Source organism: Bacteroides sp. An279, from assembly GCF_002159615.1.
In the GTDB taxonomy this organism is placed as follows: domain Bacteria; phylum Bacteroidota; class Bacteroidia; order Bacteroidales; family Bacteroidaceae; genus Phocaeicola; species Phocaeicola intestinalis.
Window position 1 is genome coordinate 1 of sequence record NZ_NFJA01000027.1, and the last position, 41,291, is coordinate 41,291.

Sequence of the window (41,291 nt, forward strand, 5' to 3'; positions counted from 1 at the left end):
GACGAAGAACAGGAGCGAAAAAGACCAAAAAATCGCCCAAAGCACACACGAAAACGGATACATCAAGCCAAGAAAAACTTTTTGGAGAAATTCAAAACAGCTTCTAAGAAACTGCGAGAATCTTCGTGAATCTGCGTTTCTTCTGTCACCATACACCTTTTCATACCCTGACCTTATGCGAAAACCACTCACCTCTTCACAATGTGTCGTGTTAGCCTTGGCTTGGGCAGCACTTTGTTTCATTGTTCTTACTTCCAGCCCACAAATTGACGGCATACTTATCCTGACAATACTCATTTCAGGTGCCCTGGTGTTCATTCCGATTGTCAAAGCGTTAAAAAAGAAACAGCAGAAGTAGTCATTTCCACACAAAAACGAAACAAAAACAACTTTTTGATGTTTTTACTCTGATTTTCTTACTAAATTGTTGCATAAATAAAAAATAATCTATACTTTTACCACATCAAACAATGAGAAGAATATTTAATAACCAATAACAAGATTAGAAGAATGAATGCAGCAAAAGTCCTGGAAGATCTGAAAAGAAGATTTCCCAATGAACCTGAGTACCATCAGGCAGTAGAAGAAGTATTAGGTACAATCGAAGAAGAATACAACAAGCATCCTGAATTCGACAAAGTGAATCTGATTGAACGCTTGTGTATTCCAGACCGTGTTTACCAGTTCCGCGTAACGTGGATGGACGATAAAGGCAACATCCAGACCAACATGGGATACCGTGTACAGCATAACAACGCCATTGGCCCGTATAAAGGCGGTATCCGTTTCCACAGTTCTGTAAACCTCGGTATCCTGAAGTTCCTGGCTTTCGAACAAACATTCAAGAACTCATTGACTACGCTTCCGATGGGTGGAGGCAAAGGTGGTTCAGACTTCTCTCCACGTGGCAAATCAAACGCTGAGGTAATGCGTTTCTGCCAGGCTTTCATGCTGGAATTGTGGCGTCACATTGGCCCTGAAACCGATGTACCTGCCGGTGACATCGGTGTAGGCGGACGTGAAGTAGGCTACATGTTCGGCATGTACAAGAAACTGACCCGTGAATTCAGCGGTGTGCTCACCGGTAAAGGACGCGAATTCGGCGGTTCATTGATTCGCCCCGAAGCAACAGGTTACGGAAATATCTACTTCCTGCTCGAAATGCTGAAGACCCGCAACATTGATATCAAAGGCAAGACCTGTCTGGTATCAGGTGCAGGAAACGTAGCACAATATACAGTAGAAAAACTGATTCAGTTGGGTGCGAAAGTAGTTACAATGTCCGACTCAGACGGTTATATCTACGATCCGGACGGAATCGACCGCGAAAAACTGGATTACATCATGGAACTGAAGAACCTGTATCGTGGACGTATCCGCGAATATGCAGAGAAATACGGCTGCAAATACGTAGCCGGAGCACGTCCTTGGAACGAAAAAGGCGACATTGCCCTTCCTTCTGCCACACAGAATGAAATCAACGGCGATGATGCCAAAGCTTTGGTTGCCAACGGTGTATTCGCTGTATCCGAAGGTGCCAACATGCCTTCTACCCCCGAAGCAATCCGTGTATTCCAGGAAGCGAAGATTCTCTATGCACCAGGTAAGGCAGCTAACGCCGGCGGTGTATCTGTATCAGGTCTGGAAATGACTCAGAACTCCATCAAGCTGAGCTGGAGCCAGGAAGAAGTGGACGAAAAACTGAAGAGCATCATGAAGAACATCCACGAAGCTTGCGTAAAATACGGAACAGAACCCGACGGTTACATCAACTACGTAAAAGGTGCCAACGTAGCCGGATTCATGAAAGTGGCAAATGCCATGATGGCTCAAGGCATCGTATAATTTATACAGGTGCGACAAATTTCAATCCGGCTTCCGTCACAGGAAGCCGGATTTTTTTACGCTTACCCTTCCCCGCCATTCCTATTTTAACACTCACTTTATCAATAGTTACACTTATTTCATTATCTTTGCCGAGTTATTACGCTAAAGCCGATAATGTTATGAATATCCGAAAAATCTTTGCAGGGTTACTTCTTACCCTGGCGGTGTCTTCGTGCATTCAAGACGAAGCCCTGAACGTGGAAGCAGCCATCGATGACTGCACAGGCGAAAACATCCAACTGGCAAGCATAGATGCCACCCACAAAGAAATAGAAATTTATGTGCTCGACGGTACAGATGTATCACAGCAGGAACTGAACTTTACGCTTGCCGACGGCGCAACCATTCAAGCCGACGAAACAGAAGCAGGCGACCAGCCTCCGTATTACGATTTCAGCCAACGCACATTGCGCCGGTTCACCGTGACATCGGAAGACGGAAACACAACCGCCACGTATGTAGTCCGCATCAACAAAATGGAACTTCCCACTCATTATTCGTTCGAAAACCTGCGCGCCACTACGCCCTATCATATTTTCTATCTCACCAATGAGTCGGGCATCATGCAGTGGGCAAGCGGAAACCCAGGCTACGAACTGAGCGGCATGGCACTCGACGAGACGCAATACCCTACCGTACAGGATCCAATAGGCCACAGCGGCAAATGCGTACGTCTTACTACACGTAGCACCGGCTCTTTCGGACTCCCGTTAGGAATGCCCATAGCTTGCGGAAACTTGTTTGTTGGCTCGTTCGACGTACAAAATGCCGTCACAGCTCCACGACAGGCTACCCACTTCGGTTTCCCATTTACCAAAATACCCCAACGCATAACCGGATGGTATAAATACCAAAAAGGTGAGACATTCACCGATGAAAACAATGAAGTACTAAGCGGACAAACCGATATAGGCGACATCTATGCAGTGCTTTACGAAGCTGAGACCAGCGACTATACACTGGATGGCGACCTCTTCCCACTGACCGGAGGCATCAACCCGAATATTGTACTGATGGCACGTATTGGTGAACAAGGCCAACAAGAAATGAAAGAAACCGATGAATGGACTTACTTCGACTTATCATTCGAGGCACAAAACGGCAAGACCGTCGACCCTGAAGGACTGGCAAACGGCAAATACAAACTTGCAATCGCTTTCGCCTCCAGCAGAGGAGGAGGTTATTTCCGAGGAGCGGTAGGAAGCGAACTGTACATAGACGAAGTGGAAATAATCTGCGAATAACCCTTAACACGTAAACAACATGAAAAAATACATATTAACTTTAGCAGTAGCCCTGGCATTCGGCACAGGCATCGCACAGGCACAATGGTCGGAACACAAAGGCTTGCTTTGGTCATCCCTGCACGGATTGGAATACGAATTCAAGGCAGGTGTAAACTTCGGAGGCACTTCCCCACTCCCACTTCCACACGAAATCAGAAGCATCGACAGTTATCGCCCCGGGCTTGCCATCACTATCGAAGGAAACGCTACCAAATGGATAGACGAAGCCAAGAAATGGGGCGTAAGCGTAGGGTTACGCCTCGACAGCAAGAGCATGACCACCCAAGCCACGGTGAAAAACTATGGCATGGAAATCTTCAGTGAGACAGGTGGAAAAATACAAGGACTTTGGACAGGTGGCGTAGAAACAAAAGTAAGGATGTCGCTCCTCACCATCCCCATCCTTGCCAACTATAAGATAGGTGAACGCTGGAAACTGGTATTCGGCCCCTACCTGTCATATATGATGAGCGGGGACTTCGACGGGAACGTCTACGAAGGCCATCTGCGCACTCCCGATGCTACAGGAAGCCGTGTCAACTTTACAGGTGACAACGTCGCTACCTATGACTTTTCCGAAGACCTCCGCCGTTTCCAATGGGGATTACAATTAGGAGGATCATGGCGTGCCTATAAACACCTTACCGTACATGCCGACCTGACATGGGGACTGAATGACATCTTTCAGAAAGATTTCGAAACCATTACATTCGCCATGTACCCCATCTACCTGAACCTCGGGTTCGGATATGTATTCTGAAAATCCGCCCAATAAGAAGCAGTTTTGAATTTATCGTGCGATGATTTTGGGATGAGTTTTTGAGGCATTTTCGCTTCTGTGATGAGGAAAGATAGCGGGCTATCTTCCTCATAGTAAAGACGCAAGATTTTGCGTCTCTACAAAAACTCATCCCAAATCATCGCACGATAAATAAAAAAGAAGGAAACCTCCGTGAAGATTTCCTCCCTGCCAACCGTCCTGATGCGGTTGAATGTTCGTATGTACGTTGTCTGTATCTCATATTTGGATGATTGCCCTCCAGCCTTGAATTTCAAAAAGAATATAGTCGTGCAAGATGGTTTCCATTTCCTGTTGGGAGACCGAATGCATCAGCAGTTCTTCGAACAGGGTGAACATCCATACCGTATGCAGGTGGATGATAAAATCGGACACCGCCGTATTGATTTCGGGATGCTCCTGCTGCATGGACGCGAACCATGCCTTGACCACTTCCATAGAACGGTCGGTGTAGTTCTCGCGGAAATGTTCCAATGAAATAGCCAATATACGGTCGCGTATGTCTTCTTTCAGCACTTGCATGTATGATAAAACAATGTTTTCATTTTGCAAAGGTACTGGGTCGGTGTTTATCTGACAATACCTATTTTTAGGGATTTTATATCTTTATTCCAAGCCATCCGGCTCAGTCATACAAGTAAAAACATCCGGTCCATCAGATGCCATTTCTCTGCCGATGTGCTTCCGGGAAGACACTCTTGAAAACGTGTCACACATTCTTCCCACTCCGCCTGCCGTGGCAAAGAAGCGAGCCGTTTCATAGCTACATTCCAATCAAAGTCAAGCGGAGTTTCTACTATCATGAACAACTTATTGCCATAAATGTAGATTTCCATCTCCAAGATACCCACCTCACGGATTCCCCTCTGTACCTCAGGCCATGCATATTCACGGCTGTGCAACTTGCGGTATTCGGCAATAAGCGCGCGATTGTCCTTCAAGTCAAGCGTCTGGCAATAACGTTTGACCGGAATATCGTATGTCTTTGTTTGATATCCTTCGTAATCCATTGTCTTCTGTACATTTTAGTTAAACCTGCCAGTGAACGTATCTTTACCGGCGACTGCATATACTTTCATGAAAAGCCGTATCTATGTGGACTCCCAACCCGTCTTTATCTGATGCGGAAAACCGGAGCTATTTGGTTGAGCGGTTCAGCAGGCAAGGTGATGGCAAGCCCCCCGGCGGTACGTTCCGCCTGCACCTTTCCATATCCTAGCAAAGTCACTTCGTGTATCTCTTCGGGATACAATTCCGAACCTGCCGCCAGTGACTTGATGATTACGGTATGGCTTTCGGGCCATCCAAGTGCAGTAGCATATAATACATCACCTTTTTGCGTGAAACGGATTTCTTTCGAGTCTGCCTTGTTATACGAACCTTCGTTGAAACCCTGCGCGTTGAGCGGAATATCCTCTTCAGCTATCGGTCCTTCGCCAAACACTTTCCACGGACGGGTATCATAAACGGCTTCCTTGTTGATGTCCATCCAGGCACCGAACTCGTTCAGGATTTTTTCTTCCTTCTCGTCAAACGTCCCGTCGGCACGGAGCGGCACGCTCAGCAACAGGTTTCCGTTCTTGCTCACGATGTCCATCAAAAGCTTTACGACATACGAAGCCGACTTGTAGCCATTGTTCTCATAAATGGAGGTATTGTAGTGCCAGCCTCCGATACACGAACAGGATTGCCACGGCTCCGGAATCGCCTTGTTGGGAGCTCCGCGTTCCACATCCCAAACCAATGCCTTACGCTGGTCTTCGTTCAGAATCTTACCAAACATTACGGCTTCCAATTTGCCATTGTGCGTAGCCATGCTATGGTTATAAAAATGTGCGGCAATCTTCAATCCCGCATCGCTTACCGGATAAAAAGGCAATACCGTCACATCGAAATACAACAAATCGGGGTTGTAACGGTTGATGACATCCAGCGTGCGGTTATAGAAATTGGTTGCAAATTCTTGCGAAGGAGGACATGCACCGTTCTCCCATCCCCACTGGCGATGAATCATGCCATTATCCCAGCTGTTCTCGCTCAGCGGATGGTTCTGTGCATAGAGATCTTGCGGGTCATAGCCTTCCCACCACTTGCCTTTCCCGTCCGCCTTGGTCAGCTTCCCGTCATAAGGGATGCCTTTCATGGGACCGATGGTGTCATGCCGCTGGGCTACTTCGTACCACGTCCACGCATGGTCGGCATGCAAACTGACTCCGAAATACAATCCGTATTTGCGGGCTGCCTTCTCCCAACCGGCAAGGATATTCTTCTTCGGTCCCATATTGATGGAGTTCCAAGGCTGGTATTTGCTATCCCATAAATCAAAATTATCATGATGATTTCCCAACACAAAGAAATACTGCGCCCCTATCTTCTTATAAAACGCCACCAGTTTGTCCGGATCCCAGCGTTCTGCCTTAAAGAGAGGAATAACATCCTTGAAACCAAACTCCGAGGGATGCCCGTAATGCTTTACATGATATTCATATTCAGGAGAGCCCTCTATATACATTGAACGTGCCATCCAGTCGCCCGATCCTTCTACACACTGCGGTCCCCAGTGTGCCCAGATGCCGAACTTGGCATTGCGGAACCACTCCGGCACCTGGTATTGTTTCAACGACTCCCACGTAGGCTCGAACTTTCCTTTCATCATCGGTTCATCTCTTTCCGATACAGGCACCTGATAAGTCTGGGCATACAGCCCTGCAGATAAAAATAAAGATGCAATCAAGAGTTTTGTTTTCATACGTATAAGTGTTTAGTGTTTTTCTGATAACAAAGATACGAACATACGGCAAACCACAATAGGACAAAGCAGGAAGTTTATGGATAAAATCGACAAACCGTTATTTTTATATCTTCAAACGAAAACAAAAACGATTTATATTTCATAAATTTGCACCCAAAAAAAGAAAAAAGTTAACTTTAAAAAGCCATATAAAAACACCTATTAATATATGAGTTTACAAGTAGACCAATTGCATCCCTTAGTATTGAATGTGGGCTTAGCCATACAAGATGCTGACTGGAACTGGAAGAACGTGAGCAGCCCTTTCAGCCGTTTATATTATGTTACTGAAGGTGAGGCTAAAATACAATTTGCAGACGGTATATATACATTACACCCCAACCATTTATACTTCATCCCTGCTTTTACACGACATACCTATATCTGCAATTCGCGTTTCGTGCATTACTACTTGCATATTTACGACGACCATAAATCAGATGAGGACTGGCTGGAATTATGGGACTTTCCGTTCGAGATACCAACAGGGAAATGGGAATTGCAGTTATTTGAACGCTTATGCGAAATAAACCCGCACATGAGCTTGCAGAAGTCCGATCCATCCACCTACGACAACAATCCTACCCTGATGAAAAGCCTGATGAAAAACAGGCAACGCGCTTTTTGCGACAAAGTGGAATCGAGAGGCATTGTGCTCCAGCTGCTCGCCCGCCTGTTTAAACAAGCGAAATCGAAAATAGAGACCAAAGACAACCGCATCGTAAAATCCGTCTTATACATACACAGGCACATCGGTGAAACAATCAGCCTGAACACACTGGTGGAAAACGCCTGCCTGTCGAAAGACCATTTCATCCGTCTTTTCAAAAGTGAAATGAACATGACCCCGCTCCAGTACATCAACCAGAAAAAAATAGAAAAGGCACAACTGCTCCTGATTACGGAAGCATTATCTGTAAAAGAAATTTCTTTCCGACTGGCTTTTGATGATTATTCCTACTTCAATCGCTTGTTTAAAAAACTGACCGGCATGACACCACAAGAGTACAGACATACTTACCGATAATAATCGGTGCCAAGGAGCTTCCACTTCATATGTCCATCAGTTGCTTTTCCAAGCCAAGCCAGAACATTTGCTTAGTCCGACAATCCCATTCGCATGGCTGCCTTGCCTGTAAGATTATTAATCTTCATACCGAAAGATTATTAATCTTCACGCTGTAAGATTATTAATCTTACAACCGATGCAGCTATATGCTTCAAGTTCTTATTGACATTAATGTCGTTTTGCGGAATCAGGAAATAGCGGTTATGAGGAGACCAAGTACGTGTTTCAAACTGATAGTACACCGATGCCAATCCGGCAATCGCTTGCACCGTACTCATGACCGGCTTGCCGGCAAGCTCATCGGCAGTAACAGACGACACGGCACCAGTCAAATTCACTCTTTTCAGCATACCGTAGCCTACCACCACTTCATCCAACACTTCTGTATCTTCTTCCAGAATGATCCGCATCTGCTTTCCCAAAGCAACCGGAATTTCTTGAATGGCATAACCTACATAGCTGACGCGCAACACGTCGACTTCACAATTGTCCACAATAAACTTTCCGTCAGTACACATATATAATGAATATCCCACTCAACAGCTTACAAACGCAACCTCATACAGACAGCCCGACATGCTTTAGAATGATGAAATGAAAAGCTAACACATCATCCCGATAAACATATACAACTGGACACAATTTAACCGTGTTGCTAGCACAATTATATACCATCAATTCCCTAAAATGCAAAAAAAGCCCTCCTTTATAATATTTTTTCGGCCAAGTTGTTGCATAATTCAAAATAACCTTGTACCTTTGCCACGCAATTAAGGAAAACACTCTTCAGTAGCTCAGTCGGTTAGAGCATCTGACTGTTAATCAGAGGGTCGTTGGTTCAAGTCCAACCTGAAGAGCAAAAAAGTTCGTTCGAAAGACGAACTTTTTTTATAACCATTAACAAACAAATCATTATGGACGATTCAAACTCGCGAACGTATACCGAAATTATTAACCGCTTCTTTGCAGAAGCAAGCGGAGAATGAACGCTCTGATGATTCATGCTTGCTCCTGTATGAAAGCCAAACAAGAAAGGAGTAAAGCACATGAGAAAATACCTTTACTGCGAAGCTGGATTTGTAGAAAAGAAAAACTGGCTTCCCGGATGCTGGGTAAACGTAGAATGCCCTACCGATGATGATTTCAAATTCCTGACAGAAACTCTGAAAGTTCCAACTGCCTTCCTACATGATATCGCCGACACTGACGAACGGCCACGTACAGATACAGAAGGCAACTGGCAGCTCATTATCGTACGTATTCCGATACAGACACAAAGCAGCAAAGTGCCCTACAGCACCATCCCCATCGGCATCATTACCAACGATGAGATAACCGTGTCCGTATGTTATCATTCCAGCGAATTGATTCCGGACTTTATCCAGCATACCCAACGCAAACAAATCCAGGTTCCCAACAAGTACGAACTAATCCTGCGCATCATCTATTCGTCGGCCGTATGGTTTCTGAAATATCTGAAACAAATCAATAATGAGGTGTCGAGTGCAGAAAAAGAACTGGAACGAAGCATCCGAAACGAAGACTTGCTGCGCCTGATGAACTTACAGAAAAGCCTGGTGTATTTCAACACCTCCATCCGTGGGAATGAAGTAATGATAAGCAAATTCCAGAATATTTTCGGGACAAAAGACAGGGAAAACAAAGAATTGACCGAAGACGTACTGATTGAATTAAAACAGGCACGCAACATGGTGAACATCTATAGCGACATCCTGACGGGAACAATGGATGCGTTTGCATCAATCATCTCGAACAATGTAAATACCATCATGCGGCGCATGACCACCTTATCCATCGTATTAATGGTGCCTACGCTGATAGCCAGCTTTTATGGGATGAACGTCGATATCAACGTGGAACACATGCCCCATGCCTTCTCCCTCATCGTCTGCTTGTCTGTCATCCTTTCGGCATTGGCATTCATCGTATTCCGGAAAATAAAATGGTTTTAGGACTTATATGGAACACAGAGGCACAGAGACACGGAGAATAATATGCTAATCTGCCTTCGTGCCTCCGTGTTTTCTTCATTTTTTATAATTGAGCTGTCAATGTTTTCTTGGCGGGCGGGAAACAGATTGAATTATCGCAGCATTGATAGCTGACCGTACACTTCACTTCCCCTTTGCCCGTACCGCTTATTTTCTGACGGAAAAGGCAATCACCCGTATAAATGGTTGTTTTCGTGGCACCCAGCTGCGTAAAGGCAGGCGTTATCAAGTCGCCTTCCAGCTTACAGCCTTCGGGTAACGAAAACTCCAGTTCTGTCGGAAGGAACGGGTCTTCTTCCGATACCTGTGCATAGGTATGATATCCGGTATGCACTTTCATCCGGACCACCAGCTCGCGGCTGCCATCTGCCAAGGTCTCCACGTCCATCGACAAAGCCACAGGATTCTTCTCGTCCGTATCTTGCGCCAATGCCGGTTTCTTCGCTTCGTCCTGCCCGGCAGCTTTCAACACGCTGTAATCGTTTCCGGGAACAGAACGGTCTTGCGTGTCGACCAGCCACAACCAGCCGCCGGCTTCGGTAAAGAAGAGTTTGTCCCGATAGGTGTCATACCAGTCACGCCATTCGGCAGGAGCAGCGAAACGGCACAACGTATAGCGGTGCAACACGCGAGTCGCCAGTTCGGGTTCCACTCCTTTTTCGAGCATCGTGATGCAAGAATCCAACAGATGCTTGTCATTGTTGGCAATGCCCAAGGTGCGCACGTCTTCATCGATATCCAGGTCGTAACCCTCGGCAGTGGGATGGAACCAGTCGCGGTTCTTGTCGAAATAGCGCTGATATTCCGTGGCATCGTCCCCGAACACGTGATAAAGGGCAGGGAAACGCTGCTTCATGTACTCGGCATACGTCGGTTCCTTCGGTTGCCGGGAGTCCATGGACAAGTATATCTTCTCCGTGGCATCCAGTTCCTGGCCCTGTTCCTGTTTCGCTAAAGCCACTTTCTTGACACTGTCCACCGACTGATAGAACCGCCGGTGTGCTTCGTTGGATTCCTGCCAAGCCTTGCGCGACGCCGAGAACTTGCTGCGGTCGACAGACTTGCGCGTGGCGATGGTCTCGTCCAGCTTGCGGGCGATGATGTGCTGGCCGGAGAACTTCGATATGTAGACGATGGCATTCGCCAAGGCCGCCTTTCCCGCCTCGGTCAGGTAATCAGGCGAAGCGGAAAATCCCCAATGGAAGAAGTTGCCGTGACGGCCGATGGCCACGGCGTCGATGCTCTTGGCACATGCGCCGCTGGAGATGACTTCCGCTTCCGGCGAGTCGAGGAAACCTTCGGGACGGCTCACCATGCCGATGCGGTAGGAGCGGTCGGTGGTGTACGACTTGGTCTGCACCGTCCACATCTCCGTCTCGGCGGGCAACGTGTAGCCGTCCATCTCGGCATACTCGAAAGCCATCGGGGGCGTGGGCTTCATCTCGGGTTGAATCTTCACCTTGAAAGGTCCCTGGAAAATCGGATGGTCCTTCTTCCAGCCCAAGGCGTCCGCATCCAGGCAGAGGCAGAACCAGTCACACTTGGTGCCGATGCTGCGCCCGATGTCCTCGCTGGCGTTGGCGATGCAGAGGGCGGCACGGTCGAAGTCGTCCGGCAGGTAGGCCACAGGCTCATACTTGGTGATTCTGCCCTGGGCGTCAAACTCGCGCACTTCGGGACGAATCGGGCGGGGCCTGCCGTCGAACACCGTCACATCGTATGCATCGGACATCGACGGGAGATACTCCTTGGCGTCAATCACCTTCACCTTGCGGAAGCGCGACTTCAGGAACTTGGCGAAAGAGGCCATGCGGGCTTGTGCCGACCGGGCCAACGTCGCGCTGTCCACTTCCACGCCGCCGACAACATCCAGCTCGGGGGAACCGCCCACATACAACACACTCACAGGCTGCTTGCCCTGGGCAAGCACGCATTGCATCGCGAACACGCAAAGCAATGCCGACAAAATAATCCGTTTCATATTCATCCTACGTCTTTTCGTTTCATCTCACTTGAACAATTCCTCCAAATAGGTGTAAAACTCGGGGCTCTCGCCTACCACCACCTTCAGGATTTTCCCCTCGGGGCTGATGACGACCTTCGTCGGATAGCCCTCGACGGCATACAGCGCGCTCACGTCCACGTCGCCTTCGTTCAGCACGTTGAGCCACGGCAGCTGGTGTTTCTCCACCGCCGCCTTCCAGCGCTTCTCCGTGTCGCGGCAGGCGATGCCGACAATCTCCATCTTGTCCTTGTACTTGGCGTAGGCCTCCTTCATCTCGGGGAAACCCTTGATGCACCACGCGCACCAGCTGCCCCAGAAGTCGAGCACCACATACTTGCCCCGCAGCGAAGAAAGCGCCAAGGACTTGCCATGCAAGTCATTCAACGTGAAGTCCGGGGCATCGGCGCCCGTCTGGAGCGTCGCCCCATGTGCCATCCGGACGTCCATCCCGGAGGCAACGTCGCCGGCCGGCCGCGCAAAGGCGCACGCACACACCAGCATCAAGCCGAAAAACAATTCTTTTCTCATCGTGTTTGATAGTTTGTTTGGTTAATTTCCGAAAATTTCCTTCAATTTGGCATCCAACGCCTCATCTTCGAACTTGCCGATGATGTTGCCATCTTTGTCTATCAGGTACTTGGTCGGCAAATAATGAATGGCATAGAGGTCGCTAATGTCGTTGGTATGATCCATGCCATCCACGCCTTTGCTGCGGTCCCATTTCAAACCGCGCAACACATGATAGAAATCCTGAATGCCGTCTTTCTCTATCACTTCTTTCCACGTGTCGGGCTTGCTGTCATCGTCTGCCACACAGAACACCTCCAATCCCTTCGCGTGATATTTCTTGTAGAGTTCCTTCACATGGGGGAAACTCTTACGACACGGCACGCACCACGTCGCCCAAAAGTCAAGCAGAACGTATTTACCCTTGAGGTCGGCAATGCCGATGGAATCACCCTTCCAGGTCACGGCACGGAAAAGAGGAGCAGGCCTACCTGGCTGCACACGTTCCAATGCCGCCAATCCGTCACGGACACTCCCGACATTCCCGTATTGTTTCACTTCGGGAGCCATGTTGTCATAAATCGACTTCAGTTCATCATACGTCATGTTTCCCATCAGGAAAGGCAAATAGCTGAGAGCCACAAACGAATGCGGACGAGACTTGACAAAAGACAGCTGAATGCCTTTCGCACTGTCGGCATACATCTCCTGTTGTTTCTGGAAATAAGCCTTCCGCTCGGCAGATGCATTTCCTGAAACCGAATCGCGCATTGCCTGAACATAGGCGTAAAGCGGGTCGAGGACAGTATTCAGGCTGTCGCTTTCCGCCTGCGCCGCAGAGCCTGTTACTTCCGGCTTCGAGAAATTGGCCGTATCGATAGCAACGGTCAGTTCGCCCGACTCAATGAACAGCCCGGCATATTTCACATTGCGGTAATCCATCGGATTGCCGATGTACAGCGTGGCTTGCGCCACAGGGACTTCCATCGGTCGCGAGAAGCGGAACGCACCGTTGGCTATGCGTGTGCTATCGGTCACTTGCACGGTATCGCGCACGGTATAGGCGAGGTGAATCCACTCGCCTTCGTGGCCGTTGATGGTCCCGTCCAGTCTCAACTCGTTGTCGGGCTGCGAAGCGCAACCCGCCATCAGCGTGCAACCCACCAGGGCTGCCGCCCAAAAATGTTTTGTCGTCATGTCACAATCGTCGTTTTTGATGTTTTTTCTGTTGTTTTTGCCGCCGTACCCCTGCGGCACGGTTTCCAAGCCCTCCGGAGTGTCGCCGTACCCCTGCACGGGGGGTTACTTATAGTTCTGCGTGATGTTCGGGTTGTTCGACAGCACGTTCTGGCCGAAGGGGAATATCCACAGCGGCGAGTCGGGCGTCAGCGTGTAGGTGTTGCCCGCCAAGGTCTTGGTGAAGGTCTCTTCCCAGCCGCTCACCTGGTTCCAGCGCTTGCGATGGATGAAGTTGTAGACCGAATAGATGTTCTCGCCGTGCGACACCTGCTTGAGGTGACGGATGGCGTCGGCCTCGGTGGTCACCGTGCCTTCCAGCGGCTGGTAAGTCTCCGGCGCGAGGCGGTTGACGCGGATGGCGTCGAGGGCATGCATCGCCTCGGCGTAGTTGCCCTTGTGGATTTCCGCCTCGGCCACGATGAGGTACATCTGCGTGGTCCTCAGCCCCGCCATGTTCCAGCCCGAGCTCAGGTCCATGGTCATGATGTAACGGTCGTCCAGTCCCAGCGAGGTCGTCGCCATGCCTGGCATAGTGCCGGCATACATCTTTTTATCGGTGTCTATCAGTTCCAGCGTGGCATATCCCGGCTCGAAGCGCTCCATCGACTCAGGGGTCAGGGCTTCGAAGTACTCCATGTAATAGGTGAAGAACATGTCTTCCTGGCACTCCAGTTGCGGACGGAGCAACACGTTGTAGGGATTGCCGGTCGCGTCGGCGGAAGTGGTCAGCATCTCGTAGTAGTTGTCCACCGCGCCGTTGAGGGCAAGAGCCTGGCGTGCCGCCTCTTCGGCTTTGTCGAACCGCTGCATGCTCAGCAGCGCCAGTGCCTTGACGGCATAGGCGCAAGGCTTGCTCATGCGCATGCGGTTCACCGCCACGGTGGGCATCCCGTCGAGGTCGATGGCCTCCTGCACGTCGGCGAGGATGTGGTCGTACACCTCCTGCACGGTCATCTTCACCGTGGGCTGCGCCACGTCCTGAGTCTCGAGCACGTAGGGCACGCCCGGGTCTTCGGCCGCCGTGGCGGGATTGTATGCCTTGGCAAACTTGTTCACCACGAGGTAGTGGAAATAGGCACGCAGGGTCAACGCCTCGCAGCGCAACTGGTTTTTCACCGCCGGGTCGCCCGTGGCGGCGTCGATGTGCGAGAGGATGGGGTTCGCCACCTGGCCGATGACGCCATAATACGAGTCATATTCATCATCGCTGGCGGTCAGTTCCGCCAGCCTGTCCTGCAGCGAGGCGTCCCACTCGAGGATGATGGAAGTGCGCGTCGGCGTGGGCTGGCTCAGCAGGTTCGGGACGTTGTTCAACGTCGTGATGACATCGCCCAGGAATTGCGGTCCGTCGCCCGAACTCATCTCATAGGGACGGTTGAGCAGCATTTCGAGCTGCGTGGTAGTGGAAAGCAGGTTCTTTCCTTTGGGCTGCACGTCGGTAAAATCGGAGCAGGAGCTGACGAGCATCGCCCCTCCCAGCAGGCAGCCATAGAGTATGTGTTTCGTTTTCATCTTTTTCATTGTCTTTTTATGGTTTCACAAGCTGTTTGTCACAAGTTGTCACAGGTTCACGTTCAGTCCGAAGATGAACGAGCTCGGCTGGCGGATGCCCAAGGTCTCGGGGTCGACGCCCACCTTGTTCTTCACCCACAGGTAGTGGGGATTGTCTATCTGGAAGCTGAGGACAAGACGGTTGATGCCCAGGTGGCGCATCCACGAAGCCGGGAACTCGTAGCCGAACACGATGTTGCGGATTTTCAAGAAATCGGCATTGCGCACGGAGATGTCGCTATACGACGGTTCCGAGCCCAAAGCAGTAGAGCTATAACGTCCGATGCCCGGCGTGTTGGTGGGATGTTCCGGCGTCCAGGCATTGGCGAAATAGCTGGGTAGAGCCTGGTAAGGCACGCCACCCATGATTTCGGATTCTGCCAAGGCACGCATCTTGTGTCCGCCATAATAAGCCATCAGCACACTCAGGCTGAAGCCGTTCCATGTAAAGCGGTTTTCCATGCCCATGATGGTCTTCGGTTCGGTCTGCCCGGAATATTCCAGGATGCTGATGCTACGGCTAGTCGCTGTATGCGAGGTTCCTCCGTCTTCCACGTACCACAGCGTCTGCCCTTTCTCGCCCGGCACGTCACTGATGCCCGCAAAGCGGTACGACCACAGGGCACTGGACGGATAACCGGTCATGTACGGGGTATTGATAAGCTGGTAGGCCGAAGTGGCAGGGTTCTGCACGTCGGTCACCACGTTCTTGTTATAGGACATCGTGAAATTGGTGGTCCATCCGAAGGCACGGCGGCGATGGGGCACGAACCAGTTGTAGCTGAGGGCCAGTTCCATACCGCGGTTGCGGATGCTCGCCGTGTTGTAGTACATCGAGGTGAATCCGGTGGTCGGGTCGAGCTGGCGCGGCGCGAAGATGTCGGTACCCATCTTGTTATAGAAGTCCAGCGACCCCTGCAGGCGGTTGTTGAAGAACGAGAAGTCGACGCCGACGTTCGTGGTGGTGTTGCGTTCCCACTTCAGGTTCGGATTGGCAGGGCTTTCTATCGACCCGTAGGGCAGATTGGTATATTTGTTCACTTCGGTCGACGTGGCGGTCATATAGCTGGTGGCACCCTGGTAGATGTTACCCGTCACACCGTAGCTAACACGCAGCTTCAAGAAGTTAATCCAGTCCACCGGCTTCAGGAACTCTTCCTGATGGAGGTTCCAGCCCGCACCGACCGACCACAACGGACGGCCACGGTATTTGGCGTTCAACCCGTAGACATCGGCATAGTCCTTGCGGAACGAGCCGAAGACATTGTAACGGTCGTCGTACGTGTAGCTCAGGGTGAAATAGCCGGAAGCATAGCGGTGGAACTGCTCTATCACCACTCCCATGCCGTCACGGAAGTAAGGATTGAACACAAACTGCTGCGAGGGATAACCTCCTGCCAGCTGCATGTAGTAGCTGTTGTATCTCATCGTGCTCATCGTGCCGAGGTCCACCGTGTGCGTGGAGCTGTTCTGCAACTGGTCATCGTAGCCCAGGACGAGGGCTTTCGAACCGTTCGACTTCGTCTGGCGGAACTCCAGACCGGCAATGGCTGCCACGTAATGCTTGCCAAAGGTATTGGCATAATTCAGCTGTCCGCGGGCTGTCCAATAACGTCCGTAAGTATTGGTGGAACGCAGCATGCCCCCGTTCTCCGGCGTCATGTAGGTGACTTTCCCGTCGGCTCCTACCTGCGTATAGGCATTGCGGATGCTACGTGCCGCGTGGCTCGCCTCGTTGGCCAACCAATCTTCTTGTGTCCGGTCGGTCTCGTAGATGAACTGCGCATTGGCGGTCAATCCCTTGATAATCTTGAACAGCAAATCGCCGTGATAACGGAGATGCTGGCGGCGGGTGGTCAACGTGTTGTTATAAAATTCGTCCTTGATGTTCACACCCAGGTCGTGAAAACCTTCGGCACCCTTGCTGCTCCAATAAGGGTTTCCATCATACCAATAATAAAACAGATTGGCGGAACCATCGTCGTTGTACATCCGTTCGTAGGCAGGAACCGCCCACGGGTTGGTGTGCTGCGAATTATAATCCTCACCCGGACCGACACTCTTGTCATAGATGCCGTTGATATTGAAAGTGGCCGTCAGCCAGGAAGCCACGTCGTAGCTCCCCTTGTAATTGATGTTGAGCGAACTCTTGTCGGAATGAATCTGCCCGCTGTTGTCGAACTTGTAATTCAGCGTCAAGTTGCTCTGGAACTTGTCGGAACGGCTGCGCAGCGACAGGTTGTATTGTTGCAGAATCTGCTGCTTGTAGATGTTGTCGCCATATTCCTTGGCAAAATTGTTCTTCTTCAAGCCATTCAAATAGTCATTCAATTCCTGATTGGTGATTTCGCCCTGTGCCAGCCGGTAATAAGCATACTGAATGGGAGAGATGGCACTCGATCCACCCTCGATTGTCTGATACGTACTCTCCAACGGGTCGGCAACTTCACCGTCGTTATCGAAGAAATAATAATTCCAGTAGTCCGACTCGATGTCTACCTGCTGTTCGGGAGTGAGGTAGAAGTTATCGGCATAATCCATGTTTTTCTTTTCCCAAATGGTCAGGTTGGTGGAAAAATCAATGTCAATCTTCCCTTTCTCCTTCGCGCTCTTGGTCGTGATGACAATGATACCATTGGAAGCCCGCGCACCGTAAATGGCCGTTGCGGCAGCATCCTTCAGGACATTGACACTTTCGATGTCGTAAGGGTTCAAGTCTTCTATCCTTCCCTCGATAGGCACGCCGTCCACTACCAGCAACGGATTGGTCTCGGCATACAACGAACTGGTACCACGAATGGTTATCTTGCCATCCTGCGTGCTCAAACCAGCCACACGACCTTCCAGGTTGTTCAAGATATTCGGCGTATAGCGAGTCTGCAAATCTTCGGCGCGGACAATGGCAACCGAACCTGTCATTTTCTCCTTGGCAATGTCCTGATAACCGGTCACGACCACTTCATTCAACATCGTGTCGTCATCTTTCAGGGTAAAGACCGTATTCGAACCCGGTTCCACATCCGCCTCGATGGTCTTCTTGCCCAAGAAAGAAATCACCACCGTCGCCTTACTGCCGCTCACGCCCGGAATGGCAAAACGTCCGTCCATATCGGTAATCATACCCTTACGGGTTCCTTTCAGCAAAACCGAGGCACCGATGACCGGCTCTCCTCCTTCGTCAAGCACCTGTCCCGACACGGCAGCCCTTGCCTGCGCACCTTGGGAGGTCTTCGGTTTGGAAACGATAGTATAGATACCGTTTTTCTCTGTATAAGTCAAGGAAGTATTAGCCAACAATGCGTCCAATATTTCGGTAATATCCTTTTCCCGGAACACCTGCGCCCGACAGCGGATATGTGCAGCTACATCGGTGTTATACACCAGCTGGATATCACTGTTCCGCATAATTTGTTGGAAAGCCTGGTCCAGCGTTCCCCGTTCGATGCGGACAGAAAGCGCCTGTGCCAGCAGCGAAGCCGGAAAAGCCAAAGCACCTCCCAGCATCAAAGCACAAAAACAATTAACGATTCGTTTCATAAGCATTCTCTACTTTTTTATCACTATATATATTATCAACTGATTATTCGGAAATGATGATGCGTTTGCCTTGCAACTTAAACTTCAGTCCCGAAGTCTTTTCATAACTGTCTAACAAAATACGGATATCATCGTAACGATACAAACGCCCCGAAAGCCGGACATGACGCACAGCATCGGAAGTGAATACAGGGGTAAAGTCATACCAACGCGACAAGGTTGTCATAATTTCCTCCAATGTCTCACCGTGGAATACAAACTGATGGTTGACCCACGCCACATACTGGGAAACATCGACCGGATGCACCGCTACTTCTCCCGAAGCTGCATCATATTCCAAACGCTCGGAAGGATGCAACCGGACTTCTTCTCCTTCTGACGGCTGAAAACCGACATTGCCTTCGACCAACACTGCCGACAAAGGCTCGCCTGCATAACTGGAAACATTGAAACGAGTACCATACACACGAATAGCTCCCTCGTCTAAAGACACGACAAACGGATGCCGGCGGTCCTTCGTCACATCAAAAAATGCCTCACCTTTTAAATAGACTTTCCGTTCCTCACCCTTGGTAAAAGTGACCGGGAAGCGTAGTTCCGACTCGGAGTTAATCCATACCTGTGTGCTGTCGGGCAAACGGAATACATACTCCTGACCGGCTTCGACCGTCAACGTATTATAAGGAACAGTATCAGACTTGATATCCAACGAAACCGATGTTACCAATTCATCCACCACCTGACGGTCGACATCTGCAATATCAAACTGCCTTCCGTCTGCCAAAGTCAACACCGCTCCGCCTTTACCAGGAAAAATCTGTTGCTGCTCATGCTCGCCCCAAAAATAAAAAGAAAGCGAAAAAAGCAACACAAACATAGCAGCCACACTTCCCCACCGAAGTAAGCGGATGCGCCGTTGCCTGCCGAATACCTGACGCGAAAAGCGGTCTGCCATTTTTTCTCCATAATCTTCGTGTTGCAAACGGAGAATAAGCCTCGCCAATTGTTTACTACGAATCTGCTCGTACAGGTTCCGGTTTTCTTCCGAAGCCCGCAACCATTCATCCAAACGGCGATTGTCTTCCTCGCTCAAAGGGACTTCTAAAATCCGTTGAGCAATCAAATGGGATATATCTTTATTATTTTGACACATATTTTCGTCTCTTTATTACAATAGACGGTCAATATGCGCCAAAAGTATGACAAAGCATTACGATTTTAACACATGGAAGAATATAAAAGTAATAAGAGAGGAAGAAAGTCCTCTTTCGAAAGCGAAGATGCAAGCTGCTTGATGGCACGATATTTCAAGGTCTTCACTGTATTAATGGAAATATGCAGGGCATCGGCGATTTCGGGCATTGTCTTCCCGTCCATACTCATCAAGATAATGCGCCGGCTCTGAGGAGACAGTTTATGGATTGCCGCAGCAATCAAGTGTGAACTTTCAGCTTCGATGATATGCTGTACAAAAGATTCATTGGAAGACACCTCCATATAATCATCCAGACTCCGTTCGTTCTCACCCGCAGTGAAATACGTCCATTTATCAATGATGGTATTCCGAAGTATCGAATAAAAATAATTTTGCACGGAGCTGACTTTGCCGATTGTCTTCCGGTGAGTCCAAAGTTTTACATAAGCTTCTTGCAAGAAATCGTCAACAAGATCCGGATTATTGACATAGCGACTGGCAAAAGCATAAAACAAAGCAGAATTGTCTCGTATAAAACGCTTCATACAAGACTCATCCCACGTAGATATATCCAAAGGCAAGCCATCGTTCATTTTTCTATCCCAATATTAACAACCACCATAAAAACGGTGACAAAATAAACGTTTTTTAGCCAATTAAGCAACATCTATGGATAATTATTTTAAAAAGAAGGGACAAATTGTAAAAAAATCAAAATGAATACCCCCATCCAATTATGCTTTTGCAATGATAGCTATGCTTCAACAGTTATAGAAGCAATGATAAAAGGCAAAGTATCCTATAATAAATGGCAAAGTATCCTATAATACTTGACCATAGAAGCAATGATACTTAGACGCCGGAGTTTACTACTATATGTTCCTCATTTTCTGTTCGGGCAAATCCAAAAGATAGCCCAACAGTAAATTCAAAAATCAAATGACAACTGACCATCACCCAAAAGATTGAAAGTCATCCGATGATAAGGAGTCGTACCATACAGCCGGATAGCCTCCCGATGTTTCTTTGTCGGGTATCCCTTGTTGCCCTTCCAGTCATACATCGGATATTCCTTATCCAAACAGTTCATATAATCATCACGATAGGTTTTAGCCAAGATGGAAGCAGCGGCAATAGACAAGTATTTTCCGTCACCCTTGACAACTGTCGTATGAGGAATGCCCGGATAAGGATTGAAACGATTTCCGTCAATCAACAGATGTTGCGGACGAATGGCAAGCTGTTCCACTGCTCTGTGCATAGCAAGAAAAGACGCATTCAAGATATTGATTTGATCAATCTCTACGGGTGAGACTACCCCTACTGCCCATGCTAAAGCATCGCTCTCAATAATGTCACGCAACTTATACCGTTGACGTTCTGTCAGCTTCTTCGAGTCATTCAACAACTCATTCTGATAGCCGGACGGTAAAATCACAGCAGCCGCATACACAGCACCGGCAAGGCATCCTCGCCCTGCTTCATCACATCCGGCCTCTATCAAATCTTTATGTAAATAAGGTAATAACATCGTGTACATTCTCCTTTCACTTCATAAATGTTGCTTCTGCAAACAGACACAAGTACCAGTTCAGAGCAACAGAGGCATTTACGCCAAAAAACAAAAAAACCGGAATCTGAAAAGATTCCGGCCTCTTTTTATATTGCATTTACAGAATTATTCAGCTTTAGGGGCTTCCTCTGTAGTAGCTTCAGCAACAGGTGCTTCGGCTGTAGTAGCTTCAGCAGCAGGTGCTTCAGCGGCAGCAGCAGATGCAGACTTCTTAGAACGACGGGTGCGAGTTGCTTTTTTAGCAGCAGTCTTAGCCATGTTCTCATTATAGTCAACCAGTTCGATAAAGCACATTTCAGCGTTATCTCCCAAACGGTGACCGGTTTTGATAATACGGGTATAACCTCCCGGACGATCTGCAACCTTTACAGAGATTTCCTTGAAGAGTTCAGTAACGGCATATTTGTCTTGCAAATAGCTGAATACTACACGACGTGAATTAGTTGTATCGTCTTTTGAACGAGTAATCAACGGTTCTACGTATTTCTTCAAAGCTTTAGCCTTCGCAACAGTCGTAGTGATTCTTTTGTGCTTAATCAGAGAACATGCCATATTAGACAACATAGCGTGTCTGTGAGAAGCAGTACGACCTAAATGGTTAAATTTCTTATTGTGTCTCATTTTTTATTCTTTATCTAATTTATACTTAGAAATATCTGTTCCAAACGACAGATTCAGACTCTCGAGCAAATCATCAAGCTCCGTGAGCGATTTCTTACCGAAGTTGCGGAACTTCAACAAATCGGTCTTGTTGAACTGTACCAAATCGCCCAGTGTTTCCACATCGGCAGCCTTCAAGCAGTTCAATGCACGGACTGACAAGTCCATATCAACCAACTTGGTCTTCAGCAACTGGCGCATGTGCAAAACTTCTTCATCAAATTCTTCATTGCCGTCAGCATCTGCCGTTTCGAGTGTAATCTTCTCGTCAGAGAACAACATGAAGTGATAAATCAGAATCTTTGCAGCTTCTTTCAGCGCTTCTTTCGGGTGAATGGAACCATCCGTCGTAATCTCCAATACCAGCTTTTCATAGTCGGTCTTCTGTTCTACACGGTAGTTTTCCACCGCATATTTGACATTACGAATCGGAGTGTAAATAGAATCGATAGGAATTACATTCACATCGGTACAGAATTCCCGGTTTTCATCAGCCGGAACATAACCACGACCTTTGTTGATTGTAAGATCTATCTGCATAGTTGCTTTTGAATCTAAATGGCAAATAACTAATTCAGGATTTAACACTTCAAATCCGGTCAAATACTTACCAATATCACCTGCCTTAAATTCAGTAGAATTCTCAACGGTAATGCTAACCTTTTCATTTTCGAATTCCTCAACTATTTGCTTGAATCGAACTTGCTTCAGATTCAAGATAATGTTAGTCACATCTTCCTTCACACCGGGAACGGTTGCAAATTCATGCTCAACACCTTCTATGTGAATTGTGTTAATGGCATAACCTTCCAGAGAAGAGAGAAGAATACGGCGTAAAGCATTACCAACGGTAATACCGAAACCGGGTTCAAGCGGACGGAATTCAAACTTCCCATATTTAGAATCCGCTTCCAACATTAAGACTTTATCAGGTTTTTGAAATGCTAATATCGCCATGAAATTAATTATTTTATTTAGAGTACAATTCTACGATCAAGTGTTCTTTAATGTTTTCAGGAATGTCAGCTCTCTCAGGTTTATGCAACAATTTTCCTGTCTTAGAGTTCTCATCCCATTCCAACCAAGGATATTTGCTGTGATTGAATCCAGCCAATGAGTTTGCAATAACTTCCAGAGACTTAGATTTTTCACGAACACCAACCAATTGACCAGGCTTTACAGAATAAGAAGGGATGTTTACTACCTTGCCGTCTACTGTAATATGTTTATGACCTACCAATTGGCGAGCGGCAGCACGAGTCGGAGCGATACCCAAACGGAACACCACATTATCCAAACGGCACTCAAGACTTTGCAGCAAGATTTCACCAGTAATACCATTCATGCTTGCAGCCTTTTCAAACATATTACGGAATTGTTTTTCCAATACACCATAAGTATATTTAGCCTTCTGCTTTTCTGCCAACATGACACCATATTCAGACGTCTTTCTGCGACGATTATTCCCATGTTGTCCAGGAGGATAATTTTTCTTTGACAAAACTTTATCAGCTCCAAAAATCGCTTCACCAAATTTACGTGCAATTCTTGTTTTTGGTCCAGTATATCTAGCCATTTTCTTTAATTTAAATTAATTGTTATTCATGAACTCAATTTGTTGCAGCCGCGATTACAGAAAGGAAATGCAATCCATGTATCTAACAAAATCAAGTTACACTTTAAATTAGGTTATCAAAAATTATACTCTTCTTCTTTTCGGAGGACGACAACCGTTATGAGGCAATGGAGTTACATCAATAATTTCTGTAACTTCAATTCCAGCACCGTGTACCGTACGAATAGCAGACTCACGTCCGTTTCCAGGACCCTTCACATAAGCTTTCACTTTTCTCAAACCAAGATCATACGCTACTTTTGCGCAATCTTGAGCAGCCATCTGAGCTGCATAAGGAGTGTTCTTCTTAGAACCTCTAAATCCCATCTTACCGGCTGAAGACCATGAAATAATCTGACCTTCACTGTTTGCCAAAGAAACGATGATGTTGTTGAATGATGAATGCACATGCAACTGTCCGTTAGCATCTACTTTCACATTTCTTTTTTTAGCTGCGACTGTTTTTTTTGCCATATCAACAATTATTATTTAGTAGCTTTTTTCTTATTTGCAACAGTTTTCTTTCTTCCCTTACGTGTACGAGCATTGTTCTTAGTGCTCTGACCTCTTACAGGAAGACCTAAACGGTGACGAACACCGCGATAGCATCCGATATCCATTAATCGCTTAATGTTCAACTGGATTTCTGAGCGCAAATCACCTTCCACCTTATATTCAGCACCGATGATCTCACGAATCTTTGCTGCCTGATCGTCTGTCCAATCTTTTACTTTCAGATCACGATCAACACCTGCCTTGTCCAAAATTTTTGCTGAACTACTGCGTCCGATACCATAAATGTATGTCAACGCAATCTCACCTCTCTTGTTCTGAGGTAAATCTACACCAACTATTCTTATAGCCATATACTAAATTATTTTTTCTGCAAAAATAATAATAAATTATCCTTGACGTTGTTTATACTTAGGATTTTTCTTATTAATAACATACAAACGGCCCTTACGTCTCACGATTTTGCAATCCGGCGTACGTTTTTTTAATGATGCTCTTACTTTCATATCTATATTATTTTATTTGTATCTAAAAACGATTCTTCCTTTGGACAGGTCATAAGGAGACATTTCCACACGAACCTTGTCACCCGGTAAAATTTTAATGTAATGCATTCTCATCTTGCCAGATATATGAGCAGTTATTTCATGCCCGTTTTCCAGCTCTACACGGAACATTGCGTTTGACAATGCCTCTACGATTACTCCATCTTGTTCTATTGCAGCCTGTTTTGCCATATATTAATTCTCTTTATTTTTCAATACCTCTTCTATATAATCAAATGATGATAAAATATCAGCTTTCCCTAATCCTACAGCTACGGTGTGCTCAAAATGTGCGGCACACTTACGATCCATCGTACGGACAGTCCAACGGTCATTTTCCATTACGATTTTCCGACTACCCAAAGTTATCATAGGCTCGATAGCGATACACATACCTTTCTTCAACAAAGTGCCTGTGCCCCTTTTTCCATAATTAGGGACAGGAGGATCTTCATGCATCTCCTTTCCTATGCCATGCCCGACAAACTCGCGGACCACTTCATAAGATTGGGCTTCACAGTGCTGCTGGATAGCATATCCGATATCACCTAACCGTTTTCCATGTACAGCATTTTCAATACCTTTGTACAAAGCTTCCTTTGTCGTTTTCAATAAGGCAACAATCTCCGGAGCAACTTCCCCTACACAAAACGTATATGCAGAATCACCACAATATCCATTCATGTAAGTTCCACAATCAACCGAAATTATATCACCTTCTTTCAAAGGAATATCATTGGGAATGCCATGCACTACCTGCTCGTTCACCGAAGTGCAGATAGAACCAGGAAACGGACCTCCATAAGGATTCGGAAATCCTTTAAAAGTAGGAACAGCTCCATGGTCTCTAATAAACTCTTCAGCAACTTTATCCAGTTGCTTCGTAGTCACACCCGGCTTGATTAGTTTAGCCAGTTCAGCCAAAGTTTTCCCCACAAGGAGATTACTTTGGCGTAACAGTTCTATTTCATCATCAGTCTTTAGAAATATCATATTGAATGCAAATTAATATGCAGCAACGCCGGAACGGCCTTTTATTCTTCCCGAAGTGAGAAGACCGTCATAATGGCGCATCAATAAATGACTTTCTACTTGCTGTAAAGTATCAAGTACAACACCTACAAGAATCAACAGAGATGTTCCACCGAAGAATTGCGCAAACTCTGCCTGCACACCGAAAATACCGGCAAAAGCAGGAAGGATAGCGATAAGTGCCAAAAACAACGAACCAGGCAAAGTGATACGTGTCATAATCATATCAATATAATCAGCCGTACTTTTACCCGGCTTAATACCTGGGATGAAGCCATTATTCCGTTTCATGTCCTCTGCCATCTGATTCGGATTAATCGTGATTGCTGTATAAAACCACGTAAATACAATAATCAAAATAGCAAAAACCAAATTATACCAAAAACTGGTATGATCAACGAAAGCACGGGCAATTCCACTTGCCGAAGCAACATTCGAAAAACCGATAACAGTTATAGGAATGAACATTATTGCTTGCGCAAAGATAATCGGCATCACATTTGCAGCATTCACCTTCAAAGGAATGTATTGTCTTGCACCACCATATTGTTTGTTCCCGACAATACGTTTTGCATATTGCACTGGTATTTTACGGACTCCTTGCACCAGAAGGATAGCAGCAGCTATTACCAAAATCAGCACGATAATTTCAAGCAAGAACATGATAATACCCCCTGCTCCTGGAGAAGCAAGACGTGATACGAACTCACCGGAAAAGGCTTGCGGAAGACGGGCTATAATTCCAATCATAATTATTAAGGAGATTCCGTTTCCGATACCTTTATCTGTGATTCGTTCACCTAACCATAAAATAAACATACTTCCGGCTGCCAAAATGATGGTAGAAGTAATAATAAAGAAAGTCCAATCTAATGAAGCATTAAGAGCCGGACCTGCCTGCATTTTCAAGTTAATCAGATAAGAAGGAGCCTGAAAAATCAAAATGAATATAGTCAGAATTCGAGTATACTGATTGATTTTCCGACGCCCACTTTCACCTTCACGCTGTAGTTTCTGGAAATAAGGAACTGCAATCGCCAACAACTGAATCACAATGGATGCAGAGATGTACGGCATAATTCCCAATGCAAAAATAGAAGCATTGGAAAAAGCTCCACCAGAGAACATGTTTAACAAAGCAAGAAGACCTTCACTTGTTTGTTCATGCAACTTTGACAACATATCTGGGTTGATACCTGGAAGAACCACATACGAACCGAATCTGTAGATTGCGACAAACAATATAGTAATGAGGATCCGTTTTCTCAGATCCCCAATATTCCATATGTTCTTTAATGTTTCAATAGATTTTCTCATTGAATCAGAGTTTTACTGCATTACCACCAACGGCTTCGATTGCAGCTACTGCACTCTTGGAAAAAGCATGTGCTTCTACTTCGAGTTTAGTAGTTAAACTACCGTTACCAAGAACTTTCACTAATTGATTAGAAGAAACAAAACCCGCCTCAATCAGCTCATTAATGCCTACTTTAGACAAATTTTTTGCAGCTGACAGCTCTTGAATTACACTAAGATTAATAGCTTTATATTCAACACGGTTAATATTCTTGAAACCAAATTTAGGCACACGGCGCTGGAGAGGCATCTGCCCTCCTTCAAAACCAATCTTCTTAGAATAACCCGATCTTGATTTTGCACCTTTATGTCCTCTTGTAGAAGTTCCACCCAAACCAGAACCCGGACCACGGCCTATTCTTTTTCTTGTCTTAGTAGAACCTGCTGCTGGACGTAAACTATTTAAATTCATATCGCAAAATTCTTTATTAATTATTACTTAACGATTGTAACAAGATGTCTCACCTTTTCAACCATACCCAGAACAGAAGGAGTAGCTTCACGCTCAACCACTTGATTCAATTTACGAAGTCCCAAGGTATCCAACGTTCTTTTTTGATTGGCAGGAGCACCTATTCTACTTTTAACTTGCTTAATCTTAATAGTTGACATGTAAAACCTCCTTATCCTCTAAATACTTTATCCAAACTTACACCTCTGTTTTGAGCAACCATACAGGCATCACGCATTTCACTGAGTGCCAAAATAGTAGCCTTTACCAAGTTATGAGGATTGGAAGATCCTTTAGACTTAGCCAAAACATCTGTCACACCTACGCTTTCCAATACAGCACGCATTGCACCTCCGGCAACTACTCCTGTACCTGTCGAAGCCGGTTTGATAAATACTTCAGCACCACCAAACTTTGCAGTCTGTTCGTGAGGCACAGTACCTTTCAATACAGGCACACGAGTCAGATTCTTCTTAGCGGCTTCCACACCCTTAGCAATTGCAGCTGTCACTTCACCAGCTTTACCAAGACCATAACCAATGATGCCGTCTTCATTTCCTACCACCACGATAGCAGCAAAACTAAAAGTTCTACCACCTTTCGTAACCTTCGTTACACGATTAATGGCTACCAGTCTGTCCTTTAATTCTATATCGTTAGTGATCTTAACTCTATTATTAATTGCCATAATCCATTAAAATTTAAGTCCACCGTTACGAGCAGCATCAGCTACCTCTTTTACTCTCCCATGATACAAGTAGCCATTACGGTCAAATACAACAGCCGTAATACCAGCTTCCTGGGCTTTCTTTGCAATCAGTTCACCAACCTTGGCAGCCTGTTCTTTCTTAGGCATTGCAGCCATTCCCAAAGAAGAAGCTGCCGCCAAAGTCTTGCCGCTCAAATCATCAATCACCTGAACATAGATTTGCTTGTTGCTTCTGAACACGCTCATACGAGGACGTTCCGGAGTACCTGAAATCTTGTTACGTACTCTATATTTAATCTTGATTCGTCTTTCTATTTTTGTTGTCATAATATTATACGATTTAATGTGAATTATTTAGCGCCAGCCGACTTACCAGACTTTCTACGAATTTCTTCACCAACAAACTTAATACCTTTTCCTTTATAAGGTTCAGGCTTACGGAAAGAACGTATTTTTGCACACACCTGACCAAGCAGCTGCTTGTCACAAGATTCCAATATAATAAGAGGGTTCTTATTTCTCTCAGACTTAGTTTCCACCTTAATTTCAGGAGGCAACTGTATAAAGATATTATGCGTATATCCTAAAGCGAGGTCAATGATATTACCATTGTTTGACGCACGGTAACCTACACCGACCAATTCCAATTCCTTCTTATATCCTTCAGAAACACCCACAACCATATTGTGCACCAATGCACGATACAAGCCATGATATGCATGACGTTGTTTCAGATCGTCAAGCATTGCGTTTTCATTTTCTTTCAACTCCACATGTCCGTCTGCAATCGTCACCTCAATAGCGGGATTGACATACTGACTCAACTCACCTTTAGGACCTTTTACACTAACTACATTATCCTTCAGAGTTACAGTAACTCCGGCAGGGATAACAACTGGCAATTTACCTATTCTTGACATAGCTTACCCTCCATTAATATACATAACAAAGAACTTCACCGCCAATTTTCAACACTGAAGCTTCCTTATCTGTCATTACACCTTTGGAAGTAGATATAATAGCAATACCTAATCCATTAATAACTCTCGGCATGTCCTTATAGCCAGTATACTTACGCAAACCTGGAGTAGATACTCTTACAAGCTTCTTGATAGCATTAACCTTATTTACGGCATCATACTTCAAAGCTACCTTAATAGTACCTTGAGGACCATCTTCCACAAATTTGTAATTCAGGATGTAACCTTTGTCAAACAGGATTTTTGTAATCTCCTTTTTCAGATTTGAAGCAGGTACTTCCACCACTCTGTGCTTTGCACTAATTGCATTTCTCAACCTTGTGAGATAATCTGCGATTGGATCTGTCATAAAACTAATTGTTAAATTAATCAGGACTACCCTGACAATATTTAATAATAAACACTAATTACCAACTTGCCTTCTTTACACCCGGTATTAAACCACTGGATGCCATTTCACGGAATTGGATACGTGAAATACCGAACTGACGCATGTAACCTCTAGGACGACCTGTCAGCTTGCAACGATTGTGTAAACGAATCGGATTTGCATTCTTAGGGAGGCTTTGCAATTTCTGTGCCGCCTCAAACGCTGCAACAGGATCACCTGAATTGACAATTTTTTTCAGTGCAGCACGTTTTTCTGCATATTTGGCTACCAGCTTCGCTCTTTTTACTTCACGAGCTTTCATTGATTCTTTTGCCATATCTAATCAGTCTTTTTTAGCGTTTTTAAACGGTAAACCGAATTCTTTCAACAATGCATAACCTTCTTCATCAGTCTGAGCAGAAGTCACGAAAGTGATATTCATACCCATAATCTTGGCAATGCTATCGATATTGATTTCCGGGAAAATGATTTGCTCCTGAATACCCAAGGTATAGTTACCACGACCGTCAAACTTACTTTCAATACCTTTGAAGTCACGGATACGCGGCAAAGCCACACGCACAAGTTTTTCAAGGAACTCATACATTCTCTCACGACGCAAAGTCACCATCACACCAATCGGCATTTTTTTACGCAATTTGAAGTTTGCGATATCTTTGCGTGATACAGTTGCCACTGCTTTCTGTCCTGTAATAGCAGTCAACTCATTGATGGCAACATCAATTATTTTCTTATCAGCAACAGCCATACCCAAGCCCTGATTGATTACAATCTTCTTGAGTACAGGAATTTGCATAGTCGAAGAATACTTGAATTGATTCTTCAATGCAGGAGCGATACGCTCTGCATATTCTTTCTTAAGGCTAGCAGTATTACCCATTATTTAATCTCCTCTCCCGATTTTTTAGCATAACGAACAAATGTTCTTCCATCAGAACTTTCTCTTCTACCAATACGTGTCGGTTTACCTGTCTTCGGGTCAACCGGATTCAGGTTAGAGATGTGAATCGGAGCTTCCTGTTTCACAATACCTCCCTGCGGATTCTTTGCATTCGGTTTAGTACTTTTGGATACCATGTTGATACCCTCAACCACTGCACGTCCCTCTTTTACAAGAACTTTCAACACACGTCCAGTTTTACCCTTGTCTTCACCAGAGTTTACGTAAACTGTATCGCCTTTCTTAATATGTAACTTACTCATTACGACTTAACTTTTTAACAAAATTAAAGTACTTCAGGTGCAAGTGAAACCACTTTCATATTCACACTACGCAATTCTCTCGCTACCGGTCCAAAGATACGACTACCTCTAATTTCGCCCGCATTGTTCAGCAACACACATGCATTGTCATCAAAACGAATATAAGAACCATCAGCACGACGGATTTCTTTCTTAGTACGTACGACCAAAGCCTTAGATACTGCACCTTTCTTAATATCACTTGATGGGATTACGCTCTTTACAGAAACGACAATCACATCTCCTACAGAAGCATAGCGTCTTCTCGTTCCGCCCAATACACGAATGCAAAGAGCTTCTTTTGCGCCACTGTTATCACATACTGTAAGTCTGGATTCTGTTTGTATCATAATTACTTCGCTTTTTCAATTATTTCAACCACTCTCCATCTCTTAGTCTTACTCAAAGGACGAGTTTCCATGATGCGTACAGTATCACCTACAGCACATTCATTCTTTTCGTCATGAGCATGATATTTTTTCGTCTTCGAAACGAACTTACCATAAATCGGGTGTTTCTCCTTAAATTTGGCAGCAACAGTAACAGTCTTATCCATCTTGTTGCTAACCACAACACCAGTTCTTTCTTTTCTTAAATTTCTTACTTCCATAATAAGACCTTGTTATTTGTTGTTGAGTTCTCTCTGACGCAATTCTGTCTTCATCCGTGCAATCGTTCTACGCAAAGTTCTGATTTGTGCAGTATTTTCCAACGGAGAGATTGAATGATTCAACACCATTTGGTTATAATTAGCCACTTCTGTCTGAATTCTTTCAGCCAATTCACTGGTCGGTATTTCTCTAATTTCTGCAATCTTCATATCTCAATTAAGCATTTTGACTTGCGTCGTAATCACGTCTAACAATAAACTTAGTAGTCACAGGAAGTTTTTGTGCCGCCAGGCGCAAAGCTTCTTTAGCTACATCAAAAGATACTCCTTCCACTTCAATCAGGATACGACCCGGAGTTACAGGAGCAACAAATCCTTCCGGATTACCTTTACCTTTACCCATACGTACGTCAGCAGGCTTACGAGTAATCGGTTTGTCCGGGAAAATGCGGATCCAAATCTGACCCTGACGTTGCATATATCTAGTTACAGCAATACGAGCTGCTTCAATCTGACGACCCGTAATCCATTTGGTCTGTAAAGATTTGATTCCAAAAGAACCAAATGCCAACTGATGACCACGCTGTGCATTACCTTTGGCGCTGCCCTTCTGCTGTCTTCTGAATTTTGTCTTTTTCGGTTGTAACATAATTCCTAAAATTCAAATTCGTTAGCGATTGTTATTTTTCTTTCTGCGGAAATTCTTGCCACTGTTATTTCCGTTTCCGCCACGGCCGTTTTCTTTTGCCTGTGTAAAGTTAGGAGCCAACTCACGTTTTCCATAAACCTCACCCCGGCAAATCCATACCTTAATGCCCAGCAAACCGACCTTTGTCAATGCTTCAGCCTGACAGTAATCAATGTCTGCACGGAAAGTATGCAACGGTGTACGACCTTCCTTATACATTTCAGAACGCGCCATTTCTGCGCCATTCAAACGACCAGAAATCAAAACCTTAATACCTTCAGCACCCATGCGCATCGTATTGGCAATAGCCATCTTAATAGCACGGCGGTAAGCGATTTTACCCTCTACCTGGCGAGCGATGTTGTTTGCAACGATAACAGCATCAAGTTCGGGACGCTTTACTTCGAAGATATTGATTTGGATATCTTTATCGGTGATCTTCTTCAACTCCTCTTTCAACTTGTCAACTTCCTGACCACCTTTACCAATGATAATACCCGGACGAGCAGTACATACAGTAATTGTCACCAATTTCAGAGTACGTTCGATTACGATTCTAGAAACGCTGGCTTTTGCAAGTCTGGCATTCAGATATTTACGAATTTTGCTGTCTTCCAGCAAAGCATCACCATAATTCTTGCCACCGTACCAATTAGAATCCCATCCTCTGATAATTCCTAAACGGTTGCTTATCGGATTAACTTTCTGTCCCATCTACGTTTAATTTTTATCATTAGTATTTTTAGCATCAACAAACAGAGTCACATGATTAGAACGTTTGCGAATTCTGTAACCTCTACCCTGCGGAGCCGGTCTCATTCTTTTCAGAGTAACTCCTTCATCAACAAAAATCTTAGTCACATACAATTCGCCGTCTTCAGCCTTGCGCTCGTTTTTCGTTTCCCAGTTTGCAATAGCAGAGCGTAACAATTTCTCAACTTTTGCAGCTGCTGCTTTTGAAGAAAACTTCAAAACGCCAAGTGCACGATTTACTTCCATTCCACGAATCATATCTGCAACCAGACGCATCTTACGTGGAGAAGTAGGCACATTTTGCAATTTTGCAAAATACATGGTTTTACGGGCTTCTTTTCTTTTCTCAGCCGATATTTTTTTTCTTGCTCCCATTATTCTTCACTTTTTATTATTTCAAAAAGCTCCTGTCCGTTTATTTTTTCTTGTTACCAGCATGGCCACGGAATGTACGTGTCGGGGCAAATTCACCCAACTTGTGTCCCACCATGTTTTCTGTAACATAAACAGGAATAAATTTATTTCCGTTATGAACTGCAATAGTATGCCCAACGAAATCAGGCGAAATCATTGAAGCTCTGGCCCACGTCTTAACAACTGACTTCTTGCCACTTTCATTCATGGCAAGCACTTTCTTTTCCAGTTTTACATTAATATATGGACCTTTTTTTAATGAACGACTCATAATTTTCTCAGTTAAAATCAGTTGTTATTACTTTCTTCTTTCAATTATATACTTAGAAGACTGTTTCTTCGGAGATCTTGTCTTCAAGCCCTTAGCATACAAACCTTTGCGTGATCTCGGATGACCTCCAGACTGACGTCCTTCACCACCACCCATCGGGTGATCAACAGGGTTCATAACAACACCACGGTTGTGCGGACGACGTCCCAACCAGCGAGAGCGGCCTGCCTTACCAGAAGACTCCAACGCATGGTCAGAGTTACCTACACTACCAATAGTAGCCTTGCAAGCACCCAAGATTTGTCTCAATTCGCCAGAAGGCAATTTAACCACACAATAACGTCCCTCACGAGAAGTCAATTGAGCAAAATTACCAGCCGATCTTACCAGTGCAGCTCCTTGTCCCGGACGCAATTCAATGTTATGAATTACAGTACCGACAGGGATGTTATCCAACGGAAGCGCGTTACCAATCTCAGGCGTCGCATCCGCTCCCGACATCAATGTGCTGCCTACTTGCAATCCATTAGGAGCAATGATATATCTTTTTTCTCCGTCAGCGTAAAACAACAGAGCGATACGAGCCGAACGGTTCGGATCGTATTCAATAGTTTTAACAACTGCCGGAACACCGTCTTTGTTTCTCTTGAAATCGATGATACGATATTTTCTCTTATGACCGCCACCTATATAGCGCATTGTCATCTTACCTACGTTGTTACGACCACCCGTAGAACGCTTTCCATACACAAGAGATTTTTCTGGTACCGATGCAGTAATCTCTTCAAAAGTACCAATAATTTTGTGTCTCTGCCCCGGTGTTGTGGGCTTAAATTTACGTACTGCCATCTTCTATATCAAATATTACTATAAAAATCAATAGTATCGCCTTCTTTCAAGGTAACAATTGCTTTCTTGAAAGCGTTCTTGCGACCTTTGATCAAGCCTGATTTTGTATAACGAGTTTTGTTTTTCCCTTGATAACGCATCGTGTTTACATCCAACACGGTCACATTATACAAAGCTTCGATTTCACTCTTAATTTCCAATTTGTTGGCTTCCGGACGTACGATGAACCCGAAACGGTTGTTCATCTTATCTGTAATAGCCGTCATTTTTTCTGTAACCAACGGTTTAACAATCATTCCCATATTACTTTCAGCCTCCTATAATTATTTAATTAAGGTTTCCTCGATAGCTTTCAATGCATTCTCTGTAACAACAAGAGTTTCTGCGTTCAATACCACATAAGTATTCAGCGCAGAAGCAATCGCCAAATTTGTACGCTCTAAATTACGAGCTGACAAATATACGTTTTTATTTGCTTCCGGCAAAACCATCAGTAACTTCTTACCAGCTACTTTAAGATTATTCACAACATTTACGAAATCTTTTGTCTTCGGAGCTTCAAATGTGAAGTCTTCAACCACAACAATGTTATTTGCCTGAGCCTTATAAGACAAAGCAGACTTACGGGCCAACGATTTCACTTTCTTGTTCAACTTAAAGCTGTAGTCACGAGGTTTCGGACCAAACACACGTGCACCGCCAACCAACAGCGGAGAATTGATATCACCGCGACGTGCACCACCGCCACCTTTCTGACGGCCCAATTTACGAGTAGAACCACTTATTTCACTTCTTTCTTTTGACTTGTGAGTACCCTGACGCTGATTAGCCAAGTACTGCTTTACAGCCAAATAGATAGCGTGGTCATTCGGAGTGATGCCGAAGATGGCGTCATTCAAGACAACTTTTCTTCCGGTATCTTCACCTTTAATATTTAATACATTAACTTCCATTATTTCTCAATTATTACGATTGAACCTTTGTAACCTGGAACAGAGCCCTTAATCAACAGCAGGTTATGTTCAGGAATTACTTTTAATACTTGCAAGTTGTGAGTAGTAACTCTACCACCACCCATTTGACCTCCCATGCGCATTCCTTTGAACACCTTTGCGGGATAAGAACATGCACCGATAGAACCCGGTTTGCGGGCACGGTTGTGCTGACCGTGAGTAGTCTGACCTACACCACCGAAGCCATGACGTTTAACGACGCCCTGAAAACCTTTACCCTTCGATGTTCCGATTATATCCACATACGGAGCATCATTGAACAGTTCTACGGTAATTGTGTCACCTAAATTCAATTCTTCTGAGAAATCTTTGAACTCGGCCAAGTGTCTCTTGGGAGTTACTCCTGCTTTTTTGAAGTGACCCATCAGCGGTTTGGTTGTATGCTTTTCCTTCATTTCCTGGAAGCCCAACTGAACAGCTGCATAGCCATCTTTTTCTACGCTCTTAATCTGAGTAACTACACAGGGACCAGCTTCGATAACAGTGCATGGTACATTCTTACCATCAGCACTGAAAACGGATGTCATTCCGATTTTCTTTCCTAATAATCCTGGCATTTCAGTTAATTTTTAATTCATTAAACTTTAATTTCTACTTCTACTCCACTCGGCAATTCCAATTTCATCAATGCATCCACTGTCTTGGCAGTTGAGCTATAGATGTCAATCAGTCTCTTGTAAGAAGACAATTCGAACTGTTCACGCGACTTTTTATTAACGAAAGTCGAACGGTTTACTGTAAAGATACGCTTATGAGTAGGCAATGGAATCGGACCGCTCACAATAGCACCTGTAGCTTTTACAGTCTTTACAATCTTCTCAGCAGACTTGTCTACCAAGTTGTGATCGTAAGATTTCAATTTAATTCTGATTTTCTGACTCATTTTCCTTTTATTATATTAATAGATGATTATCCAATAAGATGAAGCATGAGGGTTAAGAGTCATTCGCTAACCCCCATAGGCTTCAAGCTATTTTTTTTGATTATACCAAATCGGTACGGCCTTTCACTTCTTCCAGAACAGCCTTAGCGATAGAAGAAGATACTTGAGCATGATGGTCGTAACTCATTGAAGAGGTTGCACGACCCGAAGTAATCGTACGCAAGGCAGTTACATAGCCGAACATTTCTGCCAGCGGAACCATCGCCTTCACGATACGGGCACCCGAACGGCTTGTCTCCATACCTTCTACCTGGCCACGACGTTTGTTCAAGTCACCGATTACGTCACCCATATTTTCTTCCGGAGTAACGACTTCCAGCTTCATAATCGGCTCCATCAATACAGGACCTGCCTTCACGCAAGCGTTCTTATAAGCCTGGATGGCACAGATTTCGAATGACAGCTGGTCAGAGTCTACCGGGTGGAACGAACCATCTTTCAGCACAACCTTCAAAGAGTCAAGCGGGAATCCTGCCAACACACCATTCTTCATAGCTGTCTGGAAACCTTTCTGTACAGAAGGAATGAATTCCTTAGGCACATTACCACCTTTCACCTCATCGATGAACTGCAATCCACCTTGTGTCCAGTCTTCGTCAACCGGTCCTACGGTAACGATGATATCGGCAAACTTACCGCGACCACCCGACTGCTTCTTATACACTTCACGCAATTCCACAGTCTTTGTGATAGCTTCCTTGTAGTTTACCTGCGGACGGCCTTGGTTACATTCAACCTTGAATTCACGTTTCAAACGGTCGATGATGATATCCAAGTGAAGCTCACCCATACCCGAGATGATGGTCTGACCGGTCTGCTCGTCTGTGCGTACAGTAAAGGTCGGATCTTCTTCAGCCAGCTTAGCCAAACCGTTAGACAGCTTGTCCAAATCTTTCTGAGTCTTCGGCTCTACTGCAATACCGATAACCGGTTCCGGGAAATCCATAGATTCCAATACGATCGGAGCAGTTTCGTCACACAGTGTATCACCGGTGCGGATATCTTTGAAACCTACCCCAGCACCAATATCACCAGCACTAATTACCTCTACCGGATTCTGCTTGTTAGAATGCATCTGGAACAGACGCGAAACACGTTCTTTCTTTCCAGAACGAGAATTGTAGATATAAGAACCTGCCTCAACCTTACCAGAATAAACACGGAAGAAAGTCAGACGGCCTACATACGGGTCAGTAGCAATCTTAAATGCCAAAGCAGCAGTTTTTTCATCTTCGCTCGGCTTACGGTCTTCTTCAGCTCCGGTAGAGGGGTTTGTACCCACAATATTCGGAGTATCCAACGGAGAAGGCAAGAATGCACATACATAATCCAACAATGTCTGCACGCCCTTATTCTTAAACGAAGAACCGCACAACATCGGCACGATTTCCATCTTCAAAGTTCCGGCACGCAAAGCACGCAGGATTTCTTCTTCCGTAATCGTAGAAGGATCATCGAAGTACTTTTCCATCAAAGCTTCGTCGAACTCAGCTACTTTTTCCAGCATTTTATCGCGCCATTCATTCGCTTCGTCAACCAAGTTTGCCGGGATATCCTCTACCTCATAATCGGCACCCATGGTTTCATCATGCCAATAGATAGCTTTCATCTTGATCAAGTCAACCAATCCCTTGAAGTTTTCTTCGGCACCGATAGGAACAACTACCGGACACGGATTAGCGCCCAATACATCTTTCATCTGACGTACCACTTCGAAGAAGTCCGCGCCCGAACGGTCCATTTTGTTGACATAACCGATACGGGGAACATTGTACTTGTCAGCCTGACGCCATACCGTTTCCGACTGCGGCTCAACGCCACCTACGGCACAATAAGTAGCAACAGCACCGTCCAGCACACGCAACGAACGTTCTACCTCAGCAGTAAAGTCCACGTGCCCCGGAGTATCGATCAAGTTGATCTTATACTTGTTGCCCGCATAATTCCAGTAAGTGGTTGTAGCAGCAGAGGTAATCGTGATACCACGTTCCTGCTCCTGTTCCATCCAGTCCATCGTAGCAGCACCATCATGAACTTCACCGATTTTGTGAGTTAAACCAGTATAAAACAGAATACGTTCTGAAGTAGTGGTTTTACCGGCATCGATGTGAGCCATAATACCAATGTTACGGGTCAAATGCAAATCATGTTTAGCCATTTTCTGTTCCTTCTTAAATTAATTATACTTGATTAGAATCTGAAGTGAGCAAATGCACGGTTAGCTTCAGCCATACGGTGCATATCTTCCTTACGCTTGAAAGCACCGCCCTGTTCGTTATATGCATCCAGAATTTCAGCAGCCAATTTGTCAGCCATCGATTTTCCACCACGTTTACGTGCAAAAGCGATCAGGTTTTTCATTGAAATAGACTCCTTACGTTCGGGACGGATCTCAGTCGGAACCTGGAAAGTGGCACCACCAATACGGCGAGACTTCACTTCCAACTGAGGAGTTACATTGTCCAATGCTTTTTTCCACACTTCCAATGCTGATTTTTCTTCGCCCGGAAGCTTTGTTCCTACCACATCCAATGCTTTGTAGAAGATTTCGTAAGAAGTATTCTTCTTACCGTCATACATCAAGTGGTTTACAAATTTAGAAACCTTCGGATCGTTGAATACGGGATCCGGAAGAATGATACGTTTTTTAGGTTTTGCTTTTCTCATTTTGTTTTGATAATAATGTTTAGTTTGGGGCTGCACCTTTTGTTTTCTTCAACGCCTCCTCCGAGACATTTACTCAACCTTAAAGCTTTCCTGCAAACCAAAACGGATTAATAATTTTCTGTATACCCGCAGCAGATATTACTTCTTACCCTTTCCTGCCGGAGCTGCCTGTCCCGGTTTCGGACGCTTAGCACCGTACTTAGAACGTCTTTGCGTACGTCCTGCCACGCCGGCCGTATCCAATGTGCCACGAACGATGTGATAACGTACACCCGGAAGGTCTTTCACACGACCGCCACGTACCAATACAATAGAGTGTTCCTGCAAGTTGTGGCCTTCTCCCGGAATATAAGAGTTCACTTCCTTAGAGTTTGTCAGACGCACACGAGCAACTTTACGCATTGCAGAATTCGGTTTCTTCGGAGTTGTAGTGTAAACACGCACACATACACCACGTCTTTGCGGACATGAGTCAAGTGCCGGAGATTTACTCTTCTCAACCAAAACCTTTCTTCCTTTTCTTACTAACTGTTGAATAGTAGGCATTTTGTTTGATTTTTAATTATTTATATTGTTATATTTATTTTGTTTTCCTATATCAAGCCGAAACTATACATTTCGGGCTGCAAAATTACAAATAACTTTTTAATACACAAACTGTTTTTGCATAAAATTCTGATAACGATAAAATTTTCTCCTTTCTTTTCCGCAAACTGATTAGTCAGAGAGAAAGGCATAGAGCTTACCCAGCCGGAGAACATCCGTCACAAACTCCAAAGATGACAATACGGATCATTATACAATGACTTTCAGGATTCTATGTCCCAAGAGAAGAATCATCCCTTTCCCGTAGATATAAAATTGCATAAAAAGGTTAAATAAATATTTAGATCTCATGTATATATTCATTTGAGGACGAAGATATATTCACAAGTCATTCCAGTTGACTGCCACAATCCACAAAGATAACTGAAACGGCAAAATGGAACAGCCGCAGATAACTTCGCCTGGTGTAAGATTAATAATCTTCCGCTTGTAAGATTAATAATCTTGCAGCCTGAAGATTAATAATCTTACAACGGATGGACTTATATGGTATGTGCCGACGCACCCATATCCGCGGGCTTCCGCAGCCAACTGCGCCTTGCTATGATACTATCTGGAAAAATGGCAATCAGCAAGCATTGGTTCGAATGCCTACGAAATTTCATCAGACAATTAAGAAGCTGTTTTGAATTTCTCCAAAAAGTTTTTCTTGGCTTGATGTATACGTTTTCGTGTGTTTTTTCCCGTCTTGATGTATTCGTTTCATGACTGACCCTTTTATGCCTGCATAAGAATTTAAAATACAAACAGACAGAGGCATAAGGAAATAAAAATCAGTCTTCGCAAATTACAAAAAAAACACTATATTTGCATACGTTACATTCCTAAAACACCGGCAATTATGGACAGAAGAGAACTCAGCGACAGATACGTCAACCCCTATACCGACTTCGGATTCAAGAAACTGTTCGGCACCGAAATAAACAAGGACCTGCTCATCAGCTTCATCAACAGCCTCCTGCACGGAAAAGAAGTGGTGAAAGACCTGACCTACCTCAATACGGAGCATTTAGGCACCGGCGAGGCAGACCGCAAGGCGGTGTTCGATGTGTATTGCGAAAACGAAAACGGAGAGAAGATACTGGTAGAAATGCAGCGCGGAGAACAACAGTTCTTCAAGGACCGAAGCTTGTATTACGCCACCTTCCCCATCCGCGAACAGGGACAGAAAGGGGAATGGAATTACAAGCTGAAAGCCGTATATGTCATCGGCATCCTCAACTTCACCTTCGACGAGCAGAGCGATGATTTCTATCACCACGAAGTGAAGCTCATGGACACCCGGACCAAAGAAGTGTTTTATGACAAGCTGACTTTCATTTACCTGGAAATGCCCAAGTTCAATAAAAGCGAAGAAGAACTGAACGGCATGTTCGAGAAATGGCTCTTCGTGTTGCGCAACCTCTCACGCCTGATGGAACGTCCCAAAGCCCTGCAGGAACGCATCTTCACCAAACTCTTCGAAGCCGCTGAGATTGCCAAGTTCACCAAGACCGAATACGACAGCTACGAAGAAAGCCTGAAAATCTACC

50 protein-coding genes, 1 tRNA gene and 2 pseudogenes are annotated in these 41,291 nt (G+C 45.4%); 8 read left to right on the top strand and 45 right to left on the bottom strand.

Translation table 11 applies throughout. The annotated features are described in order from the left end of the window. Positions 1-175 precede the first annotated feature (175 nt). From B5F78_RS17795 to B5F78_RS06595, 4 genes are all read left to right on the top strand, one after another. Positions 176-358 carry a hypothetical protein gene (locus B5F78_RS17795; RefSeq protein ID WP_087250885.1) on the top strand — a complete coding sequence of 61 codons (183 nt, stop codon included), beginning with the start codon at positions 176-178 and terminating at the stop codon, positions 356-358. Between the two features lie 152 nt (positions 359-510). Then, the gene (locus B5F78_RS06585; RefSeq protein ID WP_013617649.1) at positions 511-1,845 is read left to right on the top strand and encodes an NADP-specific glutamate dehydrogenase; all 1,335 of its coding nucleotides are present in this window, start codon (positions 511-513) and stop codon (positions 1,843-1,845) included. A 161-nt stretch (positions 1,846-2,006) separates the two neighbouring features. After that, positions 2,007-3,131 carry a PCMD domain-containing protein gene (locus tag B5F78_RS06590; RefSeq protein WP_087210754.1) on the top strand — a complete coding sequence of 375 codons (1,125 nt, stop codon included), beginning with the start codon at positions 2,007-2,009 and terminating at the stop codon, positions 3,129-3,131. 19 nt (positions 3,132-3,150) lie between these two features. Next, positions 3,151-3,933, top strand: a complete 783-nt coding sequence (locus tag B5F78_RS06595; protein WP_087406336.1) for a porin family protein — start codon at positions 3,151-3,153, stop codon at positions 3,931-3,933. A gap of 258 nt (positions 3,934-4,191) precedes the next feature. Here the strand turns inward: B5F78_RS06595 and B5F78_RS06600 are convergent. The 3 genes and pseudogenes from B5F78_RS06600 to B5F78_RS06610 all read right to left on the bottom strand — a co-directional run. Beyond that, positions 4,192-4,449, bottom strand: a pseudogene (locus B5F78_RS06600) (TetR/AcrR family transcriptional regulator); the annotation flags it as partial. A gap of 152 nt (positions 4,450-4,601) precedes the next feature. Then, a complete protein-coding gene (locus B5F78_RS06605; RefSeq protein WP_087406337.1) occupies positions 4,602-4,982 on the bottom strand; it encodes an L-rhamnose mutarotase in 381 nt (126 codons plus the stop codon). A 104-nt stretch (positions 4,983-5,086) separates the two neighbouring features. Further along, on the bottom strand, positions 5,087-6,721 hold the full coding sequence (locus B5F78_RS06610; RefSeq protein WP_022040235.1) for an alpha-L-fucosidase: 1,635 nt from the start codon (positions 6,719-6,721) through the stop codon (positions 5,087-5,089). Between the two features lie 211 nt (positions 6,722-6,932). Here B5F78_RS06610 and B5F78_RS06615 point away from each other — a divergent pair, with 211 nt between their 5' ends. Continuing rightward, positions 6,933-7,790, top strand: coding sequence for a helix-turn-helix domain-containing protein (locus B5F78_RS06615; RefSeq protein WP_087406338.1), 858 nt, complete (start codon positions 6,933-6,935; stop codon positions 7,788-7,790). A gap of 140 nt (positions 7,791-7,930) precedes the next feature. Here the strand turns inward: B5F78_RS06615 and B5F78_RS06620 are convergent, their stop codons facing one another. Further along, the gene (locus B5F78_RS06620; protein WP_140400066.1) at positions 7,931-8,368 is read right to left on the bottom strand and encodes a hypothetical protein; all 438 of its coding nucleotides are present in this window, start codon (positions 8,366-8,368) and stop codon (positions 7,931-7,933) included. Positions 8,369-8,615: 247 nt separating this feature from the next. On the opposite strand from B5F78_RS06620, the gene B5F78_RS06625 reads away from it, so the two are divergent. Together B5F78_RS06625 and B5F78_RS06630 are read left to right on the top strand one after the other, a co-directional pair. Beyond that, positions 8,616-8,689: transfer RNA gene (locus B5F78_RS06625), tRNA-Asn, on the top strand. A gap of 189 nt (positions 8,690-8,878) precedes the next feature. Further along, positions 8,879-9,805, top strand: a complete 927-nt coding sequence (locus tag B5F78_RS06630) for a magnesium transporter CorA family protein (protein WP_087406340.1) — start codon at positions 8,879-8,881, stop codon at positions 9,803-9,805. An 82-nt stretch (positions 9,806-9,887) separates the two neighbouring features. On the opposite strand, the gene B5F78_RS06635 is transcribed toward B5F78_RS06630, so the two are convergent. The 41 genes and pseudogenes from B5F78_RS06635 to rpsL all read right to left on the bottom strand — a co-directional run bounded on the left by B5F78_RS06635 (position 9,888) and on the right by rpsL (position 39,699). Next, positions 9,888-11,825 carry a protein-disulfide reductase DsbD domain-containing protein gene (locus B5F78_RS06635; protein WP_225226266.1) on the bottom strand — a complete coding sequence of 646 codons (1,938 nt, stop codon included), beginning with the start codon at positions 11,823-11,825 and terminating at the stop codon, positions 9,888-9,890. Positions 11,826-11,852: 27 nt separating this feature from the next. Beyond that, a pseudogene (locus B5F78_RS06640) lies at positions 11,853-12,257 on the bottom strand (peroxiredoxin family protein); the annotation flags it as partial. A 141-nt stretch (positions 12,258-12,398) separates the two neighbouring features. After that, positions 12,399-13,553: a TlpA disulfide reductase family protein gene (locus tag B5F78_RS06645; RefSeq protein ID WP_140400068.1), complete on the bottom strand. Its 1,155-nt coding sequence runs from the start codon at positions 13,551-13,553 to the stop codon at positions 12,399-12,401. A 105-nt stretch (positions 13,554-13,658) separates the two neighbouring features. Further along, the gene (locus tag B5F78_RS06650) at positions 13,659-15,107 is read right to left on the bottom strand and encodes a RagB/SusD family nutrient uptake outer membrane protein (RefSeq protein WP_206421927.1); all 1,449 of its coding nucleotides are present in this window, start codon (positions 15,105-15,107) and stop codon (positions 13,659-13,661) included. 48 nt (positions 15,108-15,155) lie between these two features. Next, positions 15,156-18,683, bottom strand: coding sequence for a SusC/RagA family TonB-linked outer membrane protein (locus B5F78_RS06655; protein ID WP_162608497.1), 3,528 nt, complete (start codon positions 18,681-18,683; stop codon positions 15,156-15,158). A 43-nt stretch (positions 18,684-18,726) separates the two neighbouring features. Further along, on the bottom strand, positions 18,727-19,836 hold the full coding sequence (locus B5F78_RS06660; protein WP_022038683.1) for a FecR domain-containing protein: 1,110 nt from the start codon (positions 19,834-19,836) through the stop codon (positions 18,727-18,729). Positions 19,837-19,901: 65 nt separating this feature from the next. Further along, positions 19,902-20,471, bottom strand: a complete 570-nt coding sequence (locus B5F78_RS06665) for an RNA polymerase sigma factor (RefSeq protein WP_022038682.1) — start codon at positions 20,469-20,471, stop codon at positions 19,902-19,904. A gap of 335 nt (positions 20,472-20,806) precedes the next feature. Then, on the bottom strand, positions 20,807-21,409 hold the full coding sequence (locus B5F78_RS06670; RefSeq protein ID WP_022038680.1) for a ribonuclease HII: 603 nt from the start codon (positions 21,407-21,409) through the stop codon (positions 20,807-20,809). A 147-nt stretch (positions 21,410-21,556) separates the two neighbouring features. Further along, the gene (rplQ, locus tag B5F78_RS06675) at positions 21,557-22,072 is read right to left on the bottom strand and encodes a 50S ribosomal protein L17 (RefSeq protein ID WP_022038679.1); all 516 of its coding nucleotides are present in this window, start codon (positions 22,070-22,072) and stop codon (positions 21,557-21,559) included. A gap of 3 nt (positions 22,073-22,075) precedes the next feature. Then, complete coding sequence (locus B5F78_RS06680; protein WP_087209566.1) at positions 22,076-23,068, bottom strand: DNA-directed RNA polymerase subunit alpha; 993 nt, start codon at positions 23,066-23,068, stop codon at positions 22,076-22,078. Between the two features lie 13 nt (positions 23,069-23,081). Beyond that, positions 23,082-23,687, bottom strand: a complete 606-nt coding sequence (gene rpsD, locus B5F78_RS06685) for a 30S ribosomal protein S4 (protein ID WP_022038677.1) — start codon at positions 23,685-23,687, stop codon at positions 23,082-23,084. A gap of 123 nt (positions 23,688-23,810) precedes the next feature. After that, entirely contained in the window at positions 23,811-24,200 is a 390-nt protein-coding gene (rpsK, locus tag B5F78_RS06690) for a 30S ribosomal protein S11 (protein WP_007567382.1), read from the bottom strand. Between the two features lie 11 nt (positions 24,201-24,211). Then, positions 24,212-24,592 (bottom strand): 30S ribosomal protein S13, encoded by a 381-nt coding sequence (gene rpsM, locus B5F78_RS06695; protein WP_022038676.1) that lies wholly within the window; start codon positions 24,590-24,592, stop codon positions 24,212-24,214. A 36-nt stretch (positions 24,593-24,628) separates the two neighbouring features. Beyond that, a complete protein-coding gene (gene ykgO, locus B5F78_RS06700; RefSeq protein ID WP_087209568.1) occupies positions 24,629-24,745 on the bottom strand; it encodes a type B 50S ribosomal protein L36 in 117 nt (38 codons plus the stop codon). A 12-nt stretch (positions 24,746-24,757) separates the two neighbouring features. Then, positions 24,758-24,976 carry a translation initiation factor IF-1 gene (gene infA, locus B5F78_RS06705; RefSeq protein WP_022038675.1) on the bottom strand — a complete coding sequence of 73 codons (219 nt, stop codon included), beginning with the start codon at positions 24,974-24,976 and terminating at the stop codon, positions 24,758-24,760. 3 nt (positions 24,977-24,979) lie between these two features. Further along, entirely contained in the window at positions 24,980-25,777 is a 798-nt protein-coding gene (map, locus tag B5F78_RS06710; RefSeq protein WP_022038674.1) for a type I methionyl aminopeptidase, read from the bottom strand. Positions 25,778-25,789: 12 nt separating this feature from the next. After that, a complete protein-coding gene (secY, locus tag B5F78_RS06715; RefSeq protein WP_087406345.1) occupies positions 25,790-27,133 on the bottom strand; it encodes a preprotein translocase subunit SecY in 1,344 nt (447 codons plus the stop codon). A 4-nt stretch (positions 27,134-27,137) separates the two neighbouring features. Beyond that, positions 27,138-27,584: a 50S ribosomal protein L15 gene (rplO, locus tag B5F78_RS06720; protein WP_022038672.1), complete on the bottom strand. Its 447-nt coding sequence runs from the start codon at positions 27,582-27,584 to the stop codon at positions 27,138-27,140. Between the two features lie 23 nt (positions 27,585-27,607). Then, complete coding sequence (gene rpmD, locus B5F78_RS06725) at positions 27,608-27,784, bottom strand: 50S ribosomal protein L30 (protein WP_022038671.1); 177 nt, start codon at positions 27,782-27,784, stop codon at positions 27,608-27,610. Positions 27,785-27,795: 11 nt separating this feature from the next. Then, positions 27,796-28,311: a 30S ribosomal protein S5 gene (gene rpsE / locus B5F78_RS06730; protein ID WP_162608498.1), complete on the bottom strand. Its 516-nt coding sequence runs from the start codon at positions 28,309-28,311 to the stop codon at positions 27,796-27,798. Positions 28,312-28,317: 6 nt separating this feature from the next. Next, positions 28,318-28,659: a 50S ribosomal protein L18 gene (gene rplR, locus B5F78_RS06735; protein WP_087209576.1), complete on the bottom strand. Its 342-nt coding sequence runs from the start codon at positions 28,657-28,659 to the stop codon at positions 28,318-28,320. A gap of 23 nt (positions 28,660-28,682) precedes the next feature. Further along, positions 28,683-29,252: a 50S ribosomal protein L6 gene (gene rplF, locus B5F78_RS06740; protein WP_022038668.1), complete on the bottom strand. Its 570-nt coding sequence runs from the start codon at positions 29,250-29,252 to the stop codon at positions 28,683-28,685. Positions 29,253-29,265: 13 nt separating this feature from the next. Then, positions 29,266-29,661 carry a 30S ribosomal protein S8 gene (gene rpsH, locus B5F78_RS06745; protein ID WP_022038667.1) on the bottom strand — a complete coding sequence of 132 codons (396 nt, stop codon included), beginning with the start codon at positions 29,659-29,661 and terminating at the stop codon, positions 29,266-29,268. A 58-nt stretch (positions 29,662-29,719) separates the two neighbouring features. Further along, a complete protein-coding gene (gene rpsN, locus B5F78_RS06750; protein ID WP_022038666.1) occupies positions 29,720-30,019 on the bottom strand; it encodes a 30S ribosomal protein S14 in 300 nt (99 codons plus the stop codon). Between the two features lie 6 nt (positions 30,020-30,025). Next, positions 30,026-30,583, bottom strand: a complete 558-nt coding sequence (rplE, locus tag B5F78_RS06755) for a 50S ribosomal protein L5 (RefSeq protein ID WP_022038665.1) — start codon at positions 30,581-30,583, stop codon at positions 30,026-30,028. Continuing rightward, positions 30,583-30,906, bottom strand: a complete 324-nt coding sequence (gene rplX, locus B5F78_RS06760; RefSeq protein ID WP_013617995.1) for a 50S ribosomal protein L24 — start codon at positions 30,904-30,906, stop codon at positions 30,583-30,585. Before rplX ends, rplE begins: the two co-directional genes overlap by 1 nt. Positions 30,907-30,929: 23 nt before the next feature. Further along, positions 30,930-31,295, bottom strand: coding sequence for a 50S ribosomal protein L14 (rplN, locus tag B5F78_RS06765; protein WP_022038664.1), 366 nt, complete (start codon positions 31,293-31,295; stop codon positions 30,930-30,932). Positions 31,296-31,297: 2 nt separating this feature from the next. Beyond that, positions 31,298-31,555, bottom strand: a complete 258-nt coding sequence (rpsQ, locus tag B5F78_RS06770) for a 30S ribosomal protein S17 (protein WP_022038663.1) — start codon at positions 31,553-31,555, stop codon at positions 31,298-31,300. A gap of 12 nt (positions 31,556-31,567) precedes the next feature. Further along, positions 31,568-31,765, bottom strand: coding sequence for a 50S ribosomal protein L29 (gene rpmC, locus B5F78_RS06775; RefSeq protein ID WP_022038662.1), 198 nt, complete (start codon positions 31,763-31,765; stop codon positions 31,568-31,570). A 7-nt stretch (positions 31,766-31,772) separates the two neighbouring features. Continuing rightward, the gene (gene rplP / locus B5F78_RS06780) at positions 31,773-32,204 is read right to left on the bottom strand and encodes a 50S ribosomal protein L16 (RefSeq protein ID WP_022038661.1); all 432 of its coding nucleotides are present in this window, start codon (positions 32,202-32,204) and stop codon (positions 31,773-31,775) included. A gap of 21 nt (positions 32,205-32,225) precedes the next feature. Beyond that, positions 32,226-32,957 carry a 30S ribosomal protein S3 gene (rpsC, locus tag B5F78_RS06785; protein ID WP_022038660.1) on the bottom strand — a complete coding sequence of 244 codons (732 nt, stop codon included), beginning with the start codon at positions 32,955-32,957 and terminating at the stop codon, positions 32,226-32,228. Positions 32,958-32,963: 6 nt separating this feature from the next. Next, positions 32,964-33,371, bottom strand: coding sequence for a 50S ribosomal protein L22 (rplV, locus tag B5F78_RS06790; RefSeq protein WP_022038659.1), 408 nt, complete (start codon positions 33,369-33,371; stop codon positions 32,964-32,966). 40 nt (positions 33,372-33,411) lie between these two features. Then, positions 33,412-33,681 carry a 30S ribosomal protein S19 gene (gene rpsS / locus B5F78_RS06795; RefSeq protein ID WP_013618002.1) on the bottom strand — a complete coding sequence of 90 codons (270 nt, stop codon included), beginning with the start codon at positions 33,679-33,681 and terminating at the stop codon, positions 33,412-33,414. Positions 33,682-33,708: 27 nt separating this feature from the next. Beyond that, positions 33,709-34,530 (bottom strand): 50S ribosomal protein L2, encoded by an 822-nt coding sequence (rplB, locus tag B5F78_RS06800; protein ID WP_022038658.1) that lies wholly within the window; start codon positions 34,528-34,530, stop codon positions 33,709-33,711. A gap of 8 nt (positions 34,531-34,538) precedes the next feature. Beyond that, positions 34,539-34,832, bottom strand: a complete 294-nt coding sequence (rplW, locus tag B5F78_RS06805) for a 50S ribosomal protein L23 (RefSeq protein ID WP_087209579.1) — start codon at positions 34,830-34,832, stop codon at positions 34,539-34,541. A gap of 21 nt (positions 34,833-34,853) precedes the next feature. After that, entirely contained in the window at positions 34,854-35,483 is a 630-nt protein-coding gene (gene rplD, locus B5F78_RS06810; RefSeq protein WP_022038656.1) for a 50S ribosomal protein L4, read from the bottom strand. Next, a complete protein-coding gene (gene rplC, locus B5F78_RS06815; protein ID WP_087209582.1) occupies positions 35,483-36,100 on the bottom strand; it encodes a 50S ribosomal protein L3 in 618 nt (205 codons plus the stop codon). Before rplC ends, rplD begins: the two co-directional genes overlap by 1 nt. 20 nt (positions 36,101-36,120) lie before the next feature. After that, entirely contained in the window at positions 36,121-36,426 is a 306-nt protein-coding gene (gene rpsJ / locus B5F78_RS06820; protein ID WP_005941888.1) for a 30S ribosomal protein S10, read from the bottom strand. 100 nt (positions 36,427-36,526) lie between these two features. After that, the gene (gene fusA / locus B5F78_RS06825) at positions 36,527-38,644 is read right to left on the bottom strand and encodes an elongation factor G (protein WP_087209585.1); all 2,118 of its coding nucleotides are present in this window, start codon (positions 38,642-38,644) and stop codon (positions 36,527-36,529) included. Positions 38,645-38,676: 32 nt separating this feature from the next. Further along, positions 38,677-39,153: a 30S ribosomal protein S7 gene (gene rpsG / locus B5F78_RS06830; protein ID WP_022040834.1), complete on the bottom strand. Its 477-nt coding sequence runs from the start codon at positions 39,151-39,153 to the stop codon at positions 38,677-38,679. A gap of 138 nt (positions 39,154-39,291) precedes the next feature. Further along, positions 39,292-39,699: a 30S ribosomal protein S12 gene (gene rpsL / locus B5F78_RS06835; RefSeq protein ID WP_022040833.1), complete on the bottom strand. Its 408-nt coding sequence runs from the start codon at positions 39,697-39,699 to the stop codon at positions 39,292-39,294. A 901-nt stretch (positions 39,700-40,600) separates the two neighbouring features. On the opposite strand from rpsL, the gene B5F78_RS06840 reads away from it, so the two are divergent. Beyond that, a partial coding sequence (locus tag B5F78_RS06840; RefSeq protein WP_087406346.1) for an Rpn family recombination-promoting nuclease/putative transposase occupies positions 40,601-41,291 on the top strand: 691 nt, incomplete at its 3' end.

What these genes read in the sequence shown, in the direction of transcription:
- B5F78_RS17795 (WP_087250885.1), top strand. Translation starts at nt 176, where the DNA reads ATGCGAAAACCACTCACCTCTTCACAATGTGTCGTGTTAGCCTTGGCT.
- B5F78_RS06585 (WP_013617649.1), top strand. Translation starts at nt 511, where the DNA reads ATGAATGCAGCAAAAGTCCTGGAAGATCTGAAAAGAAGATTTCCCAAT.
- B5F78_RS06590 (WP_087210754.1), top strand. Translation starts at nt 2,007, where the DNA reads ATGAATATCCGAAAAATCTTTGCAGGGTTACTTCTTACCCTGGCGGTG.
- B5F78_RS06595 (WP_087406336.1), top strand. Translation starts at nt 3,151, where the DNA reads ATGAAAAAATACATATTAACTTTAGCAGTAGCCCTGGCATTCGGCACA.
- B5F78_RS06605 (WP_087406337.1), bottom strand. Translation starts at nt 4,982, where the DNA reads ATGGATTACGAAGGATATCAAACAAAGACATACGATATTCCGGTCAAA.
- B5F78_RS06610 (WP_022040235.1), bottom strand. Translation starts at nt 6,721, where the DNA reads ATGAAAACAAAACTCTTGATTGCATCTTTATTTTTATCTGCAGGGCTG.
- B5F78_RS06615 (WP_087406338.1), top strand. Translation starts at nt 6,933, where the DNA reads ATGAGTTTACAAGTAGACCAATTGCATCCCTTAGTATTGAATGTGGGC.
- B5F78_RS06630 (WP_087406340.1), top strand. Translation starts at nt 8,879, where the DNA reads ATGAGAAAATACCTTTACTGCGAAGCTGGATTTGTAGAAAAGAAAAAC.
- B5F78_RS06635 (WP_225226266.1), bottom strand. Translation starts at nt 11,825, where the DNA reads ATGAAACGGATTATTTTGTCGGCATTGCTTTGCGTGTTCGCGATGCAA.
- B5F78_RS06645 (WP_140400068.1), bottom strand. Translation starts at nt 13,553, where the DNA reads ATGACGACAAAACATTTTTGGGCGGCAGCCCTGGTGGGTTGCACGCTG.
- B5F78_RS06650 (WP_206421927.1), bottom strand. Translation starts at nt 15,107, where the DNA reads ATGAAAACGAAACACATACTCTATGGCTGCCTGCTGGGAGGGGCGATG.
- B5F78_RS06655 (WP_162608497.1), bottom strand. Translation starts at nt 18,683, where the DNA reads ATGAAACGAATCGTTAATTGTTTTTGTGCTTTGATGCTGGGAGGTGCT.
- B5F78_RS06660 (WP_022038683.1), bottom strand. Translation starts at nt 19,836, where the DNA reads ATGTGTCAAAATAATAAAGATATATCCCATTTGATTGCTCAACGGATT.
- B5F78_RS06665 (WP_022038682.1), bottom strand. Translation starts at nt 20,471, where the DNA reads ATGAACGATGGCTTGCCTTTGGATATATCTACGTGGGATGAGTCTTGT.
- B5F78_RS06670 (WP_022038680.1), bottom strand. Translation starts at nt 21,409, where the DNA reads ATGTTATTACCTTATTTACATAAAGATTTGATAGAGGCCGGATGTGAT.
- rplQ (WP_022038679.1), bottom strand. Translation starts at nt 22,072, where the DNA reads ATGAGACACAATAAGAAATTTAACCATTTAGGTCGTACTGCTTCTCAC.
- B5F78_RS06680 (WP_087209566.1), bottom strand. Translation starts at nt 23,068, where the DNA reads ATGGCGATATTAGCATTTCAAAAACCTGATAAAGTCTTAATGTTGGAA.
- rpsD (WP_022038677.1), bottom strand. Translation starts at nt 23,687, where the DNA reads ATGGCTAGATATACTGGACCAAAAACAAGAATTGCACGTAAATTTGGT.
- rpsK (WP_007567382.1), bottom strand. Translation starts at nt 24,200, where the DNA reads ATGGCAAAAAAAACAGTCGCAGCTAAAAAAAGAAATGTGAAAGTAGAT.
- rpsM (WP_022038676.1), bottom strand. Translation starts at nt 24,592, where the DNA reads ATGGCTATAAGAATAGTTGGTGTAGATTTACCTCAGAACAAGAGAGGT.
- ykgO (WP_087209568.1), bottom strand. Translation starts at nt 24,745, where the DNA reads ATGAAAGTAAGAGCATCATTAAAAAAACGTACGCCGGATTGCAAAATC.
- infA (WP_022038675.1), bottom strand. Translation starts at nt 24,976, where the DNA reads ATGGCAAAACAGGCTGCAATAGAACAAGATGGAGTAATCGTAGAGGCA.
- map (WP_022038674.1), bottom strand. Translation starts at nt 25,777, where the DNA reads ATGATATTTCTAAAGACTGATGATGAAATAGAACTGTTACGCCAAAGT.
- secY (WP_087406345.1), bottom strand. Translation starts at nt 27,133, where the DNA reads ATGAGAAAATCTATTGAAACATTAAAGAACATATGGAATATTGGGGAT.
- rplO (WP_022038672.1), bottom strand. Translation starts at nt 27,584, where the DNA reads ATGAATTTAAATAGTTTACGTCCAGCAGCAGGTTCTACTAAGACAAGA.
- rpmD (WP_022038671.1), bottom strand. Translation starts at nt 27,784, where the DNA reads ATGTCAACTATTAAGATTAAGCAAGTTAAAAGTAGAATAGGTGCTCCT.
- rpsE (WP_162608498.1), bottom strand. Translation starts at nt 28,311, where the DNA reads ATGGCAATTAATAATAGAGTTAAGATCACTAACGATATAGAATTAAAG.
- rplR (WP_087209576.1), bottom strand. Translation starts at nt 28,659, where the DNA reads ATGACAACAAAAATAGAAAGACGAATCAAGATTAAATATAGAGTACGT.
- rplF (WP_022038668.1), bottom strand. Translation starts at nt 29,252, where the DNA reads ATGTCAAGAATAGGTAAATTGCCAGTTGTTATCCCTGCCGGAGTTACT.
- rpsH (WP_022038667.1), bottom strand. Translation starts at nt 29,661, where the DNA reads ATGACAGATCCAATCGCAGATTATCTCACAAGGTTGAGAAATGCAATT.
- rpsN (WP_022038666.1), bottom strand. Translation starts at nt 30,019, where the DNA reads ATGGCAAAAGAATCAATGAAAGCTCGTGAAGTAAAAAGAGCGAAGCTG.
- rplE (WP_022038665.1), bottom strand. Translation starts at nt 30,583, where the DNA reads ATGGGTAATACTGCTAGCCTTAAGAAAGAATATGCAGAGCGTATCGCT.
- rplX (WP_013617995.1), bottom strand. Translation starts at nt 30,906, where the DNA reads ATGAGTAAGTTACATATTAAGAAAGGCGATACAGTTTACGTAAACTCT.
- rplN (WP_022038664.1), bottom strand. Translation starts at nt 31,295, where the DNA reads ATGATACAAACAGAATCCAGACTTACAGTATGTGATAACAGTGGCGCA.
- rpsQ (WP_022038663.1), bottom strand. Translation starts at nt 31,555, where the DNA reads ATGGAAGTAAGAAATTTAAGAAAAGAAAGAACTGGTGTTGTGGTTAGC.
- rpmC (WP_022038662.1), bottom strand. Translation starts at nt 31,765, where the DNA reads ATGAAGATTGCAGAAATTAGAGAAATACCGACCAGTGAATTGGCTGAA.
- rplP (WP_022038661.1), bottom strand. Translation starts at nt 32,204, where the DNA reads ATGTTACAACCGAAAAAGACAAAATTCAGAAGACAGCAGAAGGGCAGC.
- rpsC (WP_022038660.1), bottom strand. Translation starts at nt 32,957, where the DNA reads ATGGGACAGAAAGTTAATCCGATAAGCAACCGTTTAGGAATTATCAGA.
- rplV (WP_022038659.1), bottom strand. Translation starts at nt 33,371, where the DNA reads ATGGGAGCAAGAAAAAAAATATCGGCTGAGAAAAGAAAAGAAGCCCGT.
- rpsS (WP_013618002.1), bottom strand. Translation starts at nt 33,681, where the DNA reads ATGAGTCGTTCATTAAAAAAAGGTCCATATATTAATGTAAAACTGGAA.
- rplB (WP_022038658.1), bottom strand. Translation starts at nt 34,530, where the DNA reads ATGGCAGTACGTAAATTTAAGCCCACAACACCGGGGCAGAGACACAAA.
- rplW (WP_087209579.1), bottom strand. Translation starts at nt 34,832, where the DNA reads ATGGGAATGATTGTTAAACCGTTGGTTACAGAAAAAATGACGGCTATT.
- rplD (WP_022038656.1), bottom strand. Translation starts at nt 35,483, where the DNA reads ATGGAAGTTAATGTATTAAATATTAAAGGTGAAGATACCGGAAGAAAA.
- rplC (WP_087209582.1), bottom strand. Translation starts at nt 36,100, where the DNA reads ATGCCAGGATTATTAGGAAAGAAAATCGGAATGACATCCGTTTTCAGT.
- rpsJ (WP_005941888.1), bottom strand. Translation starts at nt 36,426, where the DNA reads ATGAGTCAGAAAATCAGAATTAAATTGAAATCTTACGATCACAACTTG.
- fusA (WP_087209585.1), bottom strand. Translation starts at nt 38,644, where the DNA reads ATGGCTAAACATGATTTGCATTTGACCCGTAACATTGGTATTATGGCT.
- rpsG (WP_022040834.1), bottom strand. Translation starts at nt 39,153, where the DNA reads ATGAGAAAAGCAAAACCTAAAAAACGTATCATTCTTCCGGATCCCGTA.
- rpsL (WP_022040833.1), bottom strand. Translation starts at nt 39,699, where the DNA reads ATGCCTACTATTCAACAGTTAGTAAGAAAAGGAAGAAAGGTTTTGGTT.